66 protein-coding genes (2 of these 66 cut by a window edge) are annotated in these 55,335 nt (G+C 61.1%); 16 read left to right on the top strand and 50 right to left on the bottom strand.

Going from position 1 to position 55,335, the window contains the following annotated elements; translation table 11 throughout:
• Positions 1-309 carry the 5' end (the start) of an alpha/beta fold hydrolase gene (locus ACYQ1P_RS00825; RefSeq protein WP_460018485.1) on the bottom strand. It extends 981 nt beyond the left edge of the window, so only the first 309 of its 1,290 coding nucleotides appear in the window; the start codon lies at positions 307-309; its stop codon lies beyond the left edge, outside the window.
• A 360-nt stretch (positions 310-669) separates the two neighbouring features.
• Between ACYQ1P_RS00825 and phaR the strand changes: the two genes are divergently transcribed.
• Together phaR and ACYQ1P_RS00835 are read left to right on the top strand one after the other, a co-directional pair.
• Positions 670-1,296 (top strand): polyhydroxyalkanoate synthesis repressor PhaR, encoded by a 627-nt coding sequence (gene phaR / locus ACYQ1P_RS00830; protein ID WP_460018486.1) that lies wholly within the window; start codon positions 670-672, stop codon positions 1,294-1,296.
• Positions 1,297-1,383: 87 nt separating this feature from the next.
• Positions 1,384-1,761, top strand: coding sequence for a helix-turn-helix domain-containing protein (locus ACYQ1P_RS00835; RefSeq protein ID WP_460018487.1), 378 nt, complete (start codon positions 1,384-1,386; stop codon positions 1,759-1,761).
• 13 nt (positions 1,762-1,774) lie between these two features.
• Here the strand turns inward: ACYQ1P_RS00835 and pheT are convergent, their stop codons facing one another.
• Positions 1,775-4,177, bottom strand: a complete 2,403-nt coding sequence (pheT, locus tag ACYQ1P_RS00840; RefSeq protein WP_460018488.1) for a phenylalanine--tRNA ligase subunit beta — start codon at positions 4,175-4,177, stop codon at positions 1,775-1,777.
• Positions 4,174-5,253, bottom strand: a complete 1,080-nt coding sequence (gene pheS / locus ACYQ1P_RS00845) for a phenylalanine--tRNA ligase subunit alpha (protein ID WP_460018489.1) — start codon at positions 5,251-5,253, stop codon at positions 4,174-4,176. Before pheS ends, pheT begins: the two co-directional genes overlap by 4 nt.
• A gap of 187 nt (positions 5,254-5,440) precedes the next feature.
• Here pheS and ACYQ1P_RS00850 point away from each other — a divergent pair, with 187 nt between their 5' ends.
• The gene (locus tag ACYQ1P_RS00850) at positions 5,441-5,881 is read left to right on the top strand and encodes a DsrE family protein (RefSeq protein WP_460018490.1); all 441 of its coding nucleotides are present in this window, start codon (positions 5,441-5,443) and stop codon (positions 5,879-5,881) included.
• A gap of 29 nt (positions 5,882-5,910) precedes the next feature.
• Here the strand turns inward: ACYQ1P_RS00850 and ACYQ1P_RS00855 are convergent, their stop codons facing one another.
• The gene (locus tag ACYQ1P_RS00855) at positions 5,911-6,405 is read right to left on the bottom strand and encodes a DinB family protein (protein ID WP_460018491.1); all 495 of its coding nucleotides are present in this window, start codon (positions 6,403-6,405) and stop codon (positions 5,911-5,913) included.
• Between the two features lie 112 nt (positions 6,406-6,517).
• On the opposite strand from ACYQ1P_RS00855, the gene ACYQ1P_RS00860 reads away from it, so the two are divergent.
• From ACYQ1P_RS00860 to arfB, 5 genes are read left to right on the top strand one after another with little or no spacing between them, the layout of a single operon-like run.
• Positions 6,518-6,751, top strand: a complete 234-nt coding sequence (locus tag ACYQ1P_RS00860; RefSeq protein WP_460018492.1) for a hypothetical protein — start codon at positions 6,518-6,520, stop codon at positions 6,749-6,751.
• Complete coding sequence (locus ACYQ1P_RS00865; RefSeq protein WP_460018493.1) at positions 6,748-6,942, top strand: hypothetical protein; 195 nt, start codon at positions 6,748-6,750, stop codon at positions 6,940-6,942. The genes ACYQ1P_RS00860 and ACYQ1P_RS00865 overlap by 4 nt, the downstream gene beginning before the upstream one ends.
• Positions 6,943-6,944: 2 nt before the next feature.
• The gene (locus ACYQ1P_RS00870; RefSeq protein ID WP_460018494.1) at positions 6,945-7,859 is read left to right on the top strand and encodes an endonuclease/exonuclease/phosphatase family protein; all 915 of its coding nucleotides are present in this window, start codon (positions 6,945-6,947) and stop codon (positions 7,857-7,859) included.
• A gap of 37 nt (positions 7,860-7,896) precedes the next feature.
• Positions 7,897-8,220 (top strand): ArsR/SmtB family transcription factor, encoded by a 324-nt coding sequence (locus ACYQ1P_RS00875; protein ID WP_460018495.1) that lies wholly within the window; start codon positions 7,897-7,899, stop codon positions 8,218-8,220.
• Complete coding sequence (gene arfB / locus ACYQ1P_RS00880) at positions 8,217-8,639, top strand: alternative ribosome rescue aminoacyl-tRNA hydrolase ArfB (protein ID WP_460018496.1); 423 nt, start codon at positions 8,217-8,219, stop codon at positions 8,637-8,639. The genes ACYQ1P_RS00875 and arfB overlap by 4 nt, the downstream gene beginning before the upstream one ends.
• A 181-nt stretch (positions 8,640-8,820) precedes the next feature.
• Here arfB and ACYQ1P_RS00885 read toward each other — a convergent pair whose 3' ends face one another.
• The 3 genes from ACYQ1P_RS00885 to ACYQ1P_RS00895 form a co-directional block, all read right to left on the bottom strand.
• Positions 8,821-10,944: an adenylate/guanylate cyclase domain-containing protein gene (locus ACYQ1P_RS00885; protein ID WP_460018497.1), complete on the bottom strand. Its 2,124-nt coding sequence runs from the start codon at positions 10,942-10,944 to the stop codon at positions 8,821-8,823.
• 5 nt (positions 10,945-10,949) lie between these two features.
• The gene (locus tag ACYQ1P_RS00890) at positions 10,950-11,354 is read right to left on the bottom strand and encodes a tellurite resistance TerB family protein (protein WP_460018498.1); all 405 of its coding nucleotides are present in this window, start codon (positions 11,352-11,354) and stop codon (positions 10,950-10,952) included.
• A gap of 228 nt (positions 11,355-11,582) precedes the next feature.
• A complete protein-coding gene (locus ACYQ1P_RS00895) occupies positions 11,583-11,915 on the bottom strand; it encodes a rhodanese-like domain-containing protein (RefSeq protein ID WP_460018499.1) in 333 nt (110 codons plus the stop codon).
• Positions 11,916-12,092: 177 nt separating this feature from the next.
• Between ACYQ1P_RS00895 and rlmJ the strand changes: the two genes are divergently transcribed.
• Positions 12,093-12,860 (top strand): 23S rRNA (adenine(2030)-N(6))-methyltransferase RlmJ, encoded by a 768-nt coding sequence (rlmJ, locus tag ACYQ1P_RS00900; protein ID WP_460018500.1) that lies wholly within the window; start codon positions 12,093-12,095, stop codon positions 12,858-12,860.
• On the opposite strand, the gene aroC is transcribed toward rlmJ, so the two are convergent.
• From aroC to ACYQ1P_RS00915, 3 genes are all read right to left on the bottom strand, one after another.
• Positions 12,836-13,909, bottom strand: a complete 1,074-nt coding sequence (gene aroC / locus ACYQ1P_RS00905; RefSeq protein WP_460018501.1) for a chorismate synthase — start codon at positions 13,907-13,909, stop codon at positions 12,836-12,838. The two genes, rlmJ and aroC, sit on opposite strands and share 25 nt — an antisense overlap.
• Before the next feature lie 5 nt (positions 13,910-13,914).
• Positions 13,915-14,760: an enoyl-ACP reductase FabI gene (gene fabI, locus ACYQ1P_RS00910; protein WP_460018502.1), complete on the bottom strand. Its 846-nt coding sequence runs from the start codon at positions 14,758-14,760 to the stop codon at positions 13,915-13,917.
• A gap of 91 nt (positions 14,761-14,851) precedes the next feature.
• Positions 14,852-15,097, bottom strand: a complete 246-nt coding sequence (locus ACYQ1P_RS00915; RefSeq protein ID WP_460018503.1) for a hypothetical protein — start codon at positions 15,095-15,097, stop codon at positions 14,852-14,854.
• 89 nt (positions 15,098-15,186) lie between these two features.
• On the opposite strand from ACYQ1P_RS00915, the gene ACYQ1P_RS00920 reads away from it, so the two are divergent.
• Positions 15,187-16,365, top strand: coding sequence for a glycosyltransferase (locus ACYQ1P_RS00920; RefSeq protein WP_460018504.1), 1,179 nt, complete (start codon positions 15,187-15,189; stop codon positions 16,363-16,365).
• A 150-nt stretch (positions 16,366-16,515) separates the two neighbouring features.
• Positions 16,516-17,124: a putative metalloprotease CJM1_0395 family protein gene (locus tag ACYQ1P_RS00925; RefSeq protein ID WP_460018505.1), complete on the top strand. Its 609-nt coding sequence runs from the start codon at positions 16,516-16,518 to the stop codon at positions 17,122-17,124.
• Here ACYQ1P_RS00925 and ACYQ1P_RS00930 read toward each other — a convergent pair.
• Both ACYQ1P_RS00930 and ACYQ1P_RS00935 read right to left on the bottom strand, forming a co-directional pair.
• A complete protein-coding gene (locus tag ACYQ1P_RS00930; protein ID WP_460018506.1) occupies positions 17,112-19,241 on the bottom strand; it encodes an alpha-amylase family glycosyl hydrolase in 2,130 nt (709 codons plus the stop codon). The two genes, ACYQ1P_RS00925 and ACYQ1P_RS00930, sit on opposite strands and share 13 nt — an antisense overlap.
• Positions 19,242-19,258: 17 nt before the next feature.
• Positions 19,259-21,136, bottom strand: a complete 1,878-nt coding sequence (locus ACYQ1P_RS00935; protein WP_460018507.1) for an SLC13 family permease — start codon at positions 21,134-21,136, stop codon at positions 19,259-19,261.
• 170 nt (positions 21,137-21,306) lie between these two features.
• Here ACYQ1P_RS00935 and neuB point away from each other — a divergent pair, with 170 nt between their 5' ends.
• From neuB to ACYQ1P_RS00950, 3 genes are read left to right on the top strand one after another with little or no spacing between them, the layout of a single operon-like run.
• A complete protein-coding gene (gene neuB / locus ACYQ1P_RS00940; RefSeq protein WP_460018508.1) occupies positions 21,307-22,356 on the top strand; it encodes an N-acetylneuraminate synthase in 1,050 nt (349 codons plus the stop codon).
• Entirely contained in the window at positions 22,353-23,516 is a 1,164-nt protein-coding gene (gene neuC, locus ACYQ1P_RS00945; protein WP_460018509.1) for a UDP-N-acetylglucosamine 2-epimerase, read from the top strand. The genes neuB and neuC overlap by 4 nt, the downstream gene beginning before the upstream one ends.
• Positions 23,513-24,145, top strand: a complete 633-nt coding sequence (locus ACYQ1P_RS00950) for a glutathione S-transferase family protein (protein ID WP_460018510.1) — start codon at positions 23,513-23,515, stop codon at positions 24,143-24,145. Before neuC ends, ACYQ1P_RS00950 begins: the two co-directional genes overlap by 4 nt.
• A 15-nt stretch (positions 24,146-24,160) precedes the next feature.
• On the opposite strand, the gene ACYQ1P_RS00955 is transcribed toward ACYQ1P_RS00950, so the two are convergent.
• The 5 genes from ACYQ1P_RS00955 to ACYQ1P_RS00975 form a co-directional block, all read right to left on the bottom strand.
• On the bottom strand, positions 24,161-25,150 hold the full coding sequence (locus ACYQ1P_RS00955; protein ID WP_460018511.1) for an RluA family pseudouridine synthase: 990 nt from the start codon (positions 25,148-25,150) through the stop codon (positions 24,161-24,163).
• Entirely contained in the window at positions 25,147-25,539 is a 393-nt protein-coding gene (crcB, locus tag ACYQ1P_RS00960) for a fluoride efflux transporter CrcB (protein WP_460018512.1), read from the bottom strand. The genes ACYQ1P_RS00955 and crcB overlap by 4 nt, the downstream gene beginning before the upstream one ends.
• Before the next feature lie 38 nt (positions 25,540-25,577).
• A complete protein-coding gene (locus tag ACYQ1P_RS00965; RefSeq protein WP_460018513.1) occupies positions 25,578-26,045 on the bottom strand; it encodes a hypothetical protein in 468 nt (155 codons plus the stop codon).
• A gap of 125 nt (positions 26,046-26,170) precedes the next feature.
• On the bottom strand, positions 26,171-27,469 hold the full coding sequence (locus ACYQ1P_RS00970) for a replication-associated recombination protein A (protein ID WP_460018514.1): 1,299 nt from the start codon (positions 27,467-27,469) through the stop codon (positions 26,171-26,173).
• Positions 27,470-28,885, bottom strand: a complete 1,416-nt coding sequence (locus ACYQ1P_RS00975) for a DegQ family serine endoprotease (RefSeq protein ID WP_460018515.1) — start codon at positions 28,883-28,885, stop codon at positions 27,470-27,472.
• A 38-nt stretch (positions 28,886-28,923) separates the two neighbouring features.
• Between ACYQ1P_RS00975 and ACYQ1P_RS00980 the strand changes: the two genes are divergently transcribed.
• A complete protein-coding gene (locus ACYQ1P_RS00980) occupies positions 28,924-29,394 on the top strand; it encodes a DUF6165 family protein (RefSeq protein WP_460018516.1) in 471 nt (156 codons plus the stop codon).
• The gene (locus tag ACYQ1P_RS00985) at positions 29,395-30,507 is read left to right on the top strand and encodes a glycosyltransferase family 9 protein (protein ID WP_460018517.1); all 1,113 of its coding nucleotides are present in this window, start codon (positions 29,395-29,397) and stop codon (positions 30,505-30,507) included.
• A gap of 47 nt (positions 30,508-30,554) precedes the next feature.
• On the opposite strand, the gene rplQ is transcribed toward ACYQ1P_RS00985, so the two are convergent.
• From rplQ to rpoB, 33 genes are all read right to left on the bottom strand, one after another.
• Entirely contained in the window at positions 30,555-30,986 is a 432-nt protein-coding gene (rplQ, locus tag ACYQ1P_RS00990) for a 50S ribosomal protein L17 (RefSeq protein ID WP_460018518.1), read from the bottom strand.
• Positions 30,987-31,097: 111 nt separating this feature from the next.
• Positions 31,098-32,114 carry a DNA-directed RNA polymerase subunit alpha gene (locus ACYQ1P_RS00995; protein WP_460018519.1) on the bottom strand — a complete coding sequence of 339 codons (1,017 nt, stop codon included), beginning with the start codon at positions 32,112-32,114 and terminating at the stop codon, positions 31,098-31,100.
• A 97-nt stretch (positions 32,115-32,211) separates the two neighbouring features.
• Entirely contained in the window at positions 32,212-32,604 is a 393-nt protein-coding gene (gene rpsK, locus ACYQ1P_RS01000) for a 30S ribosomal protein S11 (protein WP_460018520.1), read from the bottom strand.
• A gap of 42 nt (positions 32,605-32,646) precedes the next feature.
• Positions 32,647-33,018, bottom strand: coding sequence for a 30S ribosomal protein S13 (rpsM, locus tag ACYQ1P_RS01005; RefSeq protein WP_460018521.1), 372 nt, complete (start codon positions 33,016-33,018; stop codon positions 32,647-32,649).
• A 103-nt stretch (positions 33,019-33,121) separates the two neighbouring features.
• Positions 33,122-33,766, bottom strand: a complete 645-nt coding sequence (locus ACYQ1P_RS01010; protein WP_460018522.1) for an adenylate kinase — start codon at positions 33,764-33,766, stop codon at positions 33,122-33,124.
• Complete coding sequence (secY, locus tag ACYQ1P_RS01015; protein WP_460018523.1) at positions 33,763-35,106, bottom strand: preprotein translocase subunit SecY; 1,344 nt, start codon at positions 35,104-35,106, stop codon at positions 33,763-33,765. The genes ACYQ1P_RS01010 and secY overlap by 4 nt, the downstream gene beginning before the upstream one ends.
• A 51-nt stretch (positions 35,107-35,157) precedes the next feature.
• Positions 35,158-35,634 carry a 50S ribosomal protein L15 gene (gene rplO / locus ACYQ1P_RS01020; RefSeq protein WP_460018524.1) on the bottom strand — a complete coding sequence of 159 codons (477 nt, stop codon included), beginning with the start codon at positions 35,632-35,634 and terminating at the stop codon, positions 35,158-35,160.
• Between the two features lie 32 nt (positions 35,635-35,666).
• Positions 35,667-35,849, bottom strand: a complete 183-nt coding sequence (gene rpmD / locus ACYQ1P_RS01025; RefSeq protein WP_460018525.1) for a 50S ribosomal protein L30 — start codon at positions 35,847-35,849, stop codon at positions 35,667-35,669.
• Positions 35,850-35,854: 5 nt separating this feature from the next.
• Positions 35,855-36,460 carry a 30S ribosomal protein S5 gene (rpsE, locus tag ACYQ1P_RS01030; RefSeq protein WP_460018526.1) on the bottom strand — a complete coding sequence of 202 codons (606 nt, stop codon included), beginning with the start codon at positions 36,458-36,460 and terminating at the stop codon, positions 35,855-35,857.
• A gap of 13 nt (positions 36,461-36,473) precedes the next feature.
• Entirely contained in the window at positions 36,474-36,836 is a 363-nt protein-coding gene (gene rplR, locus ACYQ1P_RS01035; protein WP_460018527.1) for a 50S ribosomal protein L18, read from the bottom strand.
• Positions 36,837-36,844: 8 nt separating this feature from the next.
• Positions 36,845-37,378, bottom strand: a complete 534-nt coding sequence (gene rplF, locus ACYQ1P_RS01040; RefSeq protein ID WP_460018528.1) for a 50S ribosomal protein L6 — start codon at positions 37,376-37,378, stop codon at positions 36,845-36,847.
• A 16-nt stretch (positions 37,379-37,394) separates the two neighbouring features.
• Entirely contained in the window at positions 37,395-37,793 is a 399-nt protein-coding gene (gene rpsH, locus ACYQ1P_RS01045; protein WP_460018529.1) for a 30S ribosomal protein S8, read from the bottom strand.
• 13 nt (positions 37,794-37,806) lie between these two features.
• Complete coding sequence (gene rpsN, locus ACYQ1P_RS01050; protein ID WP_460018530.1) at positions 37,807-38,112, bottom strand: 30S ribosomal protein S14; 306 nt, start codon at positions 38,110-38,112, stop codon at positions 37,807-37,809.
• 21 nt (positions 38,113-38,133) lie between these two features.
• Complete coding sequence (rplE, locus tag ACYQ1P_RS01055) at positions 38,134-38,676, bottom strand: 50S ribosomal protein L5 (protein ID WP_460018531.1); 543 nt, start codon at positions 38,674-38,676, stop codon at positions 38,134-38,136.
• Positions 38,677-38,687: 11 nt separating this feature from the next.
• On the bottom strand, positions 38,688-39,008 hold the full coding sequence (gene rplX, locus ACYQ1P_RS01060; protein WP_460018532.1) for a 50S ribosomal protein L24: 321 nt from the start codon (positions 39,006-39,008) through the stop codon (positions 38,688-38,690).
• Positions 39,005-39,373 (bottom strand): 50S ribosomal protein L14, encoded by a 369-nt coding sequence (gene rplN, locus ACYQ1P_RS01065; protein WP_460018533.1) that lies wholly within the window; start codon positions 39,371-39,373, stop codon positions 39,005-39,007. Before rplN ends, rplX begins: the two co-directional genes overlap by 4 nt.
• 46 nt (positions 39,374-39,419) lie before the next feature.
• Entirely contained in the window at positions 39,420-39,656 is a 237-nt protein-coding gene (gene rpsQ / locus ACYQ1P_RS01070; RefSeq protein WP_460018534.1) for a 30S ribosomal protein S17, read from the bottom strand.
• An 11-nt stretch (positions 39,657-39,667) separates the two neighbouring features.
• Positions 39,668-39,865, bottom strand: coding sequence for a 50S ribosomal protein L29 (rpmC, locus tag ACYQ1P_RS01075; RefSeq protein WP_460018535.1), 198 nt, complete (start codon positions 39,863-39,865; stop codon positions 39,668-39,670).
• 3 nt (positions 39,866-39,868) lie between these two features.
• The gene (rplP, locus tag ACYQ1P_RS01080; RefSeq protein ID WP_460018536.1) at positions 39,869-40,288 is read right to left on the bottom strand and encodes a 50S ribosomal protein L16; all 420 of its coding nucleotides are present in this window, start codon (positions 40,286-40,288) and stop codon (positions 39,869-39,871) included.
• 39 nt (positions 40,289-40,327) lie between these two features.
• Positions 40,328-41,008, bottom strand: coding sequence for a 30S ribosomal protein S3 (gene rpsC, locus ACYQ1P_RS01085; protein ID WP_460018537.1), 681 nt, complete (start codon positions 41,006-41,008; stop codon positions 40,328-40,330).
• The gene (gene rplV, locus ACYQ1P_RS01090) at positions 41,008-41,388 is read right to left on the bottom strand and encodes a 50S ribosomal protein L22 (RefSeq protein ID WP_460018538.1); all 381 of its coding nucleotides are present in this window, start codon (positions 41,386-41,388) and stop codon (positions 41,008-41,010) included. The genes rpsC and rplV overlap by 1 nt, the downstream gene beginning before the upstream one ends.
• Positions 41,389-41,392: 4 nt before the next feature.
• A complete protein-coding gene (gene rpsS, locus ACYQ1P_RS01095; RefSeq protein ID WP_460018539.1) occupies positions 41,393-41,671 on the bottom strand; it encodes a 30S ribosomal protein S19 in 279 nt (92 codons plus the stop codon).
• Positions 41,672-41,683: 12 nt separating this feature from the next.
• Positions 41,684-42,514, bottom strand: a complete 831-nt coding sequence (gene rplB, locus ACYQ1P_RS01100) for a 50S ribosomal protein L2 (RefSeq protein ID WP_460018540.1) — start codon at positions 42,512-42,514, stop codon at positions 41,684-41,686.
• A gap of 4 nt (positions 42,515-42,518) precedes the next feature.
• Positions 42,519-42,842 (bottom strand): 50S ribosomal protein L23, encoded by a 324-nt coding sequence (locus ACYQ1P_RS01105; RefSeq protein WP_460018541.1) that lies wholly within the window; start codon positions 42,840-42,842, stop codon positions 42,519-42,521.
• Entirely contained in the window at positions 42,839-43,459 is a 621-nt protein-coding gene (rplD, locus tag ACYQ1P_RS01110; RefSeq protein ID WP_460018542.1) for a 50S ribosomal protein L4, read from the bottom strand. The genes ACYQ1P_RS01105 and rplD overlap by 4 nt, the downstream gene beginning before the upstream one ends.
• 5 nt (positions 43,460-43,464) lie before the next feature.
• Positions 43,465-44,202, bottom strand: a complete 738-nt coding sequence (gene rplC / locus ACYQ1P_RS01115; protein ID WP_460018543.1) for a 50S ribosomal protein L3 — start codon at positions 44,200-44,202, stop codon at positions 43,465-43,467.
• 13 nt (positions 44,203-44,215) lie between these two features.
• A complete protein-coding gene (rpsJ, locus tag ACYQ1P_RS01120; RefSeq protein ID WP_460018544.1) occupies positions 44,216-44,524 on the bottom strand; it encodes a 30S ribosomal protein S10 in 309 nt (102 codons plus the stop codon).
• 58 nt (positions 44,525-44,582) lie between these two features.
• A complete protein-coding gene (tuf, locus tag ACYQ1P_RS01125; RefSeq protein WP_460018545.1) occupies positions 44,583-45,773 on the bottom strand; it encodes an elongation factor Tu in 1,191 nt (396 codons plus the stop codon).
• Positions 45,774-45,790: 17 nt separating this feature from the next.
• A complete protein-coding gene (fusA, locus tag ACYQ1P_RS01130; RefSeq protein WP_460018546.1) occupies positions 45,791-47,869 on the bottom strand; it encodes an elongation factor G in 2,079 nt (692 codons plus the stop codon).
• 36 nt (positions 47,870-47,905) lie between these two features.
• Positions 47,906-48,376 carry a 30S ribosomal protein S7 gene (gene rpsG / locus ACYQ1P_RS01135; protein WP_460018547.1) on the bottom strand — a complete coding sequence of 157 codons (471 nt, stop codon included), beginning with the start codon at positions 48,374-48,376 and terminating at the stop codon, positions 47,906-47,908.
• 11 nt (positions 48,377-48,387) lie between these two features.
• Positions 48,388-48,759, bottom strand: coding sequence for a 30S ribosomal protein S12 (gene rpsL / locus ACYQ1P_RS01140; RefSeq protein WP_046021917.1), 372 nt, complete (start codon positions 48,757-48,759; stop codon positions 48,388-48,390).
• A gap of 324 nt (positions 48,760-49,083) precedes the next feature.
• Positions 49,084-53,292 (bottom strand): DNA-directed RNA polymerase subunit beta', encoded by a 4,209-nt coding sequence (gene rpoC / locus ACYQ1P_RS01145; RefSeq protein ID WP_460018548.1) that lies wholly within the window; start codon positions 53,290-53,292, stop codon positions 49,084-49,086.
• Between the two features lie 27 nt (positions 53,293-53,319).
• Positions 53,320-55,335, bottom strand: partial view of a DNA-directed RNA polymerase subunit beta gene (gene rpoB, locus ACYQ1P_RS01150; RefSeq protein ID WP_460018549.1) — the final stretch only. It continues 2,139 nt past the right edge of the window; only the last 2,016 of its 4,155 coding nucleotides appear in the window; its start codon lies off the right edge, out of view; it ends in the stop codon at positions 53,320-53,322.

Consider the following 55,335-nt stretch of genomic DNA (forward strand, 5'->3'; position numbering starts at 1 on the left):
GGGAAGCTCGCGCCGATAGGGATGCGCCCGATAGGCCCGCACCCCCTCCAGGAAGCCCTGCAATCGGCGCCGGGATTCGACGTCTATCGCCTGGGCCAATAAATCCGCTTCAGGTTTTGCGAGATTTTCGACCCGCTGGCGCAGCTCTTCCGCCTGTGCTGCCAGTTCCGGCCTCCAGGGCAGTGAGCCGTTCCTCGATGCGCTCAAGACGCCGCGCGAGGTCAGCCAGGTCAGCACCGCCGTGCCCATGTGCAGGGGCAGCGGACGCGGCCCCAGTCGGGCGACCGTTTGCCGTTGCAGATCCGTCATCCGCGCCATCCTTCCTCATCGCCGCCGAGGCGGCCGCGCCAAAGGCGGCGGCCCCCTGATTCATCAATTCAATGGCCCGCCCCATGGTTTCGGCCACGGTCCCGTCGGTGGTCTGACCGGACAATTGCTTCTGCCATAGATCCAGATACCGCCGCGCCAGATCTTCGTAATCCATCGGGTCCGCCATGGGCTCTCCTTTGCCTCAATCCGCTTCTCTCTCTATAGCGTCTGCGAAAAGGGATCAAAAAGTTTTTGCAGCGCGGCTATTGCAACGCGAAATAACCCGAACTAATGTAGGGTCGGGAAAAGAGTTTTCCCTCATAAAAAAACAAAACGTCAAGAGTGTCGAGGAAGGATGAAATGGCCAAGGACCCCGGAGCGATAAAACCTCCCTACACGATCAAGAAATACGCCAACCGCCGCCTTTACAACACCGCGACAAGCAGTTACGTGACGTTGGATCACTTGGCGCAGATGGTCAAGGATGGCACCGAATTCGTGGTCTATGACGCCAAATCCGGTGAGGAGATCACCCGTTCGGTGCTCACCCAGATCATCGTCGAGGAAGAAAACAAAGGGCAGAACCTGTTGCCCATCGGCTTCCTGCGCCATCTGATCAGTTTTTACGGGGATTCCCTGCAAGGTCTGGTGCCGCGCTACCTGGAACATTCCATGCAGGCCTTCGCCCGCAATCAGGAACAGATGCGCCATTACATGCAGGATTCCCTGAACGGTCTGTTCCCGTTCGGGCAATTTGAAGAAATGGGCAAGCAAAACATGGCGCTGTTCGAAAATGCCATGCGCATGTTCACGCCGTTCATTGAAGACGACGACTTTGTGACCGATCAGAAAAAAACCGAGGACGACGACGCCCCCACGTCCCCTTCGATCACCGATGTACAATCCCAACTGCGGGAAATGCAGCGTCAGATTGATGCCCTGACCAAGGTCACCACAGCCGACGGGAATGAATCGACCGATAAATAACCGCTTCGACCTCACCTCCTGTTATGATACACAGGGAAAAAGTGTCCCCGCGAAGGGACGTGCGAGACAACAGATGGTCACCCGGTTATGAATTCTCAACGCCCTTCCCGCTCCCGTGCCAGCGAGATTGATCATTTCGTCGGCGCGCGCATTCGTGAACGCCGGGTGATGCTCGGATTGAGCCAACAGCAAATGGCCGACGTCATCGGCGTCACCTATCAGCAGGCCCACAAGTACGAACGCGGCATCAACCGCATTTCTGCCGGACGTCTTTATGAAGTGGCCCAGGCGCTCAAGGTGCCGGTGAGCTATTTTTATGAAGGCCTTGAAGAAACGGCGCAGGAAAACGAATTGCGGTCCCGCCAGCGCATGTGCCTGGAACTGGCCCGCAATTTCACCCAAATCGAAAACGAACGGCACCAGGAAGCCCTCAGCCAACTGGCCCGCGCCCTGGCGATGGAGTGAGGGAAGCCGGGGATCACCCCCGCAGCAGGCCCCCCGTCGCCTTGGTCACCGCCGCCACCAGTTTTTTAGCCAAGGCTTCAAGATCCTGCTCGGTCAGGGTCTGGTCGGTGGGTTGCAGGACGATGTTGACGGCGAGGGATTTCTTGCCGTCGCCCAGGCTGCCGCCAATGAACTGATCGAACACCCTGACATCGGTAATCAGGACCTTGTCGGCCCCGTACACGGCGCGAATCAGATCCACCGCCTTGACCTCCGCATCGACCACAAAGGCGAAGTCGCGTTCCACCGGCTGCAAGGCCGAAAGATCGAGCCGCGGGCGGGTGGTGGGGGCCTGTTTTTTCGGGAACGGCACCCGGTCGAGGAAAATCTCACACCCGGCGGCGGCGCTTTTCAGTCCCAACGCCTTGAGCACGCGGGGATGAATCTCGCCGAACCAGGCCAACACATTGGGACCGAGGCGCAACGCCCCGGAGCGGCCCGGATGATACCAGTCGGGGGCATCGGCGGAGATTTGCAGCTTGTCCACCGGTGCGCCGACGGCGGCCAGCACGGCGAGGGCATCGGCCTTGGCGTCGAACAGGTCCACGCTGCGCGGCGGCGTCGCCCAGTTGCGATGCCCGGTGCGCCCGCTGCGCAGGGCGGTGGCGAGCATATCCTGCCCCTCGGGGGTGTCGTCGCGATATTGCGGACCGACCTCGAACAGATCGGCGTCGCGCTGTCCCCGGTCCGCATTGCGCGCCGCTGCGGCAATCAGATTGGGCAGAATGCTCGGGCGCATGACGTCCAGATCGGCACTGATCGGATTGACCAGACGCAGGCTGTCCGGCACCCCGCCAAACAAATCCGCATGGGCGGCGGGCAGGAAGGAATAGGTCACCGCCTCGCGCAGGCCCCGTTGGGCAAGCAGCCGCCGGGCCATCCCATGGCGGGCCTGAACCGGGCTCCAGGCGGGGTTCGGCAAATCACTCTGACGGGCCAGGGGCACGGCGGGAATCTTGTCGAAGCCGTTGAGCCGCATGACTTCTTCGACAATGCAGGCCTCGCCGACGATGTCGTGCCGCCATCCGGGGGAAGTCACCGTCCAATGATCGGCTTCCTTGCGAATCGCGAAGCCGAGCACCGACAAAATGCGCTCCTGCTCCGCCGCCGCCACCTGGACCCCGCCCAGGCTGGCCACGCGCGAGGGGCGAAAGGTGATGGTCTTGGAAATCTCCGGTTTTTCCCCGGCGAGAATGATGTTCGAGGCCGCGCCGCCGCACCAGTCGAGCATCCAGCGGGTGGCGATCTCGGTGGCGTCGATCATCAAATCCGGGTCGATGCCGCGCTCGAACCGATAGCGGGCGTCGGATTGCAGATTCAGTTTGCGCCCGGTCATGGCGGTGCGCACCGGATCGAAATAGGCCGTTTCAATAAACACGTCGGTGGTGGTCTCGGTACAGCCGGATTCCTCACCGCCCATGATCCCGGCAATGGCCTCGGCGCGGGATGCGTCGGCAATCACCGTCATGTCTGAATCCAGCACATATTCCTTGCCGTCCAGGGCCAACAGGGTCTCACCGTCGCGGGCCATGCGCGGACGGATATCGCCGTCGCATTTCGCCAGATCGAACACATGCATCGGGCGGCCATATTCGATGGTCATCAGATTGGTGATATCGACCAGCGCCGAAATGGGGCGCAGACCTATGGCGGTCAATTTATCCTGCACCCATTGCGGACTGGGGCCATTTTTGACTCCTCGTACCACTCTGCCGACGAAGTAGGGACAGGCGTCCTTGTGGGCCTCATCGAAATCAAGCACCACCCCGACCGGACTGTCGAAAGACCCCGGCACCGGCGTCGCGTCCAAAGGTTTCAACGTCCCGATCCCGGCGGCGGCCAAGTCGCGGGCCACCCCGCGCACGCCCAGGCAGTCGCCGCGATTGGGAGTGATGGCGATCTCGATGACCGGATCGGCCAGCCCCATGATCTCCGCCGCCTCGGCCCCGATGGGGGTGCCTGCGGGCAGATCGACGATGCCGTGATGGTCATCGGACAGGCCCATTTCCCGTTCCGACAGCAACATGCCGGAGGATTCGACGCCGCGGATCTTGGCCTTTTTCAGCGTGACATTGATCCCCGGGATATGCATCCCTTCGCGGGCAAACACCCCGACCATGTTTTCGCGCGCGTTGGGAGCGCCACAGACGACCTCGAAGGTCTCCTCGCCGGTATCCACCTTGCAAATGCGCAGCTTGTCCGCATCCGGGTGCGGCTTGGCCTCGATCACCAGAGCGGTCACAAAGCCCTTCAACGCGGCGGCGCGATCTTCGACCCCCTCGACCTCCAGACCGATCATGGTCAGGCCGTCGGTGATCTCGGTCAGGGTGGCGTCGGTCTCCAGGTGCTCCTTGAGCCAGGACAGAGTGAATTTCATCGGCTCAGCCCTCCGGTCATGCTGGGCACATCCAAGGCCGCGAACCCGTAATGTTTCAGCCAGCGAACATCGCTTTCATAGAAGGTGCGCAAATCGGGAATGCCGTATTTGAGCATGGCCAGCCGTTCCAGCCCGACCCCAAAGGCGAAGCCCTGGTACTTGGTGGAATCGATTCCGCAGTTTTCCAGCACCGCCGGATTGACCATGCCGCAGCCGAGGATTTCCAGCCAATCATCTCCATGGCCGATCTTGAATTCACCGCCTTCGCGGGTACAGCCGATATCTACCTCCGCCGAGGGCTCGGTGAACGGGAAATAGCTGGGCCGGAAGCGCACCGGCAGATCGTCGGTGCCGAAATAGGCGCGGCAGAAATCGATCAGGCACCCCTTCAGGTGGCCCATGTGGGTGGTCTCGTCGATGACCAAACCTTCCACCTGATTGAACATGGGGGAATGGGTGGCATCGTAATCGCAGCGGTAGGTGCGCCCCGGACAAATCACCCGGATCGGCGGTTTGGTATTGAGCATGGTGCGGATCTGTACCGGCGAGGTATGGGTGCGCAGAACCGTGCGCTGACCGTCCTCGGTCTCATTGGGCAGATAGAACGTGTCGTGTTCCTGGCGCGCCGGATGCTCCGGCGGAATGTTCAGCGCCCCGAAATTGTACCAATCCACTTCGATATCCGGCCCTTGGGCGACGGTGAAGCCCATCTGACCGAAAATCGCCACCACTTCGTCGATGGTCTGGCTCAACGGATGGAGGGAGCCCTGCGCCTCTTCGCGGATCGGCAGGGTGATATCGAGGCGCTCATCGAGCAGCCGGGCGTTCAGTTCGGCATCTTCCAGATCGCTCTTGCGGCGTTCGAGAGCGGCGGCAATCTCGTCCTTGACCAGATTGAGGGCCTGACCGGTGGCTTTGCGCTGCTCCGGGTCCAGACCGCCCAGGCCTTTCATCAGGCCGGAAATCGCACCTTTCTTGCCCAGCGCCGCGACCCGCACGTCGTCCAGGGCCTTCACATCGGCGGCCGCGGCCACCGAAGCCAGCAGGTCGGACCGCAATTGATCCAGATTGTCCATGGTCGTTCACTTTCTCTCAAATCATCAACACCGCATCACCGGTTTGACGCACCTTTTACCCGCTGCAACCTCTGAACGGAAGGGCTCATGTGGCATGATCCCGCTCACCTTATTGTCCACTTGTGGAATGCTGTGAAATAGTCACATACTACAAACTTCAAAAAAACTCGGGAGGAAGAGACACGTCATGACTAACTTATTGCGCCTAATCCCCTTGCTGTTGGTGACCCTGTTGCTGGCCGTTCCGGCCCAGGCCGGGGACGCCAGCCACCAGTTGGTGATTCATGTGGACGAGAACGATCCCGCCCGCATGAACCTTGCCCTCAACAACACCGCCAACGTCATCGCCTACTACCAGGAAAAAGGCGAGGAAGTTGAAGTGGAGATCGTCGCTTATGGGCCGGGCCTGAACATGCTGACCGCCGCCTCGCCGGTCGCCGACCGTATCAAAAGCTTCAGCGAGAACTACCAGAATGTCGGCTTCATGGCTTGTGGCAATACCCATAAAGCGATGAGCAAGAAGGCTGGCAAGGATGTCGAACTGATGCCCCAGGCCAAGGTGGTTCCGGCCGGGGTGGTGCACCTGATGGAACGGCAGGAACAGGGCTGGTCCTACCTGCGTCCGTGACCTGAAGCGGGCCGCCGCTGTCGGCTGTTCTATCCTGTTTCGCGCAGGAAATAGATCAGATCGAGCGGCGGCGGCACCGAGGGCACCTGGGTCAGCATGTCGTGGATCTGTCCCCGGTGATGGGTGCCATGATTGAACAGATGGGCCAGCACGAAGCGCATCGGCGTCTGCATTTCCCGACCAGTGGTGTCCCGGTAATGCAGATCTTCTTCGAGGGTTTCCGTGCTGAGATTCTCCACGAAGGCGATCAACTGCCGGTCCATGTTTTCCCGAGCCTGGCGCAGATCGACAAATTCCTCGTACAGAACCTCATCGAGCCGGGAGACTCCCGGTTCGGTCTGCTGCAGGCGCGCCAGCCAGAGGGTTTCCCCGACCAGCAGATGGTTGAGGGTGGCCTGAATGGAGCCGAAAAAGGATTGTCGCGGCTTGCTGATTTCGGCTCGCGGCAAATCCGAGCAGGCATTGCAAAGCCGGGCGTTGGCCCAGGCGTTGTACCTGGCCAATGTCAAAAAATAGTCTCGCATCCACGTCTCCTTCGACAGCTTGACGGATCGGCCATGGAAAGCCCCTTGCGAAAGCCTTATACCAGGAATCACCCCTGGCATGCAGACCGACTTTACGAGGAACCCACGGCCAATGAAACTATTCGACTCCCTGCCCCTCGGCCTATTGGTCGTGGCGGCCCTGACCCTGGGGCTGGCACCCTTCGTCCCCGAACCCCATGTCTGGGAAAAGATCAAGATGCTTGCAGCGGGGACTCTAAACCGACCGCTTGACATTTTCGACCTGCTGCTGCATGGCACGCCTTGGATTTTGCTGGGGCTCAAGGCCCTGCGACTGATCACCCAATCCGGAGGCTCCAGGACGTGACCGACAATCCCTTTATCGTCACCATGCGACGCAACCCCAAGGCTTTTCTCGATGGATTGACGACGAGCGAACTCAACGCCATTGCCGAGGCCTGCGTCCGACTGATGGAGCGGCGGGCCAAGGAAGGCGACGAGGCGGCCGGCCCCTGCCTACAATCCCTGTACCGCACCCTGGGCGAGGTGGAGGTCTGAGCATGCCGTTGGCCTGGGCGCTGTTGGCCGGACTGGGGCTCGCCACGGGCAGCGTCGCACTCGGAATCACGGTCTTTCCATTTCATTTGCTTATCCATTTTCCGCTGCAATATGCGGCGCTTTGCATCCCTTTGGCTTTGCTGTTCGCCCTGCGCCGCCGGAAACGTTGGGCCATGCTGACCCTCCTGGTGGGGCTTGTGGACCTGGGTTTGGCCCTGCCGCTCCTGAGCTCGGCGGAAGCGTCCCACGCACCCGCAGCCCGGATCAATCTGTTGAGCTTCAACCTGCATCCGGAAACCCGACACGGCGAACAAACGGCGCAATGGATCGTCGACTCCGAAGCGGAGGCCGTGCTGCTCCAGGAAGTGACACCGCTTCATCTGCCGTTGCTGGCCCGCCTGCGGGAATCCTATCCGTATCAAATGGTCCATCCGCATCCCACCTTCTGGGGGCTGGCCCTGCTCTCCAGGACCCCCATATCCGATGGGCAGTTGATCCAAAAGGACGCCGAGAGTTTCCGTTTACTGAAAGGGACGATCCGTCTCGCCAATGGACGTTCCGTCACCCTGGCCACGACCCATTTCATGCCGCCGCTCTGGCCCGCGGCGTCCGATTTGCAACGGACTCAGGCCGACCTGTTGCGGGGCGTGCTGGCTGACCTGTCCGGGCCGCTGCTGCTGGGCGGGGATTTCAATACCACCCCCTGGTCACCCCTCTACCGACGCCTCGTGGAAGAGAATCGTTTGACCAGTCGGGGCCGGGCCTGGTGGACCTGGCCGACCTGGTTCCCCGGTCTGGGAATCCCCATCGACCATCTGTTCGGACGCGATGGCGCCCGGATCGTCCAGGCCACGGCAGGGCCAGACCTGGGGTCAGATCATCGACCGTTGCAGGTTATCGTCAACCTCACCGAGTGACGTTGACGCCGCAACGGGGGCCGCCTACCTTGGGGCCATGGAAACCCTCATAGCCGCCAATCGTCTGGAAGCCCTGGGCAACCCGACCCGCCTGTCGATCTATCGCCTGTTGGTGAAAGCCGGTGAGGCGGGATTGGTGGTGGGCGACTTGCGGCGGGCGCTGGATATCCCGCCCTCGACCCTGTCGCACCATCTGGCCCATCTGGTCCGCGCCGGACTGGTGCTCCAAAAGCGCCAGGGGCGGGAACTGGTCTGCCGGACCGATTACGACGTGATGAGCGGACTGCTGGACTTTCTGAGCGCCGAATGCTGCGCCGGGAGCGGCTGTGCGGTCGTCCCGGCGGCCCGTGACCGGCCATGATTCAGGTCACCGAACAGATCGCCCTTTCGGAAGACGACATCGAGGAACGCTTCATTCGCGCTTCCGGTCCGGGCGGACAGAACGTCAACAAGGTCTCGACCGCCGTCCAATTGCGCTTCAACGCCGCCGCCTGCCCGGCGCTGAGTTCGGCCATTCGCTGGCGACTGGCCAAACTGGCGGGCCGCAAAATGACCCGTGACGGGGTGATTGTGCTGACCGTGGACCAGTACCGCAGCCAGGAGCGCAACCGCGAACTGGCCCGCGAACGGCTGGTCGAGTTGATCCGGGCCGCCGCCGTGCCGCCCAAACACCGCCGCCCGACCCGCCCCAGCGCCGGAGTCCGCGAACGCCGCCTGGAACACAAGAAAAAAACCGCCCAGATCAAGCGCAACCGGGGCAAGGTTCGGTCCTTCGATTAGGAATCAGGATGATCACTTGCGATGGAAAGTGCAACCTGTGATCGACCCTTCGACACGCCGCCTTTGGCTGCTGCTCAGGGTGAGGATTGTGTTGATACCAAACGATCACCTCATCCTGAGCAGCGATCAGAGATCGCGTGTCGAAGGATAGGCCATGAGTCACCCCTCTCGCCGCTTGGAATCACTTGGTCGTCATGCGGGTTACCCCGTCCCAGTCGGCACCGGGGGGCGAGTCCTGGAAGGCCAGACTGCGTTTCAAATAGAGTTGGCCCGGCCCGTCATCGGGATAGGCGGCGGTGAAGGCCCGGAAGGCCTCCACGGCCTGGGTCCATTGCCCTTTCTGGTACAGCGCATAGGCCGCGTTCCAGGAGTCGTAGAGCCGCGATACATCCCTCGGCGTCCACAGGATGGGGCTGACTCCCTCGGTGCCCCAACGGACGCCGCCCAATTCGAAGATGGTCATCGGCTGATCGGCTCCCTTGGGGGCGATGGTATCCATTGGCCGGGTGTCGAAGGTATCCTGGACCTGGGCCTGGACGGTGCCGGAAACCAGAATCTCCGTCCCATAGGCCTTGTTCGCCCCTTCGAGACGGGAGGCCATGTTGACCACCGAACCCACCGCCGTGTAGTTCAGCCGGTCCATGTTTCCGACATTGCCGACCACCGCCTCGCCGGTATGGATGCCGAACCGGGTGTGCAGCACGGGCAATCCCTTCGACTTGTTTTCCAGGTTATAGACCATGTTGCCGATACGCGCCTCAAGGGCGGCGAAGCAGGCGTGCCGTACATGGTCCGGGTCGGCCACCGGGGCGTTCCACAGGGCCATGATGGCATCGCCGATGAACTTGTCGATGATGCCATGACGGCGGTCAATGGCGGTCCCCAACAGGGTGAAATAGCGAAAGGTCATCCGCATCAGCTGTTCCGGTTCCATGGTCTCGGAAATGCTGGTGTAGTCCTTGATGTCGGTGAACAGGGCGGTGAGTTCCTGGCGTTCGCCCCCGACTTCGATGCTTTTCTTGCTGTCGAGAATATGATGGACCAGGGTCTTGGGCACGTAGCGGCCAAAGGTTTGCAGGCCGTCGCGCATGACCACGAAGGACTTGGACAGGTCATGCAGTTCCTTGATCCGGGAGTCGGGCAAGGCGTTGTCTCGGATATCCAGACGCAGGATACTTTCGGATTCGTTGACGATGGCCCGCACCGTGCGATTGAAGGTTCCGGCGATCCAGAACGACAACAAGATGGCCACGATCAAGGCGACGGCCGCCAGCAGCAGGCTGTTGCGGACCAGCAGGGGCAGATGTCCGGTGAAATCCTGGAGCGGGGCGGCAATCCCGATGTCGAAGGAGGTCGTGCCCTCCCCGGCTTGCAGGCGGGTCACGCTGAGAATGGTCTCCGTCCCGGCCACCGGGCGCAGGGCGGTGCGGGTCTCCACACCGCGCAGACCGGCTGCCAGTTCGGCGGCGGCGGCAATGATCGGATGGGCATGTCCGGCGGCGGGCAGAATTTCCTGCCGCTCGCCGACCCCGGTGTCTTGTTGCGCGATGACCTGGCCCTTGTGATCGAGCACGAACAGAAAATCGTGGGGTGAAATGTCCTGATCCTTCAAAAACGCGGTCAGGGAATCGATGGTCAGGTCCACCCCGAACACCGCCTGCCGATTGGGCAGGGCCTGGGCCAGGGTGAACCCGACCCGGCCGGTGGAGTTGTAGACATAGACTTCCGACGTGATGACCCCTGTCGAGCCCTGGGCCTCCTTGTACCAGGGGCGCTGGCGCGGATCGTAGGCGCTGGGCGGCCCCTCCTGACGACCCAGCACGTCCCCCCGGGAATCGAGAAAGGTCCAGATCTGGGCGCGCTCCCCTTCGCCGCCCGCGATGGCGCGCAGGACCAGGGCGGTATCCCTGGGCGGCTGAACATCCTTCAGGGTCACCGTGGAATCGACGTGTATGAGCTGTAAGAAGTCACCGCTCTCGTATCCCACGTAAAGGGAGTAGAGATTGGGCGAGGACTTCAGCGCCTGGATCAGCGGATCGAGCGCCGGATAGTCCAGGCCATCGCCGCCGGGCACTGTGGCGATACCGGGCAGGCGCGGAAAAATCTGGGCCAGGGTATGGGCCTCGCCCAATATTTTCAGCGTCCGCTCCCCCACCCGATAGGAGGCCTGGGCGAACAGCGCCTGCGCCGAATCCAGCGCCATGCGCCGCGCCTCGCTCAGATTAAACAGGGTGATCGCGGCAATGACGGCTCCCAGCAGGAGGCTCATGATCAGGATCAGACTGAAGCGCAGGGAAACCCGCATGTGAATTAATCCTCAAATGATTCCAGCAGGTCCCAGCCCTGACGCTCCGGCAAGGCGGCTTTTCGCGCCCAGTCCCGAATCATCGACAGATCCGCTTCGTTGATCTTCCAGGCCTCCAGGATCGGCTGCAAAATCGCCCATTCCTGCTCCGAGAATTCGCCGTCCGCAAACACCAGCACATGCAGTTCCATCAGCACGATCATGCGCGCGCGCCGGGTGTCGAAAATGGCCGTATTGGACTCGCCATAGACCTCTTCGGCGGGCGACTGGATATCGCCCCCCATTTCGGCCACCCGCTCGGCGAGCGCCGCTTCCTCGCTCTCGGTGATTCGGCCATCGGCCAGGATCATTTTTTGCGCCATGGCCAGAAACGAGGGTTTTTGTTCTTGGGTCAAAAGGTTGAGAAACACCCGATTCGCTCCAGGCAAATATCAATCATGAACAGATCTAAAATACATCAATAGGTGACCGGCCAGAACTGAAGATCTGTGGCCCGTCAAGGTTCCGCAGGACATGGAAACACAAAATTGACGTGATTTCACCTACCTCGTAACAAAAAAATAGCCGTGTTCCCGAAGGAATCACGGCCAAGTTGAGGTGTGTTCGATATGCAGAGAGAGAGGAACAGAAGCCCCCATTTACACCTCGGTAGGAAGGCCCGCGTCTTTCCAGGCGTTCAGGCCACCGGCCATGTGAACCGCCCGTCCATGTCCGGACTGTAGAAGCTGTTTCGCGGCAGCCGCCGAGCGCTTGCCCACCGCGCAATGCAAAATCATCGTCTTGTCAGCCAGAATCGGAATATGCGCCCCGTTGAACATGGACAAGGGCATCAGGAAAGCCCCGGGAATCCGTTCGGCCTCGAACTCATTGGTCTCACGCACATCAACAAAAAGGGCCAGCCCAGCCTGCCGCAAACGATGGGCCGTCAGAACGTCCACTTCCTCGATGTTCCATTCGGTTTTCTGCAACATGGTCCGTCTCGCTTCGCCGGTCGGAGGGCCGACTTTCTGTCAAATGATCATGTAATATACAATAAATAACATTTTAAAAGCTGTCAATAGATTTTTATATACATAATTATTATGTTTTAATGGGGCCGCGAGATCTGTCTATATTGACCGGATCGTTCCTCAAACTGCGGTGCCGACGTGCTGTCCTATCTCCATTCCTATCATGCGGGCAACCGGGCCGACCTGCACAAGCATCGCGCCCTGGTCGGCCTGTTGACGCTGCTGACCGTCAAACCGCGACCGATCACCTATATGGAAACCCACGCCGGGCGGGGTCTCTATGATCTGGCGAGCCCGGAAGCGGAAAAGACCGGCGAGGCCCGGGACGGGATCGAAAGGCTGCTTGAGCTTGCCGGGTCTTCCGGCAACGATCCCTATCTGGAGGCCGTGCGGGACGCGCGACAACGCCATGGCCCGACCTTTTATCCCGGCTCGCCCTGGATTGCCTGGCATTTGCTGCGGGCCGAGGATTCCCTGCATCTCATGGAGCGCCACCCCGGAGAGTTCCCGGCCCTCAAACGGGCCTTGCGGGGCAGCGGGGCGCATATGCACCATCGGGACGGTTACGAGGGCGTGCTAGCCCTGTCCCCGCCGACGCCGCGCCGGGGGATGGTGCTGATCGACCCGTCCTACGAGGTCAAGGACGAGTACCAACAGGTGGCCCGGTTCATCCCCGCCCTGCATCGCAAATGGCCGGAGGCGGTGGTGCTGTTGTGGTATCCGCTGCTTGCCGAGGGACGTCACGAGGCCATGTTGGCCCAGCTCTCAAAGGCCGATTTACCGCAAACAGAAATCCATGAAACGCTCTTTCCCGCCCCCGGCAAGGGCATGTTGGGCAGCGGCCTGTTCCTGGTCAACAAACCGTTTGGATACAAACTCGATCAGGTTCCGCACTGGGCACGGTGACGCATCAGGTGATCGGCCAGCACACAGGCGACCATCGCCTCGGCCACCGGCACGGCCCGGATGCCGACACAGGGATCATGGCGGCCCTTGGTGACGATTTCCGCGTCCTCGCCCCAGATATCCACCGTATGGCGGGGGGTGAGAATGGAACTGGTCGGTTTGACAGCGATTCGGCAGACCACGTCCTGACCGGAGGAAATGCCCCCCAGAATGCCGCCCGCATGGTTGGAGGTAAACGTCACCTGCCCATTGTCCATGCGCATCTCGTCGGCGTTTTCCTCGCCGGTCAACCCGGCAGCATCGAATCCGGCCCCGATTTCCACGCCCTTGACTGCATTGATGCTCATCAGCGCCTTGGCCAAATCGGCGTCCAGCTTGTCATAGACCGGCGCGCCGAGCCCGGCCGGAACGCCACGCGCCACCACCTCGACAATGGCCCCGATGGAGGACCCCCGCTTGCGGATGTCGTCCAGATAGAGTTCCCACCGTTCGGCGGCATCGGAATCCGGGCACCAGAAGGGATTGCGTTCCACTTCGTCCCAGTTCCAGCGGGCCGAATCGATGGCATGGGGGCCGATCTGTACCACCGCCCCGCGCACCGAGATTTCGTCGCCGAGAATCTTGCGGGCGATGGCTCCGGCGGCGACCCGGCAGGCGGTCTCGCGGGCCGAGGAGCGGCCGCCGCCGCGATAATCGCGGATGCCGTACTTATGGAAATAGGTATAGTCCGCATGGCCGGGACGAAAAACGTTCTGGATCTCCCCATAGTCCTTGGACCGCTGGTCCTGATTGCGGATCAGCAGGCCGATGGGGGTGCCGGTGGTCTGATCCTCGAACACGCCGGAGAGGATTTCCACCCGGTCCGGCTCGCGGCGCTGGGTGACGAAGCGCGACGTGCCCGGGCGGCGCTTGTCGAGCCAGACCTGAATATCGGCTTCGGTCAGCGGCAGGCGGGGCGGCACCCCATCGACCACCAGCCCAATGCCCGGCCCATGGCTTTCGCCAAACGTGGTGAAGCGGAACAGATGGCCGAAGCTGTTGCCGGACATGGCCGTCAGCCTTCGTCTTGGGAACGGAACCCGGCCAGCAGTTCGGAGATTTCAGCCGCCTTGTCCACCGCCACCATGCCGACGGCATGGTAGCCGGAGTCCACATGATGCACCTCGCCGGTGACGCCCGAGGACAGGTCGCTCAACAGATACAGTCCGGCATTGCCCACATCGTCCTGGTTGATATTGCGGCGCAGCGGCGCGTTCAGTTCGTTCCAGCGCAGGATAAAACGGAAATCGCCGATCCCCGAGGCGGCCAGGGTTTTCATCGGCCCGGCCGACATGCAGTTCACACGGATGCGGCTGCGTCCCAGATCCTCGGCCAGATAGCGCACAGAAGCCTCCAGCGCCGCCTTGGCCACGCCCATCACATTGTAGTGGGGCATCACCTGTTCCGCCCCGTAATAGCTCAGGGTGATCATGCTGCCGCCGTTGGGCATCAGCCGGGCGGCGCGCTGGCAAATGGCGGTAAAGGAATAGCAGGAGATATCCAGGGTGCGCCGGAAGTTTTCCTGAGAGGTATCCAGATACAGCCCCTTGAGTTCATCCTTGTCCGAATAGGCGATGGCATGGACGACAAAATCCAGTTTGCCCCAAACGCGCTCGACCTCGGCGAAGGTGCGGTCCAGGTCTGCCATATCCGCCACATCGCAGGGAATCAACAGGTCGGACCCGGTCTGGGCGGCCAGCGGGCGGACTCTTTTGAGCAGCGCCTCCCCCTGGTAGGTATAGGCCAGTTCAGCACCCTGCCGGTGCACGGCCTTGGCGATGGCCCAGGCGATGGAGCGATCGTTGGCGACGCCCATCACCAGGCCCTTCTTACCGGCCATCAGGGGGGCGGAGTCGGTCATGACAGCCTCTTTCCATGGTTGACGGGGAGGGTCCCCAAACGATTCGGCGCATCCTACAACAAATGCGGCGAGCGTCAAAAGTCCCTATCTGTTATCTGGTTACCTCGGTCAGCACACAGGCCGCGCCGGTGATGATCCGCGTCTGCCCGGCCCGGTCCGTCACCATCAGGGAATTGCCGTCCCCTTGCGGTCGCCAATAGCTGGAAGAGGTAAAAATCTTGGTGCCGCCGGAATAACATTCCACCTCCCAAATGGATTTACCAGCGGGAACCGGCGTTTCGGCCACTGCGCCGCCGCCGATCAACAGAGCCATTGCCACGATCAAGACCTGCTTCATTTTCCATCCTCCCTGGACGACAAATTGTTTATTCTCGAACAATAAGCCGCAAAGTCTGCTCCCGGCAATGGGCGGACAGGGGAGAAGCCATGGGCAGGGTTTTGCTGGGTTGGGAAATGGGCGGCGGCCTCGGGCATGTCAGCGTGATGCTGGAGCTCGCCAAGGCCCTGAAAAAGCTGGGGCACAGCTCGGTCTTGGCGCTGCGCAATCTGGCCGAAACCTCGGCCCTGGTGCGGGAACAGGGGTTTCCCGTCGTCCCGGCCCCGGTGCCGACCCCCCAGCGCCGGGGCCCTCAGGGCCAATTTCAGCCCACGGCGGGATACGGGGACATTCTGGCCGGCATGGGATTCGACGACCCGCGACGATTGGCCGCCCATGTGGGGGCCTGGGACGGGCTGTTGCAGGTGGTACAGCCCGACCTGGTGATCGCCGACCATGCGCCGTTGCTCAGAGTGGCGGCGCATGGTCGGGTGCCGAGCGTCGTGTATGGCAGTGGATTCACCGTGCCGCCGTGCCATCTTTCCCGGTATCCGAAAATCCTGCCCCATGTGCCGTCCATCGTCGACGAGTCGGTGCTCCTGGAGACCTTCAATAGCGTTCAAAAACAACGCGGCGCCAAGCTTTTTGACCGGCTGCCGCAGATCTTGGAAGCCGACGCCCGCTTCGTCATTACCTTGCCACGGCTCGACCCCTATGCGGCATTGCGTCAGGAAAAGACCCTCGGGCCGCTGCATGGACTTCCCGCCCGGACTCCGCCGCCGGAGAAGCCCCGTCTGTTTGTCTATATGGGGGCGGACTCCACCAATTTGCCCGCCGTACTCGACGGGGTGGCGCGGAGTGGCCTGACAGCGGATCTTTATATCCGGGACGGCACCGAGGCGTTGATCGCGCCGCATCGACAACCGCAGCTGACTTATCATATGCAACCGCCCAATTTGTGGGACATGCTGCGCGGCAGTTCGATCGTCCTGCATTACGGCAGTCTGGCGACCTCCATGGCCTGTCTGGCCACTGGGCGACCGCAAATCATCGCCCTTCATCACCACCTGGAGCAGCGTTTCAATGCGCAACAGATGATTCAGGAGGGTTGGGCGATCGGCTTGAAAATGGGCTTCAAGGCGACGTCCCTGGAAGTCCTGCTGCAAAAAATCAGCCAGGATTCGTCTTTTGCCGCCCGAACCCTGGCCGCAGCGACGGACATTGCCCCCGCAGAGCGGGAGCCCAGCCTGGAAAGGGTGATTCAAGGCTGCCACCAATTGATTGGATGAAAATATTTTCCCCTTGTGACGGGCATCACTTTCAACCGCTGCGAAGGGTCCTACAGTGGTCTTGCATCGATTGAGTGACTCTCTCTCTTTTTCCTCCCTCCCTGACCGGTCATAATTGGCCGGTCTTTTCTTTGTGCGGAGTGTGAGCCGATGAGAGTCTTCCTGGTCTGCGCCTGCCTGATCTCCGCCGCTGCCGGGGCCGGGGAATTGCCGTCTTCGGGCCAGGTGGGCGGCCTGCAACGCGGGCCGGACGGCAAGCTGATCCTGGTGGCCCCGCCTGCCGATGCCCCTCGCGACATGCCGGCGACCGGGATGGAAACCCCCTACTTCACGCCGACCGCCGAGGATCATCAGACCAAGGTGCGCAGCATGCAGGCGGAAATCAACGCCCTGATGCGCGGTGAGATCCGGGGACGCGACGGCCAGCCGACGGCCCGCGAACAGGCGTTGATCGAGAACCTCAAGGCCCGCGATGCCGAGGTGCGAGCCCATGAGCACGCCCATTTCATGGCCGGGCGGCCCCATACCTCGCCCCCCACCTACTTCACGGTGGTCGGACCCGACGGCAAATCCTATGCGGTATCCGGCCAGACTCCCACCGACATGAGCCTGCCCACCGGCGACCCCGAGGCCGCCATCGCCAAGTTGAGCATTCTCAAACGCTCCGCCCTGGCCCCGCTGCATCCCTCCAACAGCGACCGTCAATGGGCCATGCAGATTGATGCCACATTGGCTCAGATGCGCGATCAACGCAGATAGGGGCCGTCCGCGCCAATTTTGCCCGGACCGTCAAGAACGTAGATTCCGGCGGAGTTCGCCGCCACATGGAAACCCAACTGGCCGCCGCTCGCCCAAATCTCGCGGCCGCTGACGCAATCCCGATAGAGGCCGTCACGGACGCCTTGCACCTGGATGTCCTGATCGCCGCCGATGGCCAACCCGACCACCGCATAGCTCTGGCCGTCATTATGATCGCGGGTGAAGCTGACCCCGGAGCCCCATTCGTTCACCTGCCCCATGTGGCCCTTCTGCAAGGCGGGCACGGCGCGGCGAATCCGGTTGAGCCGCTTGATATGGGCATACAGGGGATGGGACTGAGTTTCGGCAATCCGTGAATCGTCCAGATGATCGCCGAAATAGGCCCGCCCGGTCTGGTTCAGGGTATCCTTCTCCCCCTCCACATCCTGCGGCGCGCCCTTCATGAATTCGATCTCCTCGCCGTAATAGAGGCAGGGAATGCCGCGCAGGGTCCAAATCAGGTTATAGGCCGCCGCCGCCATCCACTGATCGCCCTTGAAGCGATACTTGAAATCGTTGTCGGGGCCGATGTCATGGTTTTGCAGAAAGGTGACCAGGGTCGTCGGGTCGCCATAGATCCAGTCCATGGACAGGGCTTGCCCCACCTGCTGATAGGAGCCCTTGGACACATTGTCGCGGAAAGTGGAAAACAGTCCGAAATCGAGCACCGCGAATCCGGAATCGCCGCCCGCATGGGGGTCTTGGGGGTCGTGACCGAGGCGGGTGTACCACCAGGGCCGGATGAACGACGGTCCGTTGTCGCCGCCGCCCAAATCCCCCCAGCCCAGGCCCTTGACCAGATTCTCACCGAACACGAAGGTCCCCGGCTTGTGGGCCTTCCAGGCATTGACGTATTTGAGCAGGGTATCGCGCGGCACATGCTTGACCGTATCCAGACGGATGGCGTCCACCCCCATATCCAGATAACCGTTCACGGCATTGACCAGATAGTCAAAAACGTTTTTGTTCTCCAGTTCCAGGTTGATGCAGTCCCCGGCGATGTGCTTGGTCTGCACCGCCGCGCTTTCCCAATCCCCGCCACAGATGAAACCATCCTGCATATACCAGGCCGGATCAAGTTTTTGAGCGTCTATTCCAAAAAAGCGGCCAGGGTTATAGCCGGGCTTGGGAACTGTCTCGCCGGTCAGGGGATCGACCAGCGGTTCGATGCCTTGCGGATCGCAGGCATGCCGCTCCCGATACCAGTCCGGGGCCACCGAATTGTCGATGTCGTCGCGGTTAGGCCAAGCGTAATTGCCCAGGTTGCCCTGATACGGGCCATGGTTGACCGCCCCGGATTGACCGCCCTGGGGCACATAATACTTGATCGGCAGATGGTCGATATGCACATGGCCCCGAATGCCGTATTGGCAGGAATGGTTGATCACCACGTCTTGAATGAGCTTCATGCCGCGCTGATGCACCGCGTCAATCAGGTCCTGATAGGTGGCGTCGGGGGATTCCAGGCGCGGGTCGATGCGGGTCCAGTCGTAGGCGTGATAGCCGTGATAATCCAGGCCCGAACGATTCTCCACAGGCGGGGTGATCCAGAGGGCGGTGAAGCCCAAATCCTGGATATAATCCAGGCGCTGAATCAATCCCTTGAAATCGCCGCGCCAGTGGGGGTCAACCGGGTTGCCTGAGGCGTCGAACTGGATGCGGTCGCGGCAGAAAAAATTGTTCGACGGATCGCCATCGTAGAAGCGGGTGGTGATGAGAAAATAAATGGTCTCCTCGCGGAAATCCGTGCCGCTCGGCAACGGCGGCGGGGACGGCGGCGCGGCTTTTGGCGCGGCTTTTTTCGCCCCGGGTTTGCGGGCACTTCGGGTGCCGTCGGCCTCGAACCAGCCTCCCTGATCGGTCCACAGATCCTTCGTCTGGTGGCCCTGCCCGTCATGGATCACGAAATGCGCCGATTGGACGCCGGAGTCGAACTGAAAGACCGACCAGCCCCCCCGCTCGGGGGTCATCGGTTGTCCGGGCCAGGCGGTGCCGTCGGCCCCGGTGTCCCAAAAATGAATATACAGCGAAACGGCCCAGGACTTGGGCTTGCGAAAGCGAAGGGTCAATTGGCTCATGGGGGAAGGGTCTTCGATCAGAGGAGGTTGAGCACCAACAGCGACACGACCAGGAACAACAGGGTCATGATGCTGCCGGAGCGGACGAAATCCATTACCTTGTATCCCGCCGGTCCCATGATCAAGGCATTGACCTGATGGGTGGGGATGAGGAACGAGTTGGATGTGGAGATGGCTACGGTGAGGGCGAAAACCGCCGGATCGGCTCCGGTGGCCAGGGCGATATTGACCGCCAGCGGCACCAGCAGCACCGTCGCCCCCACATTGGACATGACCAGGGTGAAGGCCGTGGCCAGGGTGGCAATGGCCGCTTGCAGTCCCCAGACAGGGACATCGCCCAGGCCGGTGATGATCTGTTGGGCGATCCATTCGGCGGTACCGGTTGCTTGCACCGCCTGGCCCAACGGGATCAGGCTGGCGAGCAGAAAGACCGTGCTCCAGTTCACCGACTGGTAGGCCTCGTTCATGCTCAGAACCTTGGTGACGACCATTCCCATGGCCCCGATGAGCAGACAAAGCGACAGGCGCAGGTCTGAAAACAACAGCAATCCCAGGGCGATCCCGAAAAACATCAACGCCGGCACGACCTTGTCGGGGCGAAACTGTTCATGCGGGTAGTCACTGGTGACGATGACGAAATTGCGGTCATGTTCGAGCCGGGCCAAAGCATCCCAGGTGGTATGGCAGACCAGGGTATCCCCGGCCTGAAACACCAGACTCCCCAGATCGGTTGCCGGATGGTCCTCGCTCTCGATCCGGCTCAGGCATTCGCCGCCCCGATAGACCGCCATCAACGACAAGCCGAACGTTTTGCGGAAGTGCAGGTCGCTGGCGGTCTTGCCGATAATATTGGAATCTGGCGGCAAGACCACTTCGGCGATACCCGCCTTGGTCACCGACAGGGCCTCGGAAAAGGATTCCAACTGGTCGCGAATGCGCAGGTCATTGCGATCCACAAACAGTCGCACGCCCACCGGGGAGCCCATCACCGCCAGTTTGGCCGGGCCCTCGATCAACACATCCCCAGGCGGTTCCAGGCGGGTGCGGCCCTCGAAATGGGTGGCGATGATGTAGATGTTGTAGGTCTCGTTGGCTTCGAGAATGCTGGTGCCGACAATCGGGCTGTCTGGAGAGACGTAGATCTCATAAATGCGGCTGTCAAAGCCATACAGGCGGCTGAAATAGTCCGACACGGAACTGCCGGAGGATTTCTCTTCCGTGAGATTTGTCGGCAGGACGAAGCGCCCGGCCAGGACGAAATAGACGATGCCGGTCAGAATCAGCGCGATGCCGACGGGGGTCACGTCGAACATGCCGAAGGTCTCCATGCGGGACGCCTCGGGCAGGGTCTTGTTGGTGCTCACGATGAGGTCATTGAGCAGGATCAGCGGCGAGGACCCCACCATGGTCATGGTGCCACCGAGAATGGCGCAGAACCCCATCGGCATGAGCAGGCGGGACAGGGGAATCTCCGTATGCAGCGACAGGCGCGACACCACCGGCAGAAACAATGCCGCCGCGCCGACGTTCTGCATGAACGAGGAAATCACCCCGACGGTGCCCGAGATGATAGGGATCAACCGCTTCTCCGTAGTGCCACCATACTTGAGGATCAACGCCGCGACCCGGGACATGATCCCGGTGCGGTCGAGACCGGCCCCGATGATCATCACCGCGATGATCGAAATCACCGCATTGCTGGCGAATCCGTCAAACAGATGCCGGGGATCGGCCAAACCGCCGAGCCCGGGCAGCACCGACAACACGCCTAAGGCCACCATCACCACCACGGCCGCCACGTCCACCCGGACCACCTCGGAAACGAACAGAAAGACCGTGAAGGCCAACAGACCCAACACGACTGCCATTTCCATCGTCAGTCCCAGGCTTTCCATGCCAAGCTTTCCGTGATTGCCTTCACAGGTGAGAATGATAGGATGTTATCCCCCTGACTGTTGTCGTGAAAGGGGTTTCTCACCCGATCTTCTCCGGAAGTCCGGGCTTGACCTCGGGCGGGAAAGGGAGTGCAGTGACTTTGACCCCTTAATCCTTTCGATTGGCAGCCATGTCCCGAATTTGCATTGCCGAACGCACCATCGGAGAACTCTGTCCCTGCTTCATTGTTGCGGAAGCCGGAGTCAACCACAACGGCGATCTTGATCGGGCATTCAAGTTGATTGACGCCGCCGCCGAAGCCGGGGCAGATGCGGTGAAGTTTCAGACGTTCACCGCTGAACGGGTGGTCTCCCCCAGCGCCCCCAAGGCGGCCTATCAGAGTCGCAATGCAGGCACGCAGGAAAGCCAGTTCGAGATGCTCAAGAAGCTCGAACTGTCGCTGTCAGATCATCAAGCCCTGATGGCCCATTGCGCCGAACGGAATGTGGTCTTTCTGTCCTCGCCGTTTGACGAACAGGCCATCGACCTGCTCGACAACCTGGACGTGGCCGCCTTCAAGGTGCCATCCGGGGAAATCACCAATCTGCCCTATCTGCGCCGCATGGGGGCCTGCCGCCGCCCGGTCATCCTGTCCACCGGCATGGCGGAAATGAGCGAGGTCAAGGTGGCCGTGGAGGCGCTGACCGAACAGGGCGACGTCCCCCTGTGCCTGCTCCATTGTACGTCCAACTATCCGGCTTCTCCGGGCAGCGTCAACCTGCGGGCCATGGATACCCTGCGCGGCGGCTTCGGTTGCCCGGCCGGATTTTCCGATCATACGGAAGGCATCCTGGTCGCCGTCGCGGCGGCGGCCCGGGGGGCCTGCCTGATTGAGAAACATTTCACCCTCGACCGCAACCTGCCCGGTCCCGACCACAAGGCGTCCATCGAACCGGCGGAACTGAAAGCCCTGGTCGAGGGTATTCGCCTGGTGGAAAGCGCGCTCGGGGACGGCATCAAATGTCCGCAGCCCGAGGAAATCGACACCCGCAACATCGCCCGCAAAAGCGTTGTCGCGGCGCGTGTCATTCCGGTGGACAAGATCATCGTCGGCGAGGACCTGACCCTGCTCCGTCCGGGAACCGGCCTTCCCCCTGGCGATTTTCCGCGTGTGGTCGGGCGACGGGCGGCGCGCACCATCGCCTTCGGTGAACTGATTGATTGGGACATGCTGGTATGAGGCGTATCGGTGTGGTGACCACCTCGCGCGCCGATTACGGGTTGCTGCGACCGATCCTTTATGCCCTGAGCCGCGAGACCTCCCTGGCCCCGGCGCTGTTCGTTTCCGGTTCCCATTTGTCGGCAACGCACGGGGCCACGGTGGCCGATATCGAGGCCGACGGCTTTCCCATTCTGGCCCGCATCCCTTGCCTCGGTGACGGGGACAGCCCCTTGCAGACCGCCGAGGCCATGGGGCGGGCGCTCACCGGCATGGCCGAAGCCCTGGCCCAGAACCGACCGGACTTGCTTCTGGTCCTGGGGGACCGCTTCGAGATGCACGCCTGCGCCACCGCCGCCGTGCCGTTTCGCATTCCATTGGCGCATATCCATGGCGGCGAATTGACCATGGGGGCGTTAGATGACATTTTCCGTCACAGCCTGAGCAAGATGAGCCACCTGCATTTCACTGCCACCGTTGATGCCGCAACCCGCTTGCGGCAGATGGGCGAAGCGTCTTGGCGCATCACCGTGTCCGGCGCGCCGGGCCTGGACGGGTTGTTGCAGAGCGATGCCGCGACGCCCGACGAGATTTTTGAAAAATTCGGCATTCGTCCGGACTCGCCGCCGCTTTTGGTCACTCTGCATCCGGAAACCCTCAGTTCGCTGCCCCCCGCCCTGCAGGCCAAGACCCTGACCGCCGCCCTGCGCGAATTGGACTGGCCGGTCATCATCACCACCGGCAGCGCCGACCCGGGGGCCCGCGAGATGGCCCGGGTCCTGGCCGACTTCGCCCACCACCGCGAAGATTGTTGGCTGGTTGAACATCTGGGGACGCGACACTATCTGGGACTGATGAGAACAGCGGTGGCCATGGTTGGGAATTCCTCTTCGGGGATCATTGAGGCGGCAAGTTTCGGCCTGCCGGTGGTCAATATCGGCGACCGCCAGAAGGGCCGACCCCGGGCCGCCAACGTGATTGACGCGCCGTTCCATTCGGGACGCATCGCCGACGCCATCCTGCAAGCGGTTCGTCCGCAGTTTCGGGAGGAGTTGGCCGGTCTGGTCAATCCCTATGGCGATGGCCGGGCGGCGGAACGCATTGTCGAACGGTTGCGCGACGAGCCCTTGGGGGGTCGCCTGCTGATCAAGGAATTCGTGGATTTGGAGAGAGCCTTATGATTGATCTATATACCTTTGCCACCCCCAACGGGAAAAAAGCCTCGGTGATGCTGGAAGAAGTGGGCCTGCCCTATCAGGTTCATGTGATCAACATCATGAACAACGATCAGTTCAAACCGGCGTTTTTGAATATTAGTCCCAATAACAAAATTCCGGCCATCGTTGACCCGGACGGGCCGGGCGGCAAACCCTTCTCGCTGTTCGAAAGCGGGGCCATCCTGATTTATCTGGCGGAGAAATGCGGACGCGACGATCTGCTGCCCAAGGACGGCGCGGCGCGTTATACGGTGCTGCAATGGCTGATGTGGCAGATGGGCGGCTTCGGCCCCATGCTCGGCCAGGCCAACCACTTCCTGAAATTCGCCAAGGAAGACGTGCCCTATGCCAAGACCCGCTACCACGACGAGACGGTGCGGCTCTATGGGGTGCTCGACCGGCGGCTGAGTGTCAGCCCCTACATCGCCGGAGAGGCTTATACCATCGCCGATATCGCGACCCTGCCCTGGACCCTGCGTCATGATTTTCACAGGGTCGATCTGGCCGATTTCCCGTCGGTCAAGGCCTGGGCCGAAAATCTCAAGACTCGTCCGGCGGTGCAGAAGGGCCTCGCCGTGCCACAGGTGCCGTGACGCCCGACGTCGATCTCAATCGAGATCCATGAAATCCCCTGCCGAGTCGCTCAGGTTGGCCTGAAAGCCCAGGTAATCCCATGTCTGCCGCATATGCGGCGGCAACGGCGCGGTGACATGAAGAGTCCCGCCCGCCGGATGGGGAAACGAGATCGCCCGCGCCAGCAAATGCAGCTTCTTGGCCTGTGGCACACCGGACAGGAAGGCTTCCGGCCCCCCATACTTGCCATCCCCAAGGATTGGCGTGCCCATGTACAGGCAATGGGCGCGCAGTTGGTGCGTGCGTCCGGTCAGTGGCTCCAGGGACACCCAGGCCGCCTTGTTGCCGGCCCGATCGACGGTGCGGAACTCGGTCTCCGCCTTCTTGCCGTTTTGCTCATCGACCACCACCCGCTCACCGGCCTGACCGGGCAGTTTGATCAGCGGCGCGACAATGCGGCCCTCTTCGGGGTTGGGAATGCCGACCACCACCGCCCAATAGAGCTTGCGGGCGGCCCGCGACTTGAACAGCGCCGTCAATTCACGGGCCATGGGTTGGCTGCGCGCCAACACCAGAACCCCCGCCGTATCCTTGTCCAGCCGATGCACCAACCGGGGGCGCTCCTTGGCCTCGAAGGTCAAGGCATCAAGCATGCCGTCCAGGTGATGCAGGGTGCCGCTGCCCCCCTGCACCGCCAGCCCCGCCGGTTTGTTCAGGATCAGCAAATGTTCATCCTTGTGCAGGATTCGTTGCCGCAGATCCTCCGCCTGATGGCTGTCCACCGCCGGTCGGGGACGCGGCGCCACCGGAGCCGGAGACTCACCCAACGGCGGCACGCGGATATCCTGCCCCGTCGCCAATCGGTGCGCCGCCTTGACCCGTCCGCCATCCACACGAACCTGACCGCTGCGCAACAGCTTTTGCAGCCGTCCCTGAGTCACCTCGACAAAATGTTTTTTGAACCAACGGTCCAATCTCATGCCGTTGTCGTCTTCCGTCACCGTGAGATGCTGGACGCCGCTCATGGCAGGATCAACCGAACGAGCAGCAAACCGCCAATCAGGGCACCGAGACCAAACAACAACGAGCCCAGCACATAGACCGCCCCGGCCACGTAGTCATGGCGCTCCATGACCAGGGTATAGAAATCCAAAGAGAAGGTCGAAAAGGTGGTGAAGGCCCCCAGAAATCCGACCCGCAAGGCATCGCGCAGTTCCGGTGACGGGTCCCAGCTGCGGGCCACGGCCTCGGCCAGCATGCCGAGCAGCAACGACCCCAGGATATTCACCGCCAGGGTGCCATAGGGAAAGCCGTGGCCGAACCATTGGGTCATCTTGGCAGACACCCCATGGCGGGCGACGGCACCAACGGCACCGCCCAACGCAATGGAAAGGATCAATAAGGGGTTGCTCATGGCTCTTTGATTAGCACAGGCCAACCGTGAGTCACAGGCTAATTGATGCGCAGCCCCTTGTCGTTGAAGAACAACTTGGAATCATAGGTCAGGTCGATGAGATTGCCTTTACGGGCGCAACGCAGGGTGACGAAGGATTGCGACGTGGTCCAATGGTACTTGCTGGGAAAGGTCAGCGGGAGCCCGTAGAGTTGGGTCAGTCCCTCGACGAAGGTCTGACACAATGCCGCTTCATCGCTCTTGCTCCGCACATCCTCCAGTTCGTCGATGACCACTTCGGCCACCCCCAGCTTGCCGACCTTGAAGGCCCCGCCGTTCAGACAGGTGAACCGCACCTCCGCCTGAAGGCCGAAAAAATCCGTAGTGAATCGGGGCTTGTTATTGACCAGCAAAGGAAGGGTGAAATTTTCCGGCGCGCCATAAGCCTCGCTCAACTGGTCACAGGCGACGCCCCAGGCTGCCTTAAACGGAGGCTCGGCCCATGACGGCCCAACCGAACCGACCAACAGAAGCCCTCCCAAAACCATACTGGATAGAAGACGCACGACCATCGGGGAACCTCGCTTTATATTGCCTCCCATTCCCCTACTCGTTGATTTTACAGGAAAATAACGTCAACGGCAAGGCGGTGTTATCGGGCCTGGTTTTGGCTCTCACGCCGCAGCCCGGCCCAATAGGCCAGCCGCTTGCCGATTTCCCGTTCGAAACCCCGTTCGCCGGGCTCATAGAGGGTCGGGCGGGTCATGCCTTCGGGAAAATAGTTCTGGCCGGAAAAGCCCTGAGTGGTGTCATGGTCGTATTGATATCCCTTGCCGTAATCCATCTCCTTCATCATGCCGGTCGGGGCATTGAGGATATGTTTGGGCGGCATCAAAGAGCCCGATTGTTTGGCCAGTTTCTTGGCCGACTTTTCGGCCCGATAGGCGGCGTTGGATTTGGGGGCCGTGCCCAGATAGATAACCAGTTGCGCCAGGGCCAGTTCCCCTTCCGGTGAGCCCAGGCGCTCATAGGCATCCCAGGCAGCCAGCGCCTGCGGCAGGGCCTGTGGGTCGGCCAATCCGATATCCTCCGAGGCAAACCGGGTCAGCCGTCGCAGGATATACAAAGGGTCCTCCCCGGCGACCAGCATGCGCGCCATCCAATACAAGGCCGCATCGGTATCGGAGCCGCGCAGACTCTTGTGCAGGGCGCTGATCAGATTGTAATGACCATCCTGAGCCTTGTCGTAAAGCGGCGCACGCTTGTGCACCGCCGCCGTCAGCCCGGCGGTGTCCAGAGTCACCTCCGGCGGCAGGTCGAACAGTGCCTCGGCCATGTTGAGCAGATAGCGCCCGTCCCCATCGGCCATCGCCCGCAGCACCGCCCGCGCCTCGGCCTCCACCGGCAGGGCGTATCCCATGTCCTGCTCGGCTCGGACCAAAAGGGTTTCCAAGGCCCCGTCGTCGAGCCGGTGCAGCACCAGCACCCGACAGCGCGACAATAGCGCCGCATTGAGTTCGAACGACGGATTCTCGGTGGTCGCCCCGACCAGGATCACCGTGCCATCCTCCACATAGGGCAGAAATCCGTCCTGCTGGGCACGGTTGAAACGGTGGATTTCATCGATAAACAGCAAGGTGCCCTGTCCCGTGGCGCGCCGCCCCTTGGCCCGCTCGAACACCTTGCGCAGGTCGGCCACCCCGGAGAACACCGCCGACAGGGGCTCGAAATACAGATCTACCCGGTCGGCCACCAGACGGGCGATGGTGGTCTTACCGGTCCCCGGCGGCCCCCAGAACACCAGCGAGGAAAGCCGTCCGGCGGCCAACATGCGCTGTAACGGTCCTTCCTCGGCCAGCAGATGGGCCTGCCCCACCACCTGATCCAGGGTGGCCGGTCGCAGCCGGTCGGCCAGCGGGCGCGGCGCTTGGCTCTCGAACAGGGTGCTCAACTAGCGCACCACCAGAGAGAGGGTCCGCCCGCCTCGTTTTAACGTGATGCGCCAACTGTCGAAATTCTTGCGCAACAGGCGGCGCAACTGGTCCACCGAGGTGATCTCCTCATTGTTGATAGTCAAAATCCGATCCTTGGGCGCGAACTCCATGCGATGGGCCGCACTGCCACGGCGGAGCTTTTCGATCACCACGCCGGGTTCCAGTTCGTCCAAGCCCAGTGCCTCGACCACCGCCGGGGACATGTTGACCACCACCGCGCCGGACAGCGGCGAGCGCCCCTCCAGTTCGGTTTCATCGCGGGCCGGGACCTCGGGGGCGGGCATCAAGGGGATATGCAGTTTGCGCTTGCGGTCGCGCCGCCAGACCTCCAACTCGGCCTTACCGCCGGTGGGCAGGGTGGCAATGCGGAATTTCAGCGATTCCGGGTCGTCGACCTCCTTGCCATTGACCGTCAGCACCACATCGCCGACATCCAGACGCCCCTTGTCCGCCGGCCCGCCGGACCACACGTCGTTGATCAGCACCCCGGCTGGCCGCTCCAGTCCCAGGGAGGCGGCGATATCCTGGGTCACCGTCTGACCGGAGGCCCCGAACCAGGGCCGCACCAGCTTGCCGTCGCTGGTCAATTGCTGCACCACCACCTTGACCATGTTGGCCGGAATGGCAAAGCCAATGCCGTGGGAGCCGCCGCTCTTGGAGAAGATCGCCGTATTGATGCCGACCAGTCGGCCATCGACGCTGACCAGCGCCCCGCCAGAGTTGCCGGGGTTGATTGCCGCATCGGTCTGGATGAAGGAATTATAATCGGAAATGCCGACCTGAGTGCGGGCCAGGCCCGACACGATGCCGCTGGTCACCGTCTGACCGACGCCGAACGGATTGCCGATGGCCAGCACTAGATCCCCCACTTCCAGGTCGTCGGAATCATGGAATTCCAGGAACGGCAGGCGAGCACCCTCGTTTTTCAACTTCAGCACCGCCAGATCGCTGCGTTCGTCGGTCCCCAAAAGATCGGCCTCGAATTCCCGACGGTCGGCCAGTACCACGGTGATTTCGTCGGCCCCCTCGATGACATGGTTGTTGGTCACCACGATGCCGTCGGCCCGCAGAATGACCCCGGAGCCGAGGCTGTTCTGGACCTTCTTGCGGCCCTCCCCGTTCCCCGGAAGACCGCCGAGATTACCGAAAAACCGCTGAAAGAATGGATCGTCGAACAACGACAACTGTCGGCGCGTGCGCACCACCTTGCGGGTATAGATATTGACCACCGCCGGAGCCGTACGCTTGACCAGCGGCGCGAACGACATCTGCATGTCGCTCTTGGTCGCCGGCACCTCTTTCACTGCCGCCTGGGCCGCCGAACCCAGCACCAGAATCGCCAGCACCAAAATCGACCATCGTCGTATACGCATCCTCAATCCCTTCCGAATTATGGTGGCGGCAGTCTATCATGCGGAATCGTCTGGAGTCCCGTCGCCGGACCCGCTATCAAATCTGGTCTGAAATTCCGTCAATGCAAGGAGCCAACGTGCGCACCCCCCTCACCGTGGAAATCGCCCCCGGCGAACTGATCGACAAGATCACCATCCTGGAGATCAAACTCGAACGCATCACCGATGCCGAGAAACTGAAGAATGTCCGCGTGGAGCACCAGACCCTGGTCGCGGCCCGGGATGCCGCCCTGCCCGCCTCAAAGGAACTGGACGCTCTGACCGCCCAGTTGAAAAGCATCAACGAATCCCTGTGGAGCATCGAGGACAAAATCCGCGACTGCGAACGGGACAACAATTTCGGCCCCCGGTTCATCGAACTGGCCCGCGCCGTCTATATGACCAACGACCGACGGGCGGCGCGCAAAAAGGACATCAACCTGCTTCTGGGCTCGCAACTGGTCGAGGAAAAATCCTACGCGGAGTATTAAGTGCCCCTGATCACCCGACTTTTCGACAAGGTTCAGGATCTGACCCGGCGGTGGGGCCAGCGCCGCCGCGAGGCGCGCGGACTGCTGCTGATCACCAGCGGCGGCCTGGGCGATACGGTGCTGATATCCCTCATACTGCCGCGCCTGATCGGCCTGGCAAAAAACGGCGAGCCGGTCACCGTGTTGATTCGCCGGGAAGCGGCCAAGATGGCCTTTCTGTTTCCTCCAGGCGTTCATGTGGAGGCAGTTGACTATCGACGGCTGCTGAAGGATCTGCGCTACCGGCGCAGCATCTGCCGCAATCTTTTTTTGACTCACTACCGAATGGTCGTCTCCACCGATTATCTGCGCCATCCCCTTCTGGATGAGGTGCTGGTGGCGGCCTGTGCGGCTCCGGAAAGTCTCGCCATGGAGCCACGCCCCTGGCCCAAGTACGATGTGGCCCTGCGCCGCAACCGGCGGCTCTACACACGCCTATTCGACAGCGGTCATCGCCATGTGGACAAGGTGCTGCGCTGGGCGCGATTCGCCGACTGGCTGACCGGCGAGACCCGGCCCGCGCCGCTGGTCCGATTGCCGGAAGCCATCTTGCCACCGCCCCGCCCGACAGAGGTCCCGGAAATTCTGATCCAGCCGTTTTCCGCCGTCCCGGCCAAGCAGAGTCCGGTCGCACTCTACCAACGGATTCTCGACCAGCTTCCTGACTCTTATCACGTGGTGCTGCTGGGGGCGCCCGCCGATCTGCAACGCCATCCCGAATACGCGGCCCTGCTGGAGCGGCCCCGGGTCAGCTTCGATGACGGTCTGTTCGAGACCCTGCTGCCGCGCCTGTGCGCCGCCAAACTGGTCATCTCCGTCGATACGGCGTTGATGCATCTGGCCATTGCCGCCGGGGCACCGACCATTGGGTTGGCCAGCGCCGCCTATGTGGCCGAAATCGTCCCCTATGCCCAGGAAATCACCCCGCCCAACGCGCATATTCTCTACCAGCCCATGGAATGCCAGGGCTGTCTGGGCAGTTGTCCCTACCCGCGGGAAGACGGCATGTTCCGCTGCGTCGCCCAACTGGATGCGGACAAGATCCTGGACAGGGTGCAGACCCTGCTCAAATAGAAAAGGCGACCCGAAGGCCGCCTATTCCAAATTCATTTTTGCCAGGATTATGCCTCGGTGGCGTCTTCCATGTCGGCTTCGGCTTCCACACGGGCCTTGTCGGCGGCCCCCTTGGCGGCCGGATCGCGGTCGACCAGCTCGATGATCGCCATCGGGGCACAATCGCCATAGCGGAACCCGGCCTTCAAAACGCGACAATAGCCGCCGGGACGCTCCTGATAGCGCTCCGAAAGGGTGGAGAACAGCTTGCTCACCGCCTCGTCATTGCGCAGAAATGAAAAAGCCTGACGCCGGGCATGCAGATCACCGCGCTTGCCCAGGGAAATCATCTTGTCGATGAAGGTCCGGAGATCCTTCGCCTTGGGCAGGGTGGTCTTGATCTGCTCGTGCACGATCAGCGAGGCCGTCATGTTGGAAAACATGGCTTTGCGGTGCGAGCTGGTGCGGTTCAGTTTACGTCCACTCATCCGATGACGCATGGCGGTCTCTCCTTCTTCTCCGGGCCTCGCGCACGAAGCCGATCAATACATCCGACATCCCCACCGGGACATGTCGGGGCGGGCCAGTACGGCCCTCCCACGAGGCGGGACTTAGTAGGGCTCTTCCAGACGCTTGGCCAGATCCTCGATATTCTCGGGCGGCCAATCGACGATTTCCATGCCCAAATGCAGGCCCATCTGGGTCAGCACTTCCTTGATCTCGTTCAACGACTTGCGGCCGAAGTTGGGTGTCCGCAGCATCTCGGCCTCGGTCTTTTGGACCAGATCGCCGATATAGATGATGTTGTCGTTCTTCAGGCAGTTGGCCGAACGGACAGACAGTTCCAGTTCGTCCACCTTGCGCAGCAGATTCTTGTTGAACGGCAGTTCGTCCTTCTTCTCGGCCTCGGTGTAAACCGTCGGTTCCTCGAAGTTGATGAACAGCTGCAACTGATCTTGCAAAATGCGCGCTGCCAGGGCCACCGCGTCTTCCGGCGTGATGGTGCCGTTGGTGGTCACGTCCAGCGACAGCTTGTCGTAGTCCGTCACCTGCCCGACGCGGGTGTTGTCCACCTTGTAGGCGACCTTGCGCACCGGTGAGAAAATGGCGTCGATGGGGATCAACCCGACCGGCGAATCCTTGGGACGGTTCTGGGCGGCCGGGACATAGCCCTTGCCGATCTCGACCGTCAACTCCATGGTCACCTTGGCCCCGTCATCGAGGGTGCAGATGACCATATCGGGATCCATGATCTCGATGTCATGACCGGTCTCGATTTGCCCGGCAGTCACTTCGCCCGGCCCCTCTGCCACCAGCATCATGCGCTTCGGCCCTTCGCCGTGCATCGCCAGGCCCATGGATTTGATGTTGAGGACGATGTCTGTCACATCCTCACGCACCCCGGGCACCGACGAAAACTCGTGCAGCACATTGTCAATCTTGATGGCGGTCACGGCCGCGCCCTGGAGCGAGGACAACAGTACCCGCCGCAAAGCATTGCCCAACGTCAGACCGAAACCCCGCTCGAGAGGCTCGGCCACGATGGTCGCCATACGTTTCGCATCACCGCCCGCGTTGATATCCAACTTGGTCGGTTTTATAAGTTCTTGCCAGTTTTTCTGAATCACGAGTGGGACCCCATGCTCGTATCAATTAAAAAACCGATGGCCGGATCGGTAACCGGCCAAAGTGAAACGGCTTTTCCCGCGCCGAGAGAAAAGCGGGTCAGACCCGCCGACGCTTACGCGGACGACACCCGTTGTGCGGGATCGGCGTCACATCCTTAATGGTCGTAATGGTAAAGCCCGCCGTCTGCAAGGCCCGCAGCGCGGACTCACGCCCCGACCCCGGACCCTTGACTTCGACTTCCAGCGTTTTCATGCCATGGTCGGCGGCTTTCTTGCCCGCATCCTCGGCCGCCATCTGGGCGGCATAGGGGGTGGACTTGCGAGACCCCTTGAACCCCATCGCACCGGCGGAAGACCAGGAAATGGCATTGCCCTGGGCGTCGGTAATGGTGATCATGGTGTTATTGAAGCTGGCGCTCACATGCGCGACACCGGAAGTGATGTTCTTCCTGTCGCGACGGCGAGGGCGCGTCGTGGTTGCTTTGGCCATAACCGATCCTTCGTACGTATTGTGCGCTTTTCAGCGGGATTATTAAGCTTTCTTCTTACCGGCAATCGGAGCCGCCTTGCCCTTGCGGGTGCGGGCGTTGGTATGGGTCCGCTGTCCGCGCACCGGCAGCCCGCGACGATGGCGCAGCCCCCGGTAGTTGCCCATATCCATAAGCCGCTTGATGTTCATGGCCCGCTCACGACGCAGGTCACCCTCGACGGTGAATTCCGTGTCAATCACTTCGCGGATGCGCACCACCTCGTCGTCAGAGAGCTGATTCACGCGCCGCTCCAAGGGGATACCGACCTTGTTGCAGATCTCCAGGGACTTGCTCGGCCCGATGCCAAATATATATGTCAAGGCGATCACGACCCGCTTCTGGGTCGGAATATTCACGCCAGCGATTCGCGCCAATGCCGATACTCCTTAGTCTTTGTTTTTCAACAGTAATCCGTTCCCGGCAGGGACGGGAACGCGCGATTATAGGATGAATCGCGCGCTTGTCAATGCCCCGCCCTTAGCCCAGAATTTTCTTCAGTTGGTTGGTGACTTCACCGATGGCTGTGTTGCCATTGACCGGTCGCACCAGACCCTGCTTGCCATAGTGCCCGACAATCGGGGCCGTCTGGTCGTGGTAGGCCTGCAAGCGGGCGCGCACGGTCTGTTCGTTGTCGTCGGCGCGGCGCTTCATGTTGGTGCTGCCGCACTTGTCGCAGACGCCGTCCTTGGCCGGCTTCTTGAACATGTCGTGATAGCCTTCGCCACAGTCGCCACAGGTGAAGCGACCGGTGATGCGGCCGATCAGCGGCTCGTCATCGACCTGAAGTTCCAGCACGTGGTCGAGCTTGAAGCCCTTTTCCACCAGCATCTTGTCCAGCGCCTCGGCCTGCGGCACGGTGCGCGGGAAGCCGTCGAGCATGAAACCGCCCTTGCAATCGTCGGCATCGATTCGGTTGGCGATGATGCCGATCACCAATTCGTCGGACACCAGTCCGCCGGATTCCATGACCGCCTTGGCCTGCTTGCCGAGATCGGAACCGGCGGCCACTTCGGCGCGCAGCATGTCTCCGGTGCTCAGTTGTACCATGCCGTAGGATTCTTCCAAGATCTTGGCCTGGGTCCCCTTACCCGCACCCGGCGGGCCTAAAAAGATAACATTCATCGGTTTCTTCCCCTGAGTTTAGATTTCTTGATGAGGCCTTCATACTGGTGGGCCAGCATGTGGCTTTGGATTTGCGACACCGTATCCATGGTCACGGTGACCACGATCAGCAGCGAGGTGCCGCCGAAGTAGAACGGCACCGCCCACTGTGAAATGAGGATCTCCGGCAACAGGCAGATCAGCACCAGATAGCTGGCTCCGATGACCGTCAACCGGGTCAGGATCTTGTCCAGATATTCGGCTGTATTCTTGCCCGGACGAATACCCGGCACGAATCCGCCGTACTTCTTCAGGTTATCCGCCGTTTCCACGGGATTGAAGACGATGGCCGTGTAGAAGAACGCGAAGAAACCAATCAGCGCCGAATAGATGATCATATAGACCGGCTGTCCGCGTCCCAGAAGCTGGGCCACCGTCTGCAGCCATTCCGGCCCGGTACCAGCCGAGAATCCGATCACCGTAATCGGCATCAGCAGAATGGAGCTGGCGAAAATCGGTGGAATCACACCGGCCGTATTGATCTTCAGGGGCAGGTGCGAGCTGTCGCCGCCAACCTGCTTGTTGCCCTGCTGACGCTTCGGATACTGAATGATGATGCGGCGCTGTGCCCGCTCCATGAAGACGATGCCGTAGATGACCGCCACCGACAGGAACAGCAGCACGATGATCAACAGCGTCGGCAGCGCGCCGGTGCGACCCATTTCCAGGATTCCGGCCAGGGCCTTCGGCAGATTGGCCACGATCCCGGCAAAGATGATCAGCGAAATACCGTTGCCGACGCCGCGCGCCGTCACCTGCTCGCCCAACCACATCAGAAACACCGTGCCGCCGACTAGGGTCACCACCGTGGTAAAACGGAAAAACATGCCCGGGTCCATAACCGCCGATCCGGCGCTGGAGGACATGCCTTCCAGCCCCGAGGCGATGCCGTAGGCCTGCAAGGCACAGATCAGCACCGTCCCGTAGCGGGTGTACTGATTGATTTTTTTGCGGCCGCTCTCACCCTCCTTCTTCAGCGCCTCCAGCGTCGGCGAGACGCTGGTCAGCAACTGCATGATGATGGAGGCGGAAATGTAGGGCATGATGTTCAGCGCAAAGATCGTCATGCGCCCCAGGGCCCCGCCCGCGAACATGTCGAACATGCCCAGGATGCCACCGGCATTCTGTTGGAACACTTCCTTGAGCGCCGTCGGATCGATTCCCGGCACCGGGATATAGGTTCCCAGTCGGTAAACGATCAACGCCCCCAGAGTGAACCAGAGACGTTGCTTGAGCTCGGTGGCCTTGCCAAAGGCCCCCCAGTTCATGTTGGCGGCGAGTTGTTCGGCGGCGGATGCCATGCCCGGACCCCTACGTTGTCAAATCGAATGACCCCCCGAAGGTGGTCGGACTCAGGCCTCGGCGGCCGCGGCAGCCGGCAGAGTCACCGTGCCGCCCGCTTTCTCGACCGCCTCGATGGCGCTCTTGGAGGCGCTGTCGACGGAAATGCTCAGCTTGGACGTCAACGTCCCCTGGGCCAACAGCCGCACACCGTCGCGCTTCTTGGTCACCAGACCCGCCGCGATCAGCGCTGCGATATCAAGATCCTTGCCCGCGTCCAGCTTGCCTTCGTCGATGGCTTTCTGGATGCGACCGACGTTGACCACCTCGAAGACCTTGCGGAACGGGTTCTTGAACCCGCGCTTGGGCAGGCGCCGATAGATCGGCATCTGACCGCCTTCGAATCCGACCAGGGAGACGCCCGACCGAGACTTCTGGCCCTTTTGACCGGCTCCGGACGTCTTGCCGCGACCGGAACCGATGCCCCGACCGACCCGCTTGCGCGGTTTGCGGGCGCCCTCGTTGTCACGCAGCTCGTTGAGTTTCATCTTTCACTATCCCTTTGCCTGGGGGCACGGCCTCAGCCGGCCTCTTCCACCTTCAGCAGGTGCTGGACCTTGTTGATCATGCCGCGGACCGAAGGCGTATCTTCCAGTTCGCGAGTCTTGTGCATCTTGTTCAGCCCCAGGCCGACCAGCGTCTGCCGCTGGTCGTTTCTGCGCCCGATGGGACTGCCGGTTTGCGTCACCTTGATGGTCGCCATGCTGCTTACTCCTTGGCTGCGGCCGCTTCGGCCGAAGTGGCGTAATCGGCGCGACGGGCCACGATGTCGCTGACCTTCTTGCCCCGCTTGGCCGCCACCGAACGCGGCGAATGCAGGTTCTTCAAGGCATCGAAGGTCGCCTTGATCATGTTGTGCGGGTTCTGCGTGCCGACCGACTTGGCCACCACGTCCTGCACCCCAACGGTCTCGAATACGGCACGCATCGGGCCACCGGCAATGATCCCGGTACCGGCCGGAGCCGCCCGCAACTCGACCCTGCCCGCCCCATAATGGCCCTTGATGTCATGATGCAACGTGCGGGCCTCGCGCAGCGGCACGCGGATCATGTTGCGCTTGGCCGCATCGGTCGCCTTGCGGATGGCTTCCGGCACTTCACGCGCCTTGCCGGTGCCGAAGCCGACCCGGCCCCGCTGATCGCCGACCACCACCAACGCGGCGAACGAGAAACGACGACCACCCTTGACCACCTTGGCCACGCGGTTGATGCCGACCAGCTTGTCGACGAATTCACTTTCTTCCTTAACCTCGCGCTCGCGGCCTCGACCGCCACTACGACCGCTCCGGCCACCTTCCTTCGGTGCACGTGTCATTTTTTTCTGCTCCTTAGAACGATAGGCCGCCTTCGCGGGCCGCTTCGGCCAGGGCTTTCACCCGACCATGATACATATAGCCCCCGCGATCGAAGATCACGTTTTCCACACCGGCCGCCTTGGCCCGCTCGGCGATCATTTTGCCGACTGCCTGGGCCGCGGTCACATCGGCTCCGGTTTTCAACGTCGACTTCAGTCCCTTGTCGAGACTGGAGGCGGCGGCCAGAGTCTGACCGTTGGTGTCGTCGATCACCTGAGCATAGATATGCTTGCCGGACCGGTGAACGGACAGGCGCGGACGCCCATTGGCCCGTTTCCGAAGAGTCGTGCGCACGCGCTGCTTGCGGCGCTCGAAGAGTTCGTTTGTGTTCTTCATGGCCCTGCCTACTTCTTCTTGCCTTCTTTACGAAGAATGAATTCATCCTCGTATTTGATGCCCTTGCCCTTGTAGGGTTCCGGCGGACGGAAGGCGCGGATTTCTGCTGCGGTCTGACCGACCTTCTGCTTGTCAGCCCCGGAGATCTCGATGTGAGTCTGATCGGGACAGTTGATGGTCAGGCCCTCGGCGATCGGATAGATCACGTCGTGACTGTACCCCAAAGCCAGCACCAGATCCTTGCCCCGAATCTGGGCCCGATAACCGACGCCGTTGATGGCCAGCTTCTTGGTGAAGCCCTGGCTGACGCCGGAAACCAGATTGACGATCTGCGCCCGGGCGGTGCCCCACATCTTACGAGCCCGTTTGGTCTCGTTGCGCGGAGTCACGGACACCTGGTTGCCGTCCTGCGTGATGGCCACATCATCGGTAAACGACATGGACAGTTGGCCGAGTTTTCCCTTTGCGGTCACGGTGACGCCGTCGATCTTGACGTCAACACCACCGGGAACTTCGACCGGATTCTTGCCTACTCGCGACATTGTCCTCGTCTCCCGATCAGAATACCTGGCAGAGTACTTCGCCGCCCACATTCGCCTCGCGTGCCTCGGCGTCAGACATGACGCCGCGCGGGGTGGACAGGATGGCAATACCCAGACCGTTGTAGACCCGGCCAAGATCCTTGATCTTGGCATACACCCGACGGCCCGGCTTGGACACGCGGCTGATTTCCCGAATCACCGGATCACCTTCGTAGTACTTCAACTCGATGCGCAGTTCATCCACACCGGCCCGCAGATTCTGGCGGGAATAGTCACGGATATAACCTTCCCGCTTCAAAACTTCCAGCACGGTGGCCCGAAATGCCGACGCCGGAGCGGTGATGGTATTCTTGCGGGCCCGTTGTCCATTCCGGATGCGGGTCAGCATATCCCCAAGAGGATCACTCATAGACATTGCGTATCCTCCCTTACCAGCTCGACTTCACCATGCCGGGAATCTGGCCGATGGAGGCGAGATCCCGCATGGCGATGCGGCAGAGTTTGAACTTGCGATAGTTGCCGCGCGGACGTCCGGTCAGTTCGCAGCGCAGACGCACCCGAACCTTCGACGAATTGCGCGGCAGCTTCGCCATTTTCAGATTGGCGGCAAAACGATCCTCCGGCGTCGCTTCGGGATCTGTCGCCAGAGCTTTCAACGCGGCGCGCTTGGCGGCATACTGCTTCGCCAGACGCTCCCGCTTCTTGTTCCGTTCGACGGCACTCTTCTTGGCCATATCGGTTCTCCGTCCCTCGATCTATTTCGCAAACGGCATGTCGAAACGGGCCAACAAAGCCTTCGCTTCGTTGTCGTTCCGTGCCGTCGTGCAAATGATGATATCCATGCCCCGGATGGTATCGACCTTGTCGTAATCGATTTCCGGAAACACGATCTGCTCCTTCAGGCCGAGGGCGAAATTGCCATTGCCGTCGAAACTCTTACCATTGACACCGCGAAAATCCCGCACGCGCGGCAGCGCGATATTGACCAGGCGATCCAGGAATTCGTACATCCGCTGGCCGCGCAGGGTCACCTTGCAACCGACCACCATGTCTTCACGCAGCTTGAATCCGGCGATGGATTTCTTGGCCCGCGTGATGACCGGCTTTTGTCCGGCGATCAGAGTCATTTCCTCGGCGGCAGCGTCAACCTTCTTTTTATCGAGCGCGGCTTCGCCGACACCCATGTTGATGACGATCTTGTCGATCCTGGGCACCTGCATGGGGTTGGTGTACTTGAACTCGTCAACCATCTGCTGGCGAACGGTTTTATGATAATAATCTAACAGACGTGCAGTCATTTTATCCCCCATCACCGGTCGATGACTTCGCCGGAACGCCGGGCGACCCGGACTTTCCGACCATCATCCAGCACCTTGAACCCCACACGCGTGGGCTTGTCGTCGGACGGGTCGATATGAGCCACGTTGGAGACGTGGATCGACGCTTCTTTCTCGACAATGCCACCCTGGCTGTATTGGGTGGGACGGGTATGACGCTTGATCATGTTCACGCCCTGCACGATGACCCGGCTATCGTCGGTGATCACCTTCAGGATCTCGCCGGTTTTGCCTTTGTCACGGCCGGCAAGCACGACCACCCGGTCGCCCTTTTTCATTTTCGCAGCCATCACAGCACCTCCGGAGCGAGGGAAATGATTTTCATGTACTTCTTGGCACGCAGTTCACGGGTCACCGGACCGAAAATACGGGTTCCGATGGGCTCGCCCGCCTTGTTGACCAGCACCGCCGCATTGCGGTCGAAGCGGATCACACTGCCGTCCTTGCGGCAAATGTCCTTGGCGGTGCGCACGATCACGGCCCGGTGGATGTCGCCTTTTTTCACACGGCCCCGCGGAATGGCTTCCTTGACGGAAACCACAATCACGTCACCGACACTGGCGAACCGGCGCTTGGCGCCCCCCAGGACCTTGATGCACTGCACCCTGCGCGCGCCGGAGTTGTCGGCGACCTCCAGGTTCGTCTGCATCTGGATCATGGTTGATCTTCCTTCTTGTTTTCTTGAGAAACCGGCGAACGGGGCATTACGCCTCGTCGGCCAGTACTTCCCAAGTTTTGCGTTTCGAAATCGGACGGCACTCGCGGATTTTCACCTGATCGCCTTCCTTGCAGGAATTGGTCTCGTCGTGAGCAGCATACTTCTTGGATTTCTGAATGATCTTGGCGTACATGGGGTGCTTGAAACGCCGCACCACACTGACGATCACCGTCTTGTCCTGTTTGTCGCTGACCACGGTCCCTAGTAGAATGCGTCTCGGCATCTGAGTTCTCCTTACGACGCGGTCGTGGTGCGGCCGCCGAGGACGGTCTTGATGCGGGCGATATCGCGACGCACCTGCCGAACGCGGGCGGTGTTTTCGAGCTGACCGCTGGCCCGCTGGAAGCGCAGATTGAAGGCCTCCTTGCGCAGACCGATCAACTCGTCCTTGAGTTCGTCTTGGGTCTTGGTCTTCAGATCGCTGGCTTTCATGGATCAGCCCTCCTCACCCAGACGGGAAACCATACGGGTCTTCAGCGGCAGCTTGGCCGAGGCCAACTCAAAGGCCCGCTTGGCGATCTCGTACGGCACGCCGTCAACTTCGAACATGATACGTCCGGGCTTGATCCGGCAGGCCCAGTATTCGGGCGTACCCTTACCCTTACCCTGGCGCACTTCGGCCGGCTTCTGAGACACCGGAACATCCGGGAAGACCCGAATCCACACGCGACCGGCGCGCTTCATATGTCGGGTCATCGCCCGCCGGGCGGCTTCGATCTGCCGCGCAGTGACGCGCTCCGGTTGCAGGGCCTTGAGGCCGTACGAGCCGAAATTCAGTTGTGTTCCGCCCTTGGCATTGCCATGGATCCGGCCCTTGTGGGCCTTGCGGAACTTGGTACGTTTTGGTGACAGCATGGTTATCGCACCCGTTTTCCGTCGTTACAGGAGGCCAAATCAGCGTTGCGGCTGCTGGTCGGAGGCCCGTTTATCCTGAGCCATGGGGTCGTGTTCCATGATCTCGCCTTTGAAAACCCAAACCTTGATGCCGCAAGCCCCATAAGTGGTCGCAGCAGTCTTGGTTCCATAATCCACGTCCGCACGCAGGGTATGCAGCGGCACGCGACCTTCGCGGTACCACTCCATGCGCGCGATTTCAGCACCGCCAAGACGGCCCGAACAATTGATTCGAATGCCCTGAGCACCCAGACGCATGGCCGACTGCACGGCCCGCTTCATGGCGCGGCGGAAAGATACCCGACGTTCGAGCTGTTGCGCAATACCTTCCGCGACCAAAGTCGCATCCAATTCCGGCTTGCGGATCTCGACGATGTTGAGATGCACCTCGGAACCGGTGATCCGCGACAGATCCTGACGCAGCTTTTCGATGTCCGCGCCCTTCTTGCCGATCACCACGCCCGGACGGGCGGTATGGATGGTCACCCGGGCTTTTTTGGCCGGACGCTCGATCAGGATGCGGGCCACACCGGCCTGGGCCAGCTTTTCGCGCAGGATATTGCGGATTTGCAAATCCTCGTGCAGCTGACCGGCAAAGGATTTCTTGTCGGCGAACCAACGGGAATCCCAGGTGCGGTTGATGCCGAGCCGCAGCCCGATCGGATTGACTTTCTGACCCATTATGCCGTCTCCTCACGCTCGCGCAGCACCACAGTTAGGTTGCTCCACGGCTTTATGACTCGTCCCACCCGGCCACGGGCCCGGGGCCGCCAACGTTTCATCACCATGGCCCGACCGACAGAGGCCTCGGCAACATAGAGACGATCCACGTCCAGCTGGTGGTTGTTTTCGGCGTTGGCGATGGCCGATTGCAGGACCTTCTTCACCTCGCCAGCGATGCGGCGCTTGGAGAACGTCAGCTCGGCCACAGCCTTCTCAGCCTTCATGCCGCGAATGGATTCGGCAACAAGGTTCAGTTTCTGCGGACTGCTGCGCAGCATCTTGGCGAAGGCCTTCGCCTCGTTGTCCGCCTGCGGACGTGGTGCTGATTTCTTGCCCATTGCCTTACTTCCTCTTCGCCTTCTTGTCGACGCCATGGCCGAAGTAGGTGCGGGTCGGCGAAAACTCGCCGAATTTGTGACCGATCATGTTTTCGGTCACCAGCACCGGCACGAACTTCTTGCCGTTATAAACGCCGAAGGTCAAACCGACGAACTGCGGCAGAATTGTCGAACGACGCGACCAGGTCTTGATGACCTCATTACGACCGGACTCACGCGACTTTTCCGCCTTCGTAAGAAGGTAGCTGTCGACGAACGGTCCTTTCCAAACGGAGCGAGCCACAACCGGCCTCCTTTACTTCTTCTGATGGCGGCTGCGCATGATCAGCCGATCCGATTGTTTATTATTGCGGGTCCGCTTGCCCTTGGTGGGTTTGCCCCACGGAGTCACCGGATGCCGACCGCCCGAGGTCCGACCCTCACCACCACCATGCGGGTGGTCCACCGGGTTCATGGCCACGCCACGGACGGCGGGACGCTTGCCCAGCCACCGCTTGCGACCGGCTTTACCCAGTTTGATGTTCTGATTGTCCGGATTGGAGACCGCGCCGATGGTCGCCATGCATTCGGCCCGCACCATTCGCAGTTCACCCGACGACAAACGCAACTGCGCGTGTCCTTGATCCTTACCGACGATTTGAGCGTAAGTTCCGGCGGAACGGGCGATCTGACCGCCCTTGCCGATCTTCATTTCCACGTTGTGGACGATGGTCCCCACCGGAATATTCTGCATCGGCAACGCGTTGCCCGGCTTGATGTCGGCCTTGGCGCCGGATTCCACCGAGTCCCCTACGGCCAACCGCTGCGGGGCCAGGATATAGGCCTGCTCGCCGTCGGTATAGGTGATCAGCGCGATGAAGGCCGAGCGGTTGGGATCGTATTCGATCCGCTCCACCGTGGCCGCCATATCGACCTTGTTGCGCTTGAAATCGACCAGACGATAGCGCCGCTTGACGCCGCCACCAATCCGCCGAGCGGTAATCCGACCGGTATTGTTGCGACCGCCCGACTTGCGCAGGCCCTCAGTAAGGGATTTAACCGGCTTGCCCTTGTACAGCTCGGAGCGGTCAACAATGACCAGATTCCGCTGTCCCGGGGTTGTCGGATTGAATTTCTTCAGAGCCATCTTCTTAGACCCCCGTCGTCACGTCGATGGTTTGACCTTCGGCCAGGGTGACAAAGGCTTTCTTGACGTCATCCCGACGACCACGATGGCCGCGGAAAATCTTCACCTTGCCCTTGGACCGCAGGGTATTCACGGCCAACACCTTGACGTTGAACAGTTTTTCAACTGCCACTTTGATTTCCTTCTTGTTGGCATCCATCGGGACCCGGAAGGCCACCTGATTATGCTCGGAAATCAACGTGGATTTTTCAGTAATCAGCGGCGCGCGCAGCAGCTCGTAGATGCGCTCCTCGCTGGGCTGGATTTTGAGGAATGAATATTTGCTCATTTCAGCCGCTCCACCAACTGGGCCACGGCGTCCTTCGTCAGCACGAGGGTATCGCAGCGCAGGATATCGTAAACATTGGCACCCTGGCTCGGCAGGACGTCCAGGGTCGGAATGTTCCCGGCGGCGCGGGCGAAGTTGCCGTTGACCTCGGTTCCGTCCACCACCAGCGCCCGGTCCCAGCCCAATCCCGCCAAACGGGTTGCCAGATCCTTGGTCTTGGGGGTTTCCAAAGCCGTGCTGTCGAGCACCACCAGTTTGCCGTCCGCCTGCTTGCTGCTCAACGCGGTGCGCAGGGCCAGCTTGCGGACTTTCTTCGGCAGGTCATGGGCATGGCTGCGCACCACCGGACCGAATACCGTGCCACCGCCGCGCATCTGCGGGGCCTTTTTCGAACCCTGACGGGCGCGACCGGTTCCCTTCTGGCGGAACGGCTTGGCGGTCGTACCAGCGATTTCATTGCGCTGCTTGACCTTATGATTGCCGGACCGACGCTTGGCCAATTGGTAATTGACCATGCGGGCCAGGATATCGCGACGGACTTCGAGACCGAAAACCGCATCATCGAGTTCAATGTCGCCGATATTCTTGTTGTCGAGGCTGATCACGTCGATTTTCATCGTTGTTATTCCTTTTCCTCGGTCGCCACGGCCTCAACGGCGGGAGCCTCGGCGGGGGCCTCGACCGGCGCGGACTTCAGACCGGCCGGCAGTGGCAATCCCTCGGGCAGATCGACCTTCACGGCATCCTTGACCAGCACCCAGCCGTTTTTCGGCCCGGGCACCGCACCGCTGACCAGCAGCAGACCGTTTTCGCCATCGGCGGCGACCACATTGAGGTTCTGCGTGGTCACCCGTCGTGCTCCCAAGTGTCCGGCCATTTTCTTGCCCTTGAACACGCGGCCCGGGTCCTGACACTGACCGATGGAGCCATGGGAACGGTGGCTGACGGACACCCCGTGCGAGGCACGCAAACCGCCGAAATTGTGACGCTTCATGGCCCCGGCAAAACCCTTACCGATGGAGGTTCCGATCACATCGACTTTCTGACCGACCACGAAATGCTCGGTGGACAGCTCGGCCCCCACCTCGATCATGTTCGCCGGATCGACTCGGAATTCGGACAGCTTCTTTTTCGGCTCCACTTTCGCCTTGGCGAAATGGCCGCGCATGGCCTTGGTGACCCGCTTGACCTTGGCCTGTCCGGCGCCCAACTGGACCGCCGTGTAGCCGTCGCGTTCCTCGGTCTTCTGGGCCACCACCTGGCAGCCCTCGACCTTGAGAACGGTGACCGGAACATGGGTCCCGTCTTCCTTGAAGACACGGGTCATGCCGACCTTCTGCGCAATAAGTCCGCTACGCATGGTTTCGACCCCCTTACAACTTGATCTCGACATCGACCCCGGAAGCGAGATCCAGTTTCATCAACGCATCCACCGTCTGCGGCGTCGGATTGACAATATCCAACAGACGTTTGTGGGTGCGAATCTCGAACTGCTCGCGGGATTTCTTGTCGATATGCGGCGAACGCAAAACCGTATAGCGCTCGATCCGGGTAGGCAGCGGAATCGGGCCACGCACCTGGGCCCCCGTCCGACGGGCGGTGTTCACAATCTCGCGTGTCGACTGATCGAGCACACGGTGATCGAACGCCTTCAGCTTGATGCGGATATTTTGATTGTCCATGGTTCGCACCAATTACGAGAGCCGTTGCCTGGAAGCAGCGGCCCGTTCGCTCCCTTTTCTATTCAATAATGCTGGCGACGACACCGGCGCCAACCGTACGACCGCCCTCACGAATGGCGAAGCGCAAGCCTTCGTCCATGGCGATCGGGTTGATCAGTTGCACCGTCATGGCGATGTTGTCGCCCGGCATCACCATCTCGGTGCCTTCCGGCAGTTCGATGGTGCCCGTCACGTCCGTCGTCCGGAAATAAAACTGCGGGCGATAGTTGGAGAAAAACGGCGTGTGACGCCCCCCTTCTTCCTTGGTCAGGATGTAGCACTCGCACTTGAACTTCGTGTGCGGCGTGATCGAGCCCGGCTTCGCCAGAACCTGACCGCGCTCCACGTCCTCGCGCTTGGTGCCGCGCAGCAAGGCCCCGATGTTGTCGCCCGCTTCGCCCTGATCCAGCAGCTTGCGGAACATCTCAACGCCCGTGCAGACCGTCTTGGTGGTCGGACGGATACCGACAATCTCGATTTCCTCGCCCACCTTCACAATGCCACGCTCAATACGACCGGTCACCACCGTGCCACGGCCGGAAATCGAGAACACGTCTTCGATCGGCATCAGGAACGGCTGATCCTTCGGACGCTCCGGCTGCGGAATATAGGCATCCACCGCCGCAGCCAGTTCCATGATCGAGTCTTTGCCAATGGCGTCGTCGCGGCCTTCCAAAGCGGCCAGCGCCGAACCCTTGACGATCGGAATGTCGTCGCCCGGGAAATCGTACGAGCTCAGAAGCTCGCGGATTTCAAGCTCCACCAGTTCCAACAGCTCTTCGTCGTCCACCTGGTCGACCTTGTTCATGTAAACCACAATCGCCGGAACACCCACCTGACGGGCCAGCAGAATGTGCTCGCGGGTCTGCGGCATCGGGCCATCGGCCGCCGAGCAAACCAGAATCGCCCCGTCCATCTGCGCCGCGCCGGTGATCATGTTCTTCACATAATCCGCGTGACCCGGGCAATCCACGTGCGCGTAATGCCGGTTCGCCGTCTCATACTCAACGTGCGCCGTCGAAATGGTGATGCCGCGCGCCTTCTCTTCCGGCGCCTTGTCGATCTCGTCAAAGGCCATGACTTTGCCGCCACTGGCTTCCGCCAATACCTTGGTGATCGCCGCCGTCAGCGTCGTCTTGCCATGATCAACGTGGCCAATCGTGCCCACGTTGCAATGCGGCTTATTCCGTTCAAACTTTTCTTTCGACATCTCTCAAATCCCTCGTGCTAACCCGCCAGCTTGGCCTTGACCTCATCGGCCACGGCCTGCGGAACTTCGGCATAATGATCAAATTGCATGGTGAATTGGGCGCGACCCTGGCTCATGGAGCGCAGCGTATTGACGTACCCGAACATATTGGCCAACGGCACCGTGGCGTTGATCACCCGGGCATTGCCCCGTTGATCCATGCCGCTCACCTGGCCGCGACGGGAGTTCAAGTCGCCGATGATATCGCCCATGTATTCCTCGGGGGTCACCGCCTCGACCTTCATCACCGGTTCCAGCAGCTTCGGACCCGCCTTCTGCATGCCTTCCTTGAAGGCCGCACGGGCAGCGATTTCAAACGCCATGACGCTGGAGTCCACATCGTGGTAGCCACCGTCATAGAGCTGCGCCTTGACCCCAACCACCGGGAACCCGGCGATGGTGCCCGACTGGGAAGCGCTGGTCAGACCCTTCTGCACACCGGGCACGTATTCTTTCGGCACGTTGCCGCCGACCACGGTGTTCTCGAATTCCAGGGTCGAACCCGTTTCGATAGGCGTAAACTTGATCTTGACCCGGGCGAACTGACCGGAACCGCCGGTCTGTTTCTTGTGGGTGTAATCAATGTCGGCCTCGCGGGAAATAGTCTCGCGATAGGCCACCTGCGGCTGACCCACATTGGCTTCGACCTTGAATTCGCGCTTCATGCGGTCAACCAGAATTTCCAGGTGCAATTCACCCATGCCGGAAATGATCGTCTGTGCGCTTTCGTGGTCGGTCTTGACCCGGAAAGAGGGGTCCTCGGCGGCCAGACGGGCCAGAGCCACGCCCATCTTTTCCTGGTCGCTCTTGGTCTTCGGCTCGACGGCGATCTCAATCACCGGATCGGGGAATTCCATGCGCTCCAGGATCACCTGATCGTTGGGATCGCACAGAGTATCACCGGTAGTGGTGTCCTTGAGACCCGCCAGGGCGACGATATCGCCGGCAAAGGCTTCCTTGATTTCTTCGCGGTGGTTGGCATGCATCAGCAACATGCGGCCAATGCGCTCGCGCTTGTCTTTCACCGTGTTGCTGACCCCGTCGCCGCTTTTCAGGGAGCCGGAATAGATCCGGATGAAGGTCAACGAGCCGACAAAGGGGTCGTTCATAATCTTGAAGGCCAGGGCCGAGAACGGCACATCGTCGGAGTTGTTGCGCTTGATTTCCTCTTCCGTTCCGGCCCGGATGCCGCGAATGGCGGGCACGTCGGTCGGGGCGGGCATGAAATCGACGAAGGCATCGAGCAGCGGCTGCACGCCCTTGTTCTTGAAGGCCGTCCCGCACAGCACCGGCACAAAAACTGACTTCAGGGTTCCCTTGCGCACGCATTTGATCAGGGTCTCGTAGCTCGGCTCTTCGCCTTCCAGATAGGCCTCCATGGCCGCGTCGTCTTGTTCGACGGCCATTTCCACCAGACGCTCGCGGTACTCGGCGGCCTGATCGGCCAAATCGGCGGGAATGTCTTCCTCGTGGAACTTGGCACCCAGGCTTTCTTCGTCCCAGATGATGGCTTTCATCTTCAGCAGATCGACCAAACCGGCGAACTCGGATTCGGAACCGATGGGGAGATGCAACACCATCGGGTTGGCTCCCAGACGGTCTTCGATCATTTCCACGCAGCGATAGAAGTCGGCGCCAATGCGGTCCATTTTGTTGACAAAACAAATGCGCGGCACGCCATATTTGTCGGCCTGCCGCCACACGGTCTCGGACTGCGGCTCGACACCGGCCACCGAGTCGAACACCGCCACCGCGCCGTCGAGCACGCGCAGGGAACGTTCCACTTCGATGGTGAAATCCACGTGGCCCGGGGTGTCGATGATGTTGATGCGATGATCCCGCCAAAACGCCGTGGTCGCCGCCGAGGTGATGGTGATGCCGCGCTCCTGCTCCTGCTCCATCCAGTCCATGGTGGCGTTGCCGTCATGAACTTCACCGATCTTATAGGCTTTGCCGGTGTAGTACAGAATCCGCTCCGTGGTCGTGGTTTTACCGGCATCAATGTGAGCCATGATGCCGATATTGCGGTACATTTTGAGTGGCGTCGTGCGGGCCATGATCGAACCTTCGTCGTGCTCTTGTTTAAGGGGTGACTACCAGCGGTAATGGGAGAACGCCTTGTTGGCGTCGGCCATCCGGTGGGTATCTTCCCGTTTCTTGACAGCGGCACCGCGGCTCTGCGCGGCATCCAACAATTCTCCGGCCAGACGATCAGTCATGGTGTTTTCCGAACGCTTGCGGGTCATGTCCACCAGCCAACGGATGGCCAGGGCCTGACGCCGCTCGCTGCGCACCTCGACGGGGACCTGATAGGTCGCCCCACCGACGCGGCGCGAGCGCACCTCGATCGACGGCTTCACGTTGTCCAGGGCCTCGTGGAACACTTTGAGCGGCTCCTGGCCGGTCTTCTTTTGGATGATATCGAGAGCCCCATAAATGATCTTCTCGGACGCGGACTTCTTGCCATCCAGCATGATGCTGTTGATGAACTTGGTGAGGACCACGTCGCCATATTTGGCGTCCGGCAGGATCTCACGTTTTACGGCGCGATGACGACGAGACATATGTGTTCCCCTTACTTCGGACGCTTGGCGCCGTATTTCGACCGGCGCTGACGACGATCGCCGATACCCTGGGTATCGAGCACGCCGCGAATGATGTGATAACGCACGCCGGGAAGATCCTTCACGCGACCGCCGCGAATCATGACCACCGAGTGCTCCTGGAGGTTATGGCCCTCGCCGGGAATGTAGCTGGTCACTTCGAAACCGTTGGTCAGCCGCACGCGCGCCACCTTGCGAAGGGCCGAGTTCGGCTTCTTCGGCGTGGTCGTATAGACGCGGGTACAAACCCCTCGCTTCTGCGGGCAGGCCTCCATGGCCGGCACCTTGTTATGAACCGGCTTGTCCTTCCGCGGCTTGCGGATCAACTGGTTAATGGTCGGCATTCGAACCTTCCTCTGCGTGTCGGCGCAATGCAGCGCCATGACATCCCCCGTACCGCACAATTAAGGCAAAGGTCCCCGCGCCGGGAGCGATCCCGGTCAAAGACCAAAAGCACGGAGGGTTAAAACCCAATATATTTCACGTTCAATCCGGCGGGTCGCGTCTGGCTCGTCAACAGAGCCACCACCAACCCCCTTGGATGAGGCGCGCATACTATGGGCGAGTCGGCTGTACGTCAAGGGAAGAATCCCCCAATCCCGGCCGTGAAATCAAACGGGGCCGGAAGTTGCCTTCCAGCCCCGGTTTCGTGGTGAATCTTGCGCCGATTATTCTTCCGACGCGCCGCCGAAAGCATCGCCGAAGGACTCTTCGGGCACCTGACCGATGGGCAGGGACAGTTCTTCGTCCTCGTCCTGCTGCCTGGCCGCCAGCTCGCGATCGCGATCCGCCGCCACCGCCCGGAAGCGATTCATGACGCTGCCCGTCCCCGCCGGCACCAGACGACCGACGATGACGTTCTCCTTCAGCCCGAGCAGGGTATCCTCCTTGCCCGAGACCGCCGCCTCGGTGAGCACCCGGGTGGTCTCCTGGAAGGAGGCCGCCGAGATGAAGGAATGAGTCTGCAACGAAGCCTTGGTGATGCCTTGCAGCACCGGTTCCGCAGCGGCCGGACGTTCGCCCGCATCGACCACCTTTTGGTTGGCCGTCGCGAACTCGATCCGGTCGACCAGTTCGCCGACCAGGAAGGTGGTGTCCCCGGGCTCCATGACCTCGACCTTCTGCAACATCTGACGGACGATCACCTCGATATGCTTATCGTTGATCTTCACGCCTTGCAGTCGATAGACGTCCTGGATCTCGTTGATGAGATACTCGGCCAGGGCCTCGACCCCCATCACCCGCAGGATATCGTGCGGCACCGGATTACCATCCATCAGGGGATCGCCCCGCCGCACGAAGTCGCCTTCCTGCACCGAGATATGCTTACCCTTGGGGATCAGGTATTCCCGCGCCTCATCTTCCTCGCCGCCATCCGGCACCACCATGATGCGGCGCTTGTTCTTGTAGTCCTTGCCGAATTCCACTCGACCATCAATTTCCGAGATAATCGCGTGATCCTTCGGCTTGCGGGCTTCGAACAGTTCCGCCACCCGCGGTAGACCGCCGGTAATGTCACGGGTCTTGGCCGATTCGCGGGGAATACGCGCCAACACGTCACCAGCATGCACCTTCTGGCCGTTTTCCACCGACAGGATGGAGTCCACGGACATGAAGTAGCGGGCTTCCAGTCCGTTATCGAGAATCAGGATATTGCCGTTCTCGTCCAACAGGTTCAGTCGCGGCTTCAGGTCCGACCCGCGCGGCTGCTGCTTCCAGTCGGTCACCACCTTGGACGACAGACCGGTCGCTTCGTCCACCACCTCGGTCATGGACAGGCCTTCGACCATATCCACGAAGCTGACCACGCCATTGCGCTCGGAGACGATGGGCAGGGTATAGGGGTCCCACTCGGCCAGTTTGTCGCCGCGGGCGACCTCCTGTCCTTCCTTGACCACCAGCTTGCTGCCGTAGGCGACCCGGTGACGGGCCTTTTCACGACCGTTTTCGTCGATCAGCAGCAGTTCCGAGTTGCGGCTCATGACCACCTGGGTCCCGGCGCTGTCTTTCACCATGGTGCAGTTTTCGAGCTTGACCTTACCGTCGTAGGAGGCCTCGATCTTCGACTGCTCGGCACCGCGCTGGGCGGCGCCGCCGATGTGGAAGGTGCGCATGGTCAACTGGGTGCCCGGCTCGCCGATGGATTGGGCCGCGATGACCCCCACCGCTTCACCCATGTTCACCGGCGTGCCGCGGGCCAGATCGCGCCCGTAGCAGGTGCCGCAGACTCCGACCTGCGACTTACAGGTCAGCACCGAGCGGATTTTCACCACTTCGATTCCGGCGTTTTCGATGGCATCGGCATCCGGCTCGTGGATCAGTTCGCCCGCCGCAACCATGACTTCCCTGGTTTCCGGGTGGATGATGTCCTCGGCTGCCGAACGGCCCAGAATGCGGTCCGCCAACGGCACCACCACGTCCCCGCCCTCGATCAGCGCGGTGGCGGTGAGGAATTGATCCGTCCCGCAATCGTGTTCGGTGATGATGCAATCCTGCGCCACGTCCACCAGACGCCGGGTGAGATACCCGGAGTTGGCGGTCTTGAGCGCCGTATCGGCCAGCCCCTTGCGCGCGCCGTGGGTGGAGTTGAAGTACTCCAACACGGTGAGCCCCTCCTTGAAGTTGGAGATAATGGGCGTTTCAATGATCGAGCCATCGGGCTTGGCCATCAGGCCGCGCATCCCGGCGAGCTGTTTCATCTGGGCCGGCGACCCACGGGCCCCGGAATGGGCCATCATATAGACCGCATTGACCGGCTCGCCCTTCTTGTCGCGCTGGATTTCCTTCATCATGGCATCGGCCATGGCGTCGGTGCAGTGCGACCAGGCGTCCACCACCTTGTTGTACTTTTCGCCCTGGGTGATCAGACCATCCAGATACTGCTGCTCGAATTCCTTGACGCTGGCCTCGGTATCGCTGACCAGTTTCTCCTTTTCGAGCGGCACCACCAGATCGTCCTTGCCGAACGAAATACCGGCGACGCAGGCGCGCTTGAAACCCAGACCCATCAGCCGGTCGGCGAAAATCACCGATTCCTTCTGACCGCAATGCCGGTACACCGCATCCATGACGTTGGAGATTTCCTTCTTGGTCAGCAGCTTGTTGACCAGTTCGAAGGGGGTCTTCGGGGTCTTCGGCAGCAGTTCCGAGACCATCAGGCGGCCCGGGGTGGTTTTCACCCGCTGCACCACCGGATTGCCGTCTTCATCGAAGGTATGATAGCGGGCGGTGATCTGCGCGTGCAGGCTGACTGCACCGGCCCCCAGAGCCTGTTCCAGTTCGCCCATATCGCAGAAGGCCATGCCCTCGCCCTTCTCGCCCTCGCGCATCAGGGTCATATAATAAAGACCCAGCACGATATCCTGCGACGGCACGATGATCGGCTTGCCGTTGGCCGGGCTGAGGATGTTGTTGGTCGACATCATCAGCACCCGCGCTTCCAACTGCGCTTCCAGCGACAGCGGCACGTGCACGGCCATCTGATCGCCGTCGAAATCGGCGTTGAAGGCGGTGCAGACCAGCGGATGAAGCTGGATCGCCTTGCCCTCGATCAGTTTCGGCTCGAAGGCCTGGATGCCGAGACGGTGCAGGGTCGGTGCCCGGTTGAGCATCACCGGATGCTCGCGGATCACCTCTTCAAGAATGTCCCAGACTTCGGGACGTTCCTTCTCGACCATGCGCTTGGCCGCCTTGATGGTGGTCGCCATGCCGTACAGTTCGAGCTTCGAATAGATGAACGGCTTGAACAACTCCAGCGCCATCTTCTTGGGCAGTCCGCACTGATGCAGCATCAGGTCGGGACCGACCACGATCACCGAACGGCCGGAATAATCGACGCGCTTGCCGAGCAGGTTCTGCCGGAAGCGGCCCTGCTTGCCCTTCAGCATGTCGGACAGCGACTTCAACGGGCGCTTGTTGGCCCCGGTGATGGCGCGGCCCCGACGACCGTTGTCGAACAGCGCATCCACCGATTCCTGCAACATGCGCTTTTCGTTGCGCACGATGATTTCCGGAGCCCGCAGTTCGATCAGCCGCTTCAAACGGTTGTTGCGGTTGATCACCCGGCGGTACAGATCGTTCAGATCGGAGGTGGCGAAACGGCCACCATCCAGCGGCACCAGCGGACGCAGTTCCGGCGGAATGACCGGCACCACATCGAGAATCATCCATTCCGGACGGGCCCCGGATTCGAGGAACGCCTCGACCAGCTTCAGGCGCTTGACCAGTTTCTTGCGCCGCGCCTCGGAGGAGGTTTCCTTGAGGTCGATGCGGACCTGATCCAGTTCCGCTTCCAGATCAATCTGCGACAGCATTTCCTTGATCGCCTCGGCCCCGATGCCGGCGGTGAAGGCATCCTCGCCGTATTCGTCGACCGCCGCCTGATATTGCTCCTCGCTCAACAGTTCGTGCTGCTTGAGCGGGGTCAGGCCGGGTTCCATGACCACATGGTTCTCGAAGTAGAGAATCCGCTCCAGATCCTTCAGGGTCATGTCCATCAGCAGGCCGATGCGCGACGGCAACGACTTCAAAAACCAGATATGGGCCACCGGCGAGGCCAGCTCGATATGGCCCATGCGCTCGCGCCGCACCTTGGTCAGGGTGACCTCGACGCCGCACTTTTCGCAGGTAATACCCTTGTATTTCATCCGCTTGTACTTGCCGCACAAGCATTCATAGTCCTTGATCGGACCGAAGATCCGGGCGCAGAACAGACCGTCCCGCTCCGGCTTGAAGGTCCGGTAGTTGATGGTTTCCGGCTTTTTGATCTCCCCGAACGACCAGGAACGGATGCGCTCCGGCGAGGCGATGGAAATCTTGATCTTGTCGAAACGCTGAGTTCCGGGAACCTGCCCGAACAGCTTCATCAATTCATTCATCTTGGTGACTCCTTGGGTGCCGTTCGATCAGGATTCGCTTTGCAGAAGCTCGACATTCAAGCCGAGCGAATGCAATTCCTTGACCAGCACGTTGAAGGACTCGGGAATACCCGCCTCGAAGGTATCGTCCCCACGGACGATGGCCTCATAGACCTTGGTTCGGCCGGATACGTCATCCGACTTGACCGTCAGCATTTCCTGCAAGGTGTAGGCGGCACCGTAAGCCTCCAGGGCCCAGACCTCCATTTCACCGAACCGCTGTCCGCCGAACTGCGCCTTGCCGCCCAACGGCTGTTGGGTGACCAGCGAGTACGGGCCGATGGACCGGGCATGGATCTTATCGTCCACCAGATGGTGCAGCTTCAGCATATAGATGTAGCCCACCGTGACCTTGCGATCAAATTGCTCGCCGGTTCGTCCATCCCACAGATCCATCTGACCGGAGGAGGGCAATCCCGCCTTTTCGAGCATTTCGACAATGTCCGGCTCGCGCGCCCCGTCGAACACCGGGGTGGCGATGGTGATGCCGTTGCGCAGGTTGTTGGACATTTCCATCAACTGCGCTTCGTTCATCGGGGCGATTTCCTGATGATAGACCTCGCGCCCATAGACATCTTCCAGCTTCTCGCGCAGTTGGGACTCATCGCCGATGCCGCGCTTGATGGCGTCGATCATGTCGCCAATCTGACGACCGATGCCGTTGCAGGCCCAGCCCAGATGGGTTTCCAGAATCTGCCCGACGTTCATGCGCGACGGCACGCCCAGCGGATTGAGCACCACGTCCACATGGGTGCCATCTTCCAGGAACGGCATGTCCTCGATCGGATTGATCTTGGAAATCACACCCTTGTTGCCATGCCGACCGGCCATCTTGTCGCCCGGTTGCAGCTTGCGCTTCACGGCGACGAAGACCTTGACCATCTTCATCACGCCCGGCGGCAGTTCGTCGCCCCGTTGCAGCTTCTCGACCTTGTTCTCGAAGCGCTTGTTGAGCACGTCGATGCTGTCGTCGGTATGATTCCGCAGGGCCTCAAGATCGGCCATGACCTGATCATCCTCGAGCACGATCTTGGCCCATTCGCGGGGTTCGACCCCGGCCAACAACTCCTCGGTCACCCGGTCGCCCGCCTTGACGCCCTTTGGCCCCCGGGACACCGTATGGCCCAGGATCAGGTTCTTGAGTCGGCCCCGGAAGCTGCGCTCCAGGATCGCCCGTTCGTCGTTGCGGTCTTTGGCCAGCCGGTCGATTTCGGCCCGCTCGATGGCCAGGGCACGTTCGTCCTTGTCCACGCCCCGGCGCGAGAACACCCGCACCTCGACGATGGTTCCGACGACCCCCGGCGGCAGCCGCAGCGAGGTATCCCGCACGTCGGAGGCTTTTTCGCCGAAAATGGCCCGCAGCAGTTTTTCTTCCGGGGTCATCGGCGATTCGCCCTTCGGCGTCACCTTGCCGACCAGGATATCGCCCGGACGCACTTCGGCACCGATATAGACAATGCCCGCCTCGTCCAGATTCTTCAGCGCTTCTTCACCCACATTGGGAATGTCGCGGGTGATTTCCTCCTGACCCAGCTTGGTATCGCGGGCCATGATTTCGAATTCCTCAATATGGATCGAGGTGAACACGTCGTCGCGGACGATGCGTTCGGAAATCAGGATGGAGTCCTCGAAGTTGTAGCCGTTCCAGGGCATGAAGGCGACCAGGACGTTGCGCCCCAGGGCCAGTTCGCCCAGTTCCGTGGACGGCCCGTCGGCGATGATCTCGCCCTGGGTCACCCGATCCCCGACCTTGACCAGCGGCCGCTGGTTGATACAGGTGTTCTGGTTGGAACGCTGGAACTTCAGCAGATTGTAGATATCGACGCCGGCCGCAGAATGCGAGGTCTCCTCGGTCGCCCGCACCACGATCCGGGTGCCGTCGATCTGATCGACCACCCCGGAGCGCCGGGCCACGATGGAGGCTCCAGAATCACTGGCCACCGCCTGTTCCATGCCGGTGCCGACCAGCGGCGCCTCGGCCTTGATCAGCGGCACCGCCTGACG

The sequence above is a fragment of the Magnetospira thiophila genome (assembly GCF_054657015.1).

Coding starts and splice junctions, on each gene's coding strand:
- rpsE (WP_460018526.1), bottom strand. CDS start 36,460: ATGACACGTGCACCGAAGGAAGGTGGCCGGAGCGGTCGTAGTGGCGGT.
- rpsK (WP_460018520.1), bottom strand. CDS start 32,604: ATGGCCAAAGCAACCACGACGCGCCCTCGCCGTCGCGACAGGAAGAAC.
- rplF (WP_460018528.1), bottom strand. CDS start 37,378: ATGTCGCGAGTAGGCAAGAATCCGGTCGAAGTTCCCGGTGGTGTTGAC.
- rplR (WP_460018527.1), bottom strand. CDS start 36,836: ATGAAGAACACAAACGAACTCTTCGAGCGCCGCAAGCAGCGCGTGCGC.
- rpmC (WP_460018535.1), bottom strand. CDS start 39,865: ATGAAAGCCAGCGATCTGAAGACCAAGACCCAAGACGAACTCAAGGAC.
- arfB (WP_460018496.1), top strand. CDS start 8,217: ATGATTCAGGTCACCGAACAGATCGCCCTTTCGGAAGACGACATCGAG.
- ACYQ1P_RS00915 (WP_460018503.1), bottom strand. CDS start 15,097: ATGAAGCAGGTCTTGATCGTGGCAATGGCTCTGTTGATCGGCGGCGGC.
- rplQ (WP_460018518.1), bottom strand. CDS start 30,986: ATGCGTCATCGGATGAGTGGACGTAAACTGAACCGCACCAGCTCGCAC.
- ACYQ1P_RS01010 (WP_460018522.1), bottom strand. CDS start 33,766: ATGAATGTTATCTTTTTAGGCCCGCCGGGTGCGGGTAAGGGGACCCAG.
- rpsQ (WP_460018534.1), bottom strand. CDS start 39,656: ATGCCGAGACGCATTCTACTAGGGACCGTGGTCAGCGACAAACAGGAC.
- ACYQ1P_RS01105 (WP_460018541.1), bottom strand. CDS start 42,842: ATGAGCAAATATTCATTCCTCAAAATCCAGCCCAGCGAGGAGCGCATC.
- ACYQ1P_RS00870 (WP_460018494.1), top strand. CDS start 6,945: ATGCCGTTGGCCTGGGCGCTGTTGGCCGGACTGGGGCTCGCCACGGGC.
- rpsN (WP_460018530.1), bottom strand. CDS start 38,112: ATGGCCAAGAAGAGTGCCGTCGAACGGAACAAGAAGCGGGAGCGTCTG.
- fusA (WP_460018546.1), bottom strand. CDS start 47,869: ATGGCCCGCACGACGCCACTCAAAATGTACCGCAATATCGGCATCATG.
- rpoC (WP_460018548.1), bottom strand. CDS start 53,292: ATGAATGAATTGATGAAGCTGTTCGGGCAGGTTCCCGGAACTCAGCGT.
- ACYQ1P_RS00875 (WP_460018495.1), top strand. CDS start 7,897: ATGGAAACCCTCATAGCCGCCAATCGTCTGGAAGCCCTGGGCAACCCG.
- rplC (WP_460018543.1), bottom strand. CDS start 44,202: ATGCGTAGCGGACTTATTGCGCAGAAGGTCGGCATGACCCGTGTCTTC.
- neuC (WP_460018509.1), top strand. CDS start 22,353: ATGAGGCGTATCGGTGTGGTGACCACCTCGCGCGCCGATTACGGGTTG.
- ACYQ1P_RS00975 (WP_460018515.1), bottom strand. CDS start 28,885: ATGCGTATACGACGATGGTCGATTTTGGTGCTGGCGATTCTGGTGCTG.
- ACYQ1P_RS00860 (WP_460018492.1), top strand. CDS start 6,518: ATGAAACTATTCGACTCCCTGCCCCTCGGCCTATTGGTCGTGGCGGCC.
- ACYQ1P_RS00950 (WP_460018510.1), top strand. CDS start 23,513: ATGATTGATCTATATACCTTTGCCACCCCCAACGGGAAAAAAGCCTCG.
- rplE (WP_460018531.1), bottom strand. CDS start 38,676: ATGACTGCACGTCTGTTAGATTATTATCATAAAACCGTTCGCCAGCAG.
- ACYQ1P_RS00920 (WP_460018504.1), top strand. CDS start 15,187: ATGGGCAGGGTTTTGCTGGGTTGGGAAATGGGCGGCGGCCTCGGGCAT.
- rplD (WP_460018542.1), bottom strand. CDS start 43,459: ATGAAAATCGACGTGATCAGCCTCGACAACAAGAATATCGGCGACATT.
- rpsJ (WP_460018544.1), bottom strand. CDS start 44,524: ATGGACAATCAAAATATCCGCATCAAGCTGAAGGCGTTCGATCACCGT.
- ACYQ1P_RS00850 (WP_460018490.1), top strand. CDS start 5,441: ATGACTAACTTATTGCGCCTAATCCCCTTGCTGTTGGTGACCCTGTTG.
- rplB (WP_460018540.1), bottom strand. CDS start 42,514: ATGGCTCTGAAGAAATTCAATCCGACAACCCCGGGACAGCGGAATCTG.
- rpmD (WP_460018525.1), bottom strand. CDS start 35,849: ATGGCGACCATCAAGGTGACGCAAACCGGCAGTCCCATCGGGCGCAGA.
- ACYQ1P_RS00895 (WP_460018499.1), bottom strand. CDS start 11,915: ATGTTGCAGAAAACCGAATGGAACATCGAGGAAGTGGACGTTCTGACG.
- fabI (WP_460018502.1), bottom strand. CDS start 14,760: ATGACCGACTCCGCCCCCCTGATGGCCGGTAAGAAGGGCCTGGTGATG.
- neuB (WP_460018508.1), top strand. CDS start 21,307: ATGTCCCGAATTTGCATTGCCGAACGCACCATCGGAGAACTCTGTCCC.
- rplN (WP_460018533.1), bottom strand. CDS start 39,373: ATGATCCAGATGCAGACGAACCTGGAGGTCGCCGACAACTCCGGCGCG.
- ACYQ1P_RS00885 (WP_460018497.1), bottom strand. CDS start 10,944: ATGCGGGTTTCCCTGCGCTTCAGTCTGATCCTGATCATGAGCCTCCTG.
- rplP (WP_460018536.1), bottom strand. CDS start 40,288: ATGCTGTCACCAAAACGTACCAAGTTCCGCAAGGCCCACAAGGGCCGG.
- phaR (WP_460018486.1), top strand. CDS start 670: ATGGCCAAGGACCCCGGAGCGATAAAACCTCCCTACACGATCAAGAAA.
- ACYQ1P_RS00930 (WP_460018506.1), bottom strand. CDS start 19,241: ATGAGCCAATTGACCCTTCGCTTTCGCAAGCCCAAGTCCTGGGCCGTT.
- secY (WP_460018523.1), bottom strand. CDS start 35,106: ATGGCATCCGCCGCCGAACAACTCGCCGCCAACATGAACTGGGGGGCC.
- ACYQ1P_RS00955 (WP_460018511.1), bottom strand. CDS start 25,150: ATGAGCGGCGTCCAGCATCTCACGGTGACGGAAGACGACAACGGCATG.
- tuf (WP_460018545.1), bottom strand. CDS start 45,773: ATGTCGAAAGAAAAGTTTGAACGGAATAAGCCGCATTGCAACGTGGGC.
- rpsL (WP_046021917.1), bottom strand. CDS start 48,759: ATGCCGACCATTAACCAGTTGATCCGCAAGCCGCGGAAGGACAAGCCG.
- rpsG (WP_460018547.1), bottom strand. CDS start 48,376: ATGTCTCGTCGTCATCGCGCCGTAAAACGTGAGATCCTGCCGGACGCC.
- ACYQ1P_RS00855 (WP_460018491.1), bottom strand. CDS start 6,405: ATGCGAGACTATTTTTTGACATTGGCCAGGTACAACGCCTGGGCCAAC.
- rpsC (WP_460018537.1), bottom strand. CDS start 41,008: ATGGGTCAGAAAGTCAATCCGATCGGGCTGCGGCTCGGCATCAACCGC.
- aroC (WP_460018501.1), bottom strand. CDS start 13,909: ATGTCCGGCAACAGCTTCGGCCATCTGTTCCGCTTCACCACGTTTGGC.
- ACYQ1P_RS00925 (WP_460018505.1), top strand. CDS start 16,516: ATGAGAGTCTTCCTGGTCTGCGCCTGCCTGATCTCCGCCGCTGCCGGG.
- pheS (WP_460018489.1), bottom strand. CDS start 5,253: ATGGACAATCTGGATCAATTGCGGTCCGACCTGCTGGCTTCGGTGGCC.
- rplO (WP_460018524.1), bottom strand. CDS start 35,634: ATGAAACTCAACGAGCTGCGTGACAACGAGGGCGCCCGCAAACCGCGC.
- rpsH (WP_460018529.1), bottom strand. CDS start 37,793: ATGTCTATGAGTGATCCTCTTGGGGATATGCTGACCCGCATCCGGAAT.
- ACYQ1P_RS00980 (WP_460018516.1), top strand. CDS start 28,924: ATGCGGAATCGTCTGGAGTCCCGTCGCCGGACCCGCTATCAAATCTGG.
- ACYQ1P_RS00835 (WP_460018487.1), top strand. CDS start 1,384: ATGAATTCTCAACGCCCTTCCCGCTCCCGTGCCAGCGAGATTGATCAT.
- rplV (WP_460018538.1), bottom strand. CDS start 41,388: ATGGGCAAGAAATCAGCACCACGTCCGCAGGCGGACAACGAGGCGAAG.
- crcB (WP_460018512.1), bottom strand. CDS start 25,539: ATGAGCAACCCCTTATTGATCCTTTCCATTGCGTTGGGCGGTGCCGTT.
- pheT (WP_460018488.1), bottom strand. CDS start 4,177: ATGAAATTCACTCTGTCCTGGCTCAAGGAGCACCTGGAGACCGACGCC.
- ACYQ1P_RS00935 (WP_460018507.1), bottom strand. CDS start 21,136: ATGGAAAGCCTGGGACTGACGATGGAAATGGCAGTCGTGTTGGGTCTG.